The 57,671-nt window shown below is 70.4% G+C and carries 49 protein-coding genes, 2 pseudogenes and 1 riboswitch (1 of these 52 running past the window's edge); of the genes and pseudogenes, 30 read left to right on the top strand and 21 right to left on the bottom strand.

Annotated features, from left to right (window positions below; translation table 11 throughout):
* Both AB0L95_RS17485 and AB0L95_RS17480 read right to left on the bottom strand, forming a co-directional pair.
* Window positions 1-200, bottom strand: the 5' end (the start) of a protein-coding gene (locus tag AB0L95_RS17485; RefSeq protein ID WP_365162551.1) for a LysR family transcriptional regulator. The gene continues 673 nt to the left of window position 1, outside the view; 200 of the gene's 873 nt are visible here — the first part of the coding sequence; the start codon lies at window positions 198-200; the stop codon falls past the left edge of the window.
* A gap of 118 nt (window positions 201-318) precedes the next feature.
* Window positions 319-894 (bottom strand): DNA starvation/stationary phase protection protein, encoded by a 576-nt coding sequence (locus AB0L95_RS17480; protein WP_365162550.1) that lies wholly within the window; start codon window positions 892-894, stop codon window positions 319-321.
* Between the two features lie 265 nt (window positions 895-1,159).
* Here AB0L95_RS17480 and AB0L95_RS17475 point away from each other — a divergent pair, with 265 nt between their 5' ends.
* Complete coding sequence (locus tag AB0L95_RS17475; RefSeq protein ID WP_365162549.1) at window positions 1,160-2,521, top strand: NAD(P)/FAD-dependent oxidoreductase; 1,362 nt, start codon at window positions 1,160-1,162, stop codon at window positions 2,519-2,521.
* A gap of 11 nt (window positions 2,522-2,532) precedes the next feature.
* Here the strand turns inward: AB0L95_RS17475 and AB0L95_RS17470 are convergent, their stop codons facing one another.
* From AB0L95_RS17470 to AB0L95_RS17460, 3 genes are all read right to left on the bottom strand, one after another.
* Window positions 2,533-2,976 carry an SsgA family sporulation/cell division regulator gene (locus AB0L95_RS17470; RefSeq protein WP_365162548.1) on the bottom strand — a complete coding sequence of 148 codons (444 nt, stop codon included), beginning with the start codon at window positions 2,974-2,976 and terminating at the stop codon, window positions 2,533-2,535.
* A 31-nt stretch (window positions 2,977-3,007) separates the two neighbouring features.
* Window positions 3,008-4,078, bottom strand: coding sequence for an MFS transporter (locus AB0L95_RS17465; RefSeq protein ID WP_365162547.1), 1,071 nt, complete (start codon window positions 4,076-4,078; stop codon window positions 3,008-3,010).
* 145 nt (window positions 4,079-4,223) lie between these two features.
* A complete protein-coding gene (locus AB0L95_RS17460; protein WP_365162546.1) occupies window positions 4,224-4,742 on the bottom strand; it encodes a carboxymuconolactone decarboxylase family protein in 519 nt (172 codons plus the stop codon).
* Between the two features lie 128 nt (window positions 4,743-4,870).
* On the opposite strand from AB0L95_RS17460, the gene AB0L95_RS17455 reads away from it, so the two are divergent.
* From AB0L95_RS17455 to AB0L95_RS17430, 6 genes are all read left to right on the top strand, one after another.
* A complete protein-coding gene (locus AB0L95_RS17455; protein ID WP_365162545.1) occupies window positions 4,871-5,860 on the top strand; it encodes a pirin family protein in 990 nt (329 codons plus the stop codon).
* An 82-nt stretch (window positions 5,861-5,942) separates the two neighbouring features.
* A complete protein-coding gene (locus AB0L95_RS17450) occupies window positions 5,943-6,281 on the top strand; it encodes a GNAT family N-acetyltransferase (RefSeq protein WP_365162544.1) in 339 nt (112 codons plus the stop codon).
* 380 nt (window positions 6,282-6,661) lie between these two features.
* Window positions 6,662-8,839 (top strand): xanthine dehydrogenase family protein molybdopterin-binding subunit, encoded by a 2,178-nt coding sequence (locus tag AB0L95_RS17445; protein WP_365162543.1) that lies wholly within the window; start codon window positions 6,662-6,664, stop codon window positions 8,837-8,839.
* Entirely contained in the window at window positions 8,836-9,768 is a 933-nt protein-coding gene (locus AB0L95_RS17440) for an FAD binding domain-containing protein (protein WP_365162542.1), read from the top strand. The genes AB0L95_RS17445 and AB0L95_RS17440 overlap by 4 nt, the downstream gene beginning before the upstream one ends.
* Window positions 9,765-10,247, top strand: coding sequence for a (2Fe-2S)-binding protein (locus AB0L95_RS17435; RefSeq protein ID WP_365162541.1), 483 nt, complete (start codon window positions 9,765-9,767; stop codon window positions 10,245-10,247). Before AB0L95_RS17440 ends, AB0L95_RS17435 begins: the two co-directional genes overlap by 4 nt.
* A 54-nt stretch (window positions 10,248-10,301) precedes the next feature.
* Window positions 10,302-11,327 (top strand): amidohydrolase family protein, encoded by a 1,026-nt coding sequence (locus tag AB0L95_RS17430; RefSeq protein ID WP_365162540.1) that lies wholly within the window; start codon window positions 10,302-10,304, stop codon window positions 11,325-11,327.
* Window positions 11,328-11,406: 79 nt separating this feature from the next.
* Here AB0L95_RS17430 and AB0L95_RS17425 read toward each other — a convergent pair whose 3' ends face one another.
* The 4 genes from AB0L95_RS17425 to AB0L95_RS17410 form a co-directional block, all read right to left on the bottom strand.
* Window positions 11,407-12,144 (bottom strand): YoaK family protein, encoded by a 738-nt coding sequence (locus AB0L95_RS17425; protein WP_365162539.1) that lies wholly within the window; start codon window positions 12,142-12,144, stop codon window positions 11,407-11,409.
* On the bottom strand, window positions 12,125-12,649 hold the full coding sequence (locus AB0L95_RS17420; RefSeq protein WP_365162538.1) for a DoxX family protein: 525 nt from the start codon (window positions 12,647-12,649) through the stop codon (window positions 12,125-12,127). The genes AB0L95_RS17425 and AB0L95_RS17420 overlap by 20 nt, the downstream gene beginning before the upstream one ends.
* Before the next feature lie 47 nt (window positions 12,650-12,696).
* A complete protein-coding gene (locus AB0L95_RS17415) occupies window positions 12,697-13,359 on the bottom strand; it encodes a hydrolase (protein WP_365162537.1) in 663 nt (220 codons plus the stop codon).
* A 128-nt stretch (window positions 13,360-13,487) separates the two neighbouring features.
* Window positions 13,488-15,371, bottom strand: a complete 1,884-nt coding sequence (locus AB0L95_RS17410) for an amidohydrolase (RefSeq protein WP_365162536.1) — start codon at window positions 15,369-15,371, stop codon at window positions 13,488-13,490.
* Window positions 15,372-15,658: 287 nt separating this feature from the next.
* Between AB0L95_RS17410 and AB0L95_RS17405 the strand changes: the two genes are divergently transcribed.
* Both AB0L95_RS17405 and AB0L95_RS17400 read left to right on the top strand, forming a co-directional pair.
* Window positions 15,659-16,639, top strand: a complete 981-nt coding sequence (locus AB0L95_RS17405) for an alpha/beta hydrolase (RefSeq protein ID WP_365162535.1) — start codon at window positions 15,659-15,661, stop codon at window positions 16,637-16,639.
* A gap of 20 nt (window positions 16,640-16,659) precedes the next feature.
* Window positions 16,660-17,379, top strand: coding sequence for an alpha/beta hydrolase (locus tag AB0L95_RS17400; RefSeq protein ID WP_365162534.1), 720 nt, complete (start codon window positions 16,660-16,662; stop codon window positions 17,377-17,379).
* Between the two features lie 115 nt (window positions 17,380-17,494).
* On the opposite strand, the gene AB0L95_RS17395 is transcribed toward AB0L95_RS17400, so the two are convergent.
* The 3 genes from AB0L95_RS17395 to AB0L95_RS17385 all read right to left on the bottom strand — a co-directional run bounded on the left by AB0L95_RS17395 (window position 17,495) and on the right by AB0L95_RS17385 (window position 19,587).
* Complete coding sequence (locus tag AB0L95_RS17395; RefSeq protein WP_365162533.1) at window positions 17,495-18,283, bottom strand: hypothetical protein; 789 nt, start codon at window positions 18,281-18,283, stop codon at window positions 17,495-17,497.
* 183 nt (window positions 18,284-18,466) lie between these two features.
* Window positions 18,467-19,033, bottom strand: a complete 567-nt coding sequence (locus tag AB0L95_RS17390) for a TetR/AcrR family transcriptional regulator (RefSeq protein WP_365162532.1) — start codon at window positions 19,031-19,033, stop codon at window positions 18,467-18,469.
* Between the two features lie 59 nt (window positions 19,034-19,092).
* On the bottom strand, window positions 19,093-19,587 hold the full coding sequence (locus AB0L95_RS17385) for a MarR family transcriptional regulator (RefSeq protein WP_365162531.1): 495 nt from the start codon (window positions 19,585-19,587) through the stop codon (window positions 19,093-19,095).
* Window positions 19,588-19,761: 174 nt separating this feature from the next.
* Here AB0L95_RS17385 and AB0L95_RS17380 point away from each other — a divergent pair, with 174 nt between their 5' ends.
* From AB0L95_RS17380 to AB0L95_RS17350, 7 genes are all read left to right on the top strand, one after another.
* Complete coding sequence (locus tag AB0L95_RS17380; RefSeq protein ID WP_365162530.1) at window positions 19,762-19,884, top strand: hypothetical protein; 123 nt, start codon at window positions 19,762-19,764, stop codon at window positions 19,882-19,884.
* A 116-nt stretch (window positions 19,885-20,000) separates the two neighbouring features.
* Complete coding sequence (locus AB0L95_RS17375) at window positions 20,001-20,885, top strand: glutathione S-transferase C-terminal domain-containing protein (RefSeq protein ID WP_365162529.1); 885 nt, start codon at window positions 20,001-20,003, stop codon at window positions 20,883-20,885.
* 86 nt (window positions 20,886-20,971) lie between these two features.
* Window positions 20,972-21,081, top strand: a riboswitch (SAM riboswitch).
* A 333-nt stretch (window positions 21,082-21,414) separates the two neighbouring features.
* Complete coding sequence (locus AB0L95_RS17370; protein ID WP_365162528.1) at window positions 21,415-22,395, top strand: amino acid ABC transporter permease; 981 nt, start codon at window positions 21,415-21,417, stop codon at window positions 22,393-22,395.
* Window positions 22,392-23,177, top strand: coding sequence for an amino acid ABC transporter ATP-binding protein (locus AB0L95_RS17365; protein ID WP_365162527.1), 786 nt, complete (start codon window positions 22,392-22,394; stop codon window positions 23,175-23,177). Before AB0L95_RS17370 ends, AB0L95_RS17365 begins: the two co-directional genes overlap by 4 nt.
* Window positions 23,178-23,224: 47 nt before the next feature.
* Window positions 23,225-24,250, top strand: a complete 1,026-nt coding sequence (locus tag AB0L95_RS17360) for an ABC transporter substrate-binding protein (RefSeq protein WP_365162526.1) — start codon at window positions 23,225-23,227, stop codon at window positions 24,248-24,250.
* A gap of 92 nt (window positions 24,251-24,342) precedes the next feature.
* On the top strand, window positions 24,343-25,551 hold the full coding sequence (locus AB0L95_RS17355) for an LLM class flavin-dependent oxidoreductase (RefSeq protein WP_365162525.1): 1,209 nt from the start codon (window positions 24,343-24,345) through the stop codon (window positions 25,549-25,551).
* Window positions 25,552-25,573: 22 nt separating this feature from the next.
* Window positions 25,574-26,950, top strand: a complete 1,377-nt coding sequence (locus AB0L95_RS17350) for an NtaA/DmoA family FMN-dependent monooxygenase (RefSeq protein ID WP_365162524.1) — start codon at window positions 25,574-25,576, stop codon at window positions 26,948-26,950.
* Window positions 26,951-27,050: 100 nt separating this feature from the next.
* Here AB0L95_RS17350 and AB0L95_RS17345 read toward each other — a convergent pair whose 3' ends face one another.
* The 5 genes from AB0L95_RS17345 to AB0L95_RS17325 all read right to left on the bottom strand — a co-directional run bounded on the left by AB0L95_RS17345 (window position 27,051) and on the right by AB0L95_RS17325 (window position 33,120).
* Window positions 27,051-29,270: an NADP-dependent isocitrate dehydrogenase gene (locus AB0L95_RS17345; protein ID WP_365162523.1), complete on the bottom strand. Its 2,220-nt coding sequence runs from the start codon at window positions 29,268-29,270 to the stop codon at window positions 27,051-27,053.
* A gap of 159 nt (window positions 29,271-29,429) precedes the next feature.
* Window positions 29,430-29,894: a DUF4186 domain-containing protein gene (locus AB0L95_RS17340; RefSeq protein WP_365162522.1), complete on the bottom strand. Its 465-nt coding sequence runs from the start codon at window positions 29,892-29,894 to the stop codon at window positions 29,430-29,432.
* Window positions 29,895-29,966: 72 nt separating this feature from the next.
* Complete coding sequence (locus AB0L95_RS17335; RefSeq protein WP_365162521.1) at window positions 29,967-31,064, bottom strand: mechanosensitive ion channel family protein; 1,098 nt, start codon at window positions 31,062-31,064, stop codon at window positions 29,967-29,969.
* A 217-nt stretch (window positions 31,065-31,281) separates the two neighbouring features.
* On the bottom strand, window positions 31,282-32,046 hold the full coding sequence (locus AB0L95_RS17330) for a crotonase/enoyl-CoA hydratase family protein (RefSeq protein WP_365162520.1): 765 nt from the start codon (window positions 32,044-32,046) through the stop codon (window positions 31,282-31,284).
* A 111-nt stretch (window positions 32,047-32,157) separates the two neighbouring features.
* Complete coding sequence (locus AB0L95_RS17325; protein ID WP_365162519.1) at window positions 32,158-33,120, bottom strand: lysylphosphatidylglycerol synthase domain-containing protein; 963 nt, start codon at window positions 33,118-33,120, stop codon at window positions 32,158-32,160.
* A 147-nt stretch (window positions 33,121-33,267) separates the two neighbouring features.
* Between AB0L95_RS17325 and AB0L95_RS17320 the strand changes: the two genes are divergently transcribed.
* Window positions 33,268-35,190 (top strand): ABC transporter ATP-binding protein, encoded by a 1,923-nt coding sequence (locus AB0L95_RS17320; RefSeq protein ID WP_365162704.1) that lies wholly within the window; start codon window positions 33,268-33,270, stop codon window positions 35,188-35,190.
* Between the two features lie 17 nt (window positions 35,191-35,207).
* Here AB0L95_RS17320 and AB0L95_RS17315 read toward each other — a convergent pair whose 3' ends face one another.
* Entirely contained in the window at window positions 35,208-36,791 is a 1,584-nt protein-coding gene (locus tag AB0L95_RS17315; RefSeq protein ID WP_365162518.1) for a TIR domain-containing protein, read from the bottom strand.
* Window positions 36,792-37,135: 344 nt separating this feature from the next.
* Between AB0L95_RS17315 and AB0L95_RS17310 the strand changes: the two genes are divergently transcribed.
* The 5 genes from AB0L95_RS17310 (at window position 37,136) to AB0L95_RS17290 (ending at window position 43,677) form a co-directional block, all read left to right on the top strand.
* A complete protein-coding gene (locus AB0L95_RS17310; RefSeq protein ID WP_365162517.1) occupies window positions 37,136-37,678 on the top strand; it encodes an NUDIX hydrolase in 543 nt (180 codons plus the stop codon).
* 313 nt (window positions 37,679-37,991) lie between these two features.
* The gene (locus tag AB0L95_RS17305) at window positions 37,992-38,687 is read left to right on the top strand and encodes a hypothetical protein (protein WP_365162516.1); all 696 of its coding nucleotides are present in this window, start codon (window positions 37,992-37,994) and stop codon (window positions 38,685-38,687) included.
* 101 nt (window positions 38,688-38,788) lie between these two features.
* Window positions 38,789-40,033, top strand: coding sequence for a SpoIIE family protein phosphatase (locus tag AB0L95_RS17300; RefSeq protein ID WP_365162515.1), 1,245 nt, complete (start codon window positions 38,789-38,791; stop codon window positions 40,031-40,033).
* 276 nt (window positions 40,034-40,309) lie between these two features.
* Window positions 40,310-41,284: a phosphotransferase gene (locus tag AB0L95_RS17295; protein WP_365162703.1), complete on the top strand. Its 975-nt coding sequence runs from the start codon at window positions 40,310-40,312 to the stop codon at window positions 41,282-41,284.
* A gap of 308 nt (window positions 41,285-41,592) precedes the next feature.
* The gene (locus AB0L95_RS17290; RefSeq protein ID WP_365162514.1) at window positions 41,593-43,677 is read left to right on the top strand and encodes an FUSC family protein; all 2,085 of its coding nucleotides are present in this window, start codon (window positions 41,593-41,595) and stop codon (window positions 43,675-43,677) included.
* A gap of 170 nt (window positions 43,678-43,847) precedes the next feature.
* Here AB0L95_RS17290 and AB0L95_RS17285 read toward each other — a convergent pair whose 3' ends face one another.
* On the bottom strand, window positions 43,848-45,593 hold the full coding sequence (locus AB0L95_RS17285; RefSeq protein WP_365162513.1) for an MDR family MFS transporter: 1,746 nt from the start codon (window positions 45,591-45,593) through the stop codon (window positions 43,848-43,850).
* 237 nt (window positions 45,594-45,830) lie between these two features.
* On the opposite strand from AB0L95_RS17285, the gene AB0L95_RS17280 reads away from it, so the two are divergent.
* Window positions 45,831-46,151: a helix-turn-helix domain-containing protein gene (locus AB0L95_RS17280; RefSeq protein WP_365162512.1), complete on the top strand. Its 321-nt coding sequence runs from the start codon at window positions 45,831-45,833 to the stop codon at window positions 46,149-46,151.
* 797 nt (window positions 46,152-46,948) lie between these two features.
* Here AB0L95_RS17280 and AB0L95_RS17275 read toward each other — a convergent pair.
* Window positions 46,949-48,850, bottom strand: a complete 1,902-nt coding sequence (locus AB0L95_RS17275; RefSeq protein WP_365162511.1) for a hypothetical protein — start codon at window positions 48,848-48,850, stop codon at window positions 46,949-46,951.
* Window positions 48,851-49,440: 590 nt separating this feature from the next.
* Between AB0L95_RS17275 and AB0L95_RS17270 the strand changes: the two are divergent.
* From AB0L95_RS17270 to AB0L95_RS17240, 7 genes and pseudogenes are all read left to right on the top strand, one after another.
* Window positions 49,441-50,087 (top strand): annotated as a pseudogene (locus AB0L95_RS17270) (response regulator transcription factor).
* Between the two features lie 1,715 nt (window positions 50,088-51,802).
* Window positions 51,803-51,946 carry a lasso RiPP family leader peptide-containing protein gene (locus AB0L95_RS17265; RefSeq protein ID WP_365162510.1) on the top strand — a complete coding sequence of 48 codons (144 nt, stop codon included), beginning with the start codon at window positions 51,803-51,805 and terminating at the stop codon, window positions 51,944-51,946.
* A 27-nt stretch (window positions 51,947-51,973) separates the two neighbouring features.
* A complete protein-coding gene (locus AB0L95_RS17260; RefSeq protein WP_365162509.1) occupies window positions 51,974-53,806 on the top strand; it encodes an asparagine synthase-related protein in 1,833 nt (610 codons plus the stop codon).
* The gene (locus AB0L95_RS17255; protein WP_365162508.1) at window positions 53,784-54,053 is read left to right on the top strand and encodes a lasso peptide biosynthesis PqqD family chaperone; all 270 of its coding nucleotides are present in this window, start codon (window positions 53,784-53,786) and stop codon (window positions 54,051-54,053) included. The genes AB0L95_RS17260 and AB0L95_RS17255 overlap by 23 nt, the downstream gene beginning before the upstream one ends.
* Window positions 54,050-54,514, top strand: coding sequence for a lasso peptide biosynthesis B2 protein (locus AB0L95_RS17250; protein ID WP_365162507.1), 465 nt, complete (start codon window positions 54,050-54,052; stop codon window positions 54,512-54,514). Before AB0L95_RS17255 ends, AB0L95_RS17250 begins: the two co-directional genes overlap by 4 nt.
* Window positions 54,515-54,711: 197 nt before the next feature.
* Window positions 54,712-55,017, top strand: coding sequence for a hypothetical protein (locus tag AB0L95_RS17245; RefSeq protein ID WP_365162506.1), 306 nt, complete (start codon window positions 54,712-54,714; stop codon window positions 55,015-55,017).
* A 142-nt stretch (window positions 55,018-55,159) separates the two neighbouring features.
* Window positions 55,160-55,270, top strand: a pseudogene (locus tag AB0L95_RS17240) (IS5/IS1182 family transposase); the annotation flags it as partial.
* Window positions 55,271-55,304: 34 nt separating this feature from the next.
* Here AB0L95_RS17240 and AB0L95_RS17235 read toward each other — a convergent pair.
* Window positions 55,305-57,671 (bottom strand): condensation domain-containing protein (locus AB0L95_RS17235; RefSeq protein ID WP_365162505.1); only part of this gene is annotated, 2,367 nt, incomplete at its 5' end.

Genomic DNA, 57,671 nt, shown 5'->3' with positions numbered 1-57,671 from the left:
GGCACGAAGGCCTCCCCGGCGGGGGTGAGGGCCACCCGGTGCGTGGTGCGGGTGAACAGGAGGGTGCCCAGCTCGCGTTCGAGCGCCCGCACCGTGCCGGAGACGGCGGACTGGACGACATGCAGTTGCCTCGCCGCGGCCGTGAACCCGCCCGTGTCCGCCACCGCGACGACGACTTCCATCTGCCGCAGGTCCATCATGCGCTCCCGGTGGTGCCCCGCCCGTCCGATCCGGCGACGATCTTCGTCGCATGGTACGCGGACGGGCGGCGGTCCCATGTCCCCGCCGGGCGGGGACACCGGACCATGCCCGCTCCGTTCAGGAGCGGACCAGGGGAGTGTCGACCAGGTGCTCGGCCAGGAACCAGGCCTGCAGTTCGCCGGTGCGGATCACCTGGGAGACCAGCAGGTCGTTGGTGCCGTCGTCGCCCAGCTCGGCGGTCCGGGCGGCGCCGTCATGGGCGTCCACCAGGATCGTCTCGTGCGCCTCCAGCAGCCGCGAGAGCATCGCCGGGACCTCCTCCACGCCGTCCGGCGGACGCGGGATCGAGGTGATCTCGGCGACGTGCCGCGGGTCGCCGACCGCTACGCCGCCCAGGGTCTGCACCCGTTCGGCGAGGGTGTCGACGAGTTCCAGCTGTTCCCCGGCGTGCTTGTCCAGGAGCAGATGCAGCTGGTAGAAGGTCGCGCCGCGCAGCAGCCAGTGGTGCTTCTTGTAGAGGCTGTAGAGGATCTGCGTGTCGGCCAGGACCTGGTTCAGGCGCTGGCAGGCGTACATCCGGGCGTCGTAGGAGAGGCCGAGGGGGAACTGCTTGACGGTGCCGAACTCCTGGATGATCTCGCCCTTCTGATGCAGCCAGGGCTGGCTGCTCGTGGGCTTGGAGCTGGTGGTCATGAAGCGCCTCCTGCGGTGCCGTGCTGTGGGTATGCAGGCGACGTTAGGTGCCCCAGCGGGCCGTCCCTTGCCCGGCAGCGCATGTGATGCTGCCCGTGAGCGCACCGAACCCGCCGTCCGCGCACGGGCGTTCGCTCTCGGGCTCACAGTGGTGCGCTCAGGGACACCGGACCCGTCCCCCGCAGCCCTAGCCTCGGTGGCCGCCGGATCGTACAGACAACCGTCCGGATCGCACCACCAACCGTAGGGACAGGAAGGCATCTGTATGAACGAGCAGGCGGACGTGGTCGTCGTCGGGCTGGGACCGGGCGGCGAGTACCTCGCGGGCACGCTCGCCGAGGCGGGGCTGGACGTGGTGGGGATCGAGGCCGAACTCGTCGGCGGGGAGTGCCCCTACTGGGGATGTGTGCCCAGCAAGATGATGATCCGGGCCGGGAACACGCTCGCCGAGGCGCGGCGCGTCGCCGCTCTCGCCGGGGACGCGAAGGTGGTCCCGGACTTCACCCGGGTCGCCGGACGCATCCGGGACGAAGCCACCGACGACTGGAACGACCAGGTCGCGGCCGACCGCCTCGTGGCCAAGGGCGGACGGCTGGTGCGCGGAAGAGGGCGCCTGACGGGCCCGCGGCAGGTGACGGTCGGCGACCGCACGTTCGACGCCCGGCGCGGTGTCGTCCTCGCCACGGGCAGCCGGCCCCGGATCCCACCGGTGCCCGGCCTCGGCTCCACGCCGTACTGGACCAACCGCGACGCCATGGCCGCGCGGGAGCTGCCGACGTCGATGATCGTCCTCGGCGGGGGCGCCATCGGGGTCGAGGTGGCTCAGGTCTTCGCTCGCTTCACCTGCCGGGTCACCATCGTCGAGGGCCAGGACCGGCTGCTGTCGCAGGAGGAACCGGAGGCCGGGGAGCTGGCCGCGAGGGCCCTGCGGGCCGACGGCGTGGCCGTGCTCACCGGTGCCCGGGCGCGTCAGGTGAGCCATGACGGCACCGCGTTCACCGTGCTTCTCGACGACGAGCGGGAGCCCCTGCGTGCCGAGCGGCTCCTCGTCGCCACCGGGCGTCATGCCGACCTTGCCGCGCTGGGCGTCGAGGCGGCGGGACTGGACCCGGCCGCGCACGCCGTGCCCACGGACGGCCAGATGCGGGCGGCCGAGGGGCTGTGGGCGGTCGGCGACATCACCGGACACGGTGCCTTCACCCATGTGTCGATGTACGAGGCCCAGATCGCGACCCGGGACATTCTCGGCACGCCGGGTCCCGACGCGGACTACCGGGCCCTGCCCCGTGTGACGTTCACCGATCCCGAGATCGCCGCCGTGGGACTCACCGAGCGCCAGGCCCGCGAGCGGGGCCTGCGGGTGCGGACCGCGGTCCTGCCGAACGCCTCCTCGACCCGTGGGTGGATCCACGGACCGGGCGGCGACGGGTTCATCAAGCTGGTCGAGGACGCCGACCGGGCGGTCCTGGTCGGTGCGACCTCGGCGGGGCCCGCCGGGGGCGAGCTGCTGTACGGGCTCAATGTCGCCGTCCACGCGGAAGTCCCGGTCGAGCGGCTGCGGCACATGATCTACACCTATCCGACGTTCCACCGGGCCATGGAGCCGGCCCTCGCGGCGCTCCGCTGACCGCACGGCGCTCAGTCGCCGCCCGCCGTCAGCCGCGCGACGACGTCGTCCAGGTCGATGTGGTGGTGCTCGCAGCCCTGCGGCACCACCGCCTCGGTTTGCCGCAGAAAGGCGGTCACCGCGGACTCCGCGATCTCCAGGACCGCCGACCCGGTCCGCGATCTGAGGACGATGCGGATCGCCTCCGGACGGCAGCGGTGCCGCGGAACGACCAGGACGTCCCCGATCCCCGCGGGCACCCGAAGGCCGTCGGCGAGGAGCGAGCGGGCGAACACCCAGTCGACGGTGAGGGGGGAGTGGGTGCCCAGGGACAGGCGCACCGCATACGGGTCGCTCCGGTCGTACCGCAGCTCGGCCGGCAGTGGTACCGGCCGAGCTGCGGCGACGGTGACATCGACCTCCAGCGGGAAGGTGATCGAGCGCTCGTGCGCGGCACCGGAGGGAATCTGTCGCATGGCGCCCCCTGTCAGCGACCGTTCGTGTGGTTCATGACGACCCTAGGGGGCTGGGTGCGGGCGGGTTGTCCAGCTGGTAGACGGTGTGCTGGCCGAGGATCAGCGTGGTCTGTACGGCCATGTCGATGGCGATGGCGGCCAGGGCGAGCAGGACGATGCTGTGTCCTCCGAAGCCCGCGACGGCGAAGGCCAGGGCGGCGACGGCGAACGCGACGCCCGTGAGGGGCCGGGTCAGCCCGCGGTCGGCCCAGTGTCCGGCGAGCGGGGCGATGGCGGCTCCGGCGGCTCCGACGAGGGCGAAGATGCCGACGCCGATGGGGGAGTAGTGGAAGCGGGGACCGGTAAGGACGTAGGAGACGGTGGTCCAGAAGGCGCTGAAGGAACCGAACAGGGCGGCCTGGTACAGGCCTCGGCGCAGCAGTGCGGGGTGGGTGCGCACCAGGCGCACGGTGGAGCGCAGCACATGGTGGTAGGGCACGGAGGTGGTGGGTGCGTGCTGGGGCAGTGCGGCACGCAGGGCCACGGCCAGGAGGGCCATCAGAACCGCCGAGCCGAGGTAGACGACGCGCCAGCCGGCGAGGTCGGAGACCAGGCTGCTCAGCGTCCGGGAGAGCAGGATGCCGGTGAGCAGTCCGCTCATCACCCGGCCGACGATCCGGCCGCGGGCGTGGTCGGGGGCGAGGCTCGCAGCGAAGGGGACCAGGATCTGGGCGACGACGGAGGTGGCCCCGCTGATCAGGGAGGCGGCCAGCAGCATGGGGAAGCTGGTCGCGAGGCCGGCCGCCACCAGGGCCAGGGTGGTCACCGTCAGCAGCACGGTGATCAGTCCGCGCTTCTCCAGCCGGTCGCCGAGCGGGACCAGGAAGAGCATGCCGATGACGTAGCCGACCTGGGTGAGCGTGATCAGTACGCCCGCGGTGGCCGTGCTGATGTGGAAGACGTCGCGCAGCGACGACAGCAGCGGCTGGGCGTAGTAGAGATTGGCGACCGTCATTCCGGAGGCGACGGCGAGCAGTGCGACCAGCCAGCCCGGGACGCCATGGGCGGCCTGGCCGGTGGTCTCGGTGCTACGGGACGTGCGCAGAGCGGACGACTGGGACACGGGACCTTCTTCGGGAACGGAGTCGGCCGGGGCCGGCTCGGGGAGACGCCTTGCGGTGGTTCGAGCAGCTTCCTCGGTGCTCTCACGGGGACCAAGCGCTCGGCGGCTCCCGTTGCTTCCTCGTTCCGGGAGATGGTTTTGGATGTCAGTCATCTCGCCCGGAGATGATCGTGCGGTTTTGGCCGTCGAGCCGGCGCACGGGGTGCTTGCTCATGATCGAGAGCCGGTTGAACGCGTTGATGGTGATCGCCACCCAGATCACCGCGGAGATCTGGTCGTCCGTGAGCACCTGCCGGGCCTCTTCGTACGAGGTTTCCTGGGCGGCGGCGTCCCTCGGCTCGGTGGTGGCCTCGGCCAGCGCGAGTGCCGCGCGCTCCTCGCGCGTGAAGAGTTCGGTGTCGCGCCAGGCCGCCAGCACCCCGAGCCGCTGCGGGGTATCGCCGGCGTGCTGGGCGGCCCGGGTGTGTACGTTGAGGCAGTACGCGCACCCGTTGATCTGGGACACACGGAGGTTGATCAGCTCGACGAGGGTTCGTTCGAGTCCCGCCTCGGCGGCGGCGGCGTGCACTGCCTCCGAGGTCCCGACCAGCGCCCGGTAGGCCGAAGGGCTCTGCTTGTCGAGGAAGATGCGCTGGTGGGCGGGGTGCGTTGTGGGGGTGGTCAACTCGGGACTCCTTCGGCGGCCGCTTCCGGCCCGTCGTTCCGTCGTGTACGTGACACCGTCATCGTCCTATGATCAGGACGATAGTTGTTTAATGTAAAACCATTATGGAAGAGCGGGAGGCGGTCACGGTGAGCAACGTCGAAACAGAACCGGTCGAGGTTCGCTGCCGGGCGGCAGCGGACCGCGGGCAGCCGGCACAGGGGCCGCGGGTCGATGTGATCACCGCGCGCGACGTACCGCTCGGCGGCCCCCGGGCGATGACCGTGCGGCGCACCCTGCCCCAGCGGGCCCGGACCCTGATCGGGGCCTGGTGCTTCGCCGATCACTACGGACCCGACGATGTCGCAGCGACCGGCGGCATGGATGTCGCCCCCCATCCGCACACCGGGCTGCAGACGGTGAGCTGGCTGTTCAGCGGGGAGATCGAGCATCGCGACAGCCTGGGCAGCCACGCCCTCGTCAAGCCCGGCGAGCTGAACCTCATGACGGGCGGGCACGGCATCTGCCACTCGGAGGTCTCCACCCCGCGCACCACGGTCCTGCACGGCGTCCAGCTGTGGGTGGCGCTGCCCGAGGAACACCGGCACACCGAGCGGGACTTCCAGCACCATGTGCCCGAGCCTCTGCGGGTCGACGGGGCCGAGATCAGGGTCTTCCTCGGCAGCCTGGCCGGAGTGTCGTCCCCGGTGCGGACCTTCACACCGCTGCTCGGCGCCGAGATCGTCCTCCAGCCCCACGCGACGGTCACCCTCGCCGTCGACCCCGGCTTCGAGCACGGTCTTCTCGTCGACCAGGGGGATGTGCGGGTGGCCGATGTGCGCCTGCGTCCCGCGGAGTTGGCCTATGTCCACCCCGGAACCGACACGCTGACCCTGACGAACGAGTCGGGGGAGCCCGCGCGTACGGTGCTGCTCGGCGGAACTCCCTTCGAGGAGGAGATCGTCATGTGGTGGAATTTCATCGGCCGCAGTCACGGCGATATCGTCGAGGCACGTGCGGACTGGGAGAACGAATCCGACCGCTTCGGCGCCGTCGAGGGATATCCGGGGAACCGGCTTCCCGCGCCCGCCCTGCCGAATTCCATCATCACGCCGCGCAAGAATCCGCCGCGCGACTGACGTACCGTCGAAGGCACGGACACGCGGTCAAAAGCGCGGACGCACAGCCGAAAGAGCCGACAAACAGTCGAAAGGCACCCCCATGAGCCAGCCCTCCACCGCTCCGGTCGTCGAGCGGGCAGACGCCAGGCACCGCTACGAGATCCTGGTCGACGGCAAGCGCGCCGGTCTGACCGCGTACCGCGACCGGGGCGCACAGCGCGTCTTCTACCACACCGAGGTCGACGAGGCCTTCGCCGGCCAGGGCCTGGCCGGCCGGCTGGTCCAGGAGGCGCTGACCGATGTGCGCGCCCAGGGGATGCGGATCGTGCCGGTCTGCCCCTACGTGGCGAAGTTCCTGAAGAAGCACGAGGAGTTCGCCGACATCACCGACCCGGTGACGCCCGAGGTCCTCGCCTGGCTGGACACGGAACTCGGCTGACCCCTGTGCCGCCCGGCTCCCCCGGCCGGGCGGCCTGTCCGCCCAGCGCACGCCTTCGTCCCCACAGTGCACAGTCTCCCCTCACAACTCGTCCCGCGCGTCGACCATGATTACCGTGGAAGCAGGCTGAGCGGCCTCGGTCGCCATTCCTGGAAACGGTCGCACAGCGATGGCAATGGCGATGGCAATGGTGAGCGTGACGAGTGAGAATTCCGTACCCCGTTCGGTGCGGATCGACTTCTGTTCACCTGTTCCCGCAAAGACACGATCGAGGTGTTGTTGTGGAGAAATGGACCAGACGTGAGGACGAACGACTTCTTACCGGAAAAGGCCGGTACGTCGCTGATATCAGAGTGCCGGGTTGTCTGGACGCCGCGTTCGTGAGAAGCGAAGTCGCGCACGGCGTGCTGCGCGAGGTCGACTGCACGGCGGCCCGTGCCGTGTCCGGAGTGGTCGGCGCCTGGTCCGCGGCGGATCTGCCGGAGCTGCCCGCGGTGCCGTACACCCTGCTGGCGCGACTCTCCACGGAGGAGGCCGTGGCCGGCCGGGAGTGGCCCGCACTCGTGAAGGACCGGGTGCGCTATCCGGGCGAGGCCCTGGCCGTCGTTCTCGGAGAGGACCGGTACCGGGCCGAGGACGGCGTCGCCGAGGTCACCGTCACGATCGATCCCCTGCCCGCCGTGGTGACACCGTCCGCGGCGCTGGCAGACTCCGTCCAATTGTTCGACGGGAAGACCAACGTCGTTCTGCGGGGCGAGGCGGGAGCGCCCATCGACCCCTCCGTCTGGGAAGACGCCGCGGCCGTCGTCGAGGCCACGTACCGGCAGCAGCTGCTGATGCCCAGCCCCATGGAATGCCGCACGATCCTCGCCGTACCGGAGGGGGACCGGCTGACGGTGTGGTCGGGGCACCAGATGCCGCACCGGCTGCGCCGTGAACTCGCCGCGCTGCTCGGCCGGCCCGCCGACCGGATCCGGGTCGTCGTGCCGGACACGGGAGGCGCCTTCGGGTCGAAGAGCGCCGCGTTCCCCGAGTTCGTGACCGTCGCCTACCTGGCCCTGCGGCTCGGGCGACCGGTCCGCTGGATCGAGGACCGCCGGGAGTCCATGCTCGTCGCCACCCGGGGCCGGGGGCAGGACCAGACCGTCCGGCTCGCCGCCGACGCCGACGGACGGCTTCTCGCCTATGCGTTGTCGATCGACGCCGATGTCGGCGCCTATCCGCACCTCGGCGCCGGACTGCCCATGCAGACGGCGTGGATGGCGGCCGGCGCCTACACCACCCCGCACGTCCACGCGACCCTGCGCTCGGTGCTCACCAACACCATGGTGACCTATCCGTACCGGGGCGCCGGACGCCCCGAGGCGGCGATCGCGATCGAGCGGAGCATGGACCTGCTCGCCCGGCGGCTCGGGATGGACCCGATCGAGCTGCGGCGGCGCAACTTCATCCCGCCGGACGCCTTCCCGTACGAGACACCGGTCGGACGCGTCTACGACAGCGGGAACTACGCCGCCGCCCTGGATCTGGCCCTTCAGACGCTCAACCATGAGAAGTGGCGTGCGGAGCAGGCCCGCCGCCGCACGGACCCGGACGCCTTTCCGCTGGGTATCGGAGTCTCCTGCTATGTGGAGCGCTCCGGCGGCGAGACCGGCGGTCTGCACGAGTTCGGCAGTCTTCAGGTCGACGAGGACGGCCAGGTCGTCGCGCGGTGCGGTGCGGCGCCCAGCGGCCAGGGACACGAGACGGTCTTCCCCGCACTGATCGCCAAGTTCCTCGGAGTCCCGGAGACCCAGGTGCGCCTCATCGAGGGCGACACCGACGAACAGCCCGAAGGACTGGGCTCGTTCGCCAGCCGCTCGGCGCAGATCGACGGCGCTCTGTTCCAGCACCTGGCGAACCTCCTGATCGACCAGGCCCGCAACCGGGCGGCGGGGCTGTGGGATCTGCCGGTCGACCGGATCGAGTGGACGGACGGCTGCGTGCACACCGCCCACAACGGCACACCCCTGATGGGCCTCGGCGAACTGGTGAAGCACACCGGGCCGTTGCGCGTCGAGGGCCGGTTCGAGACCGGCCAGGCGTTTCCCTTCGGAGCGCACGCGGCAGTGACCGAGGTGGATCCGGACCTGGGCACCGTGAACATCCTGCAACTCGTGGCCGTCGACGACTGCGGCGTGATTCTCAACCCCGCGGTGGTGCACGGCCAGGCGTACGGATCGGCCCTGCAGGGCATCGGCCAAGCCCTCTACGAAGGCATGCAGTTCAACGACGACGGCGTACCGCACCTGGCCGGCGGGTTCCTGGACTATCTGCTCCCGACGTTCACGGAAGTCCCGCCCATCGAGGTCAAGGACACCCACACCCCGAGCCCCAACTCCCCCCTGGGTGCCAAAGGAGCGGGGGAGTCGGGCTGCATCGGCACCCCGGCCGCCATCGCCAACGCCGTGGCCGACGCCCTGCCGCACGTCGATCCCCGTCTGCTGCAGATGCCGCTCACCCCCGACAGCATCCTGCGCGCGCTGCGCGTCTCGACGAACGAGGAAGGCGACCGGTGAAGCCCGCAACCTTCGACTACGTGGTGCCCCGCACGGTCGCCGAGGCCGTCGGGGCACTCGGCGACACCGAGCGCACGGCCCAGGTCATCGCCGGCGGACAGAGCCTGATCCTGGAGATGCATCTGGAACGCGTCCAGCCGGAACTCGTCGTCGACATCAATCGGATCCCGGAGCTCGACGGTATGAGCGTCGAGGGCGACGAACTGCGCGTCGGTGCCCTGGTCCGGCACGCGGCCTTCGAATCGCCCGATGCCGTGCCCGGCCCGCTGGGCACACTGCTGGCCCAGGCCGTGGTCAACATCGCCCATCCGCCCATCCGTTCCCGCGGGACCATGGTCGGCAGCTACGGCTGGGCCCATCCCGCCTCGGAGTGGTGCGCCGTCGGCACCGCCCTGGACGCCACCGTGGAGCTGGCCGGACCCGAGGGGGTCCGGTCCGTCGCCGCCGGCGACTACTTCCTCGGGCCGTTCCTGACCGCCCGCCGGCCGCAGGAACTCATCACCGCCGTACGCCTGCCGCTGCTCGGCGAGAACACCGGCGCGAGCTTCATCGAGCACCGCCGGACACACTTCTGCTTCGCCCAGGCCGCCGTCGGGACGACCCTCACGGTCGACGACGGCGTGATCAGCGACGTACGGATCGGACTGGTCAACTCGGCCGACCGTCCGGTGCGGGCCCGGGCCGCGGAACACGCCCTGCGCGGCGCCGAACTCGGCTCGCTCCCGTCGGGGCCCCGGGTACCCGACGACCATCCGTTCGCCCGGGCCGGCCGTATCGCCGCCGAGCAGGACGCGGCGCCGTTGCCCGAACCGTTCGCCGACGTCGACTACAAGCGGCGCATCATCGCCGTCCTGGTCGCACGAACGCTCCGCGAAGCAGCGAAGGACCAGCGTGCCCGCCGCGCCGCACGAGAGGGAGACCAGCGATGAAGATCACGCTCAAGGTGAACGGCACCGACCACTCCCTCGACGTCGAGCCCCGCCGACTGCTCGCCGACGTCCTGCGCGACGACCTCGGACTCACGGGCACGCACCTGGGGTGCGAACACGGCATCTGCGGAGCCTGCTCGATCCTCATGGACGGCGAGCCGATCCGCTCGTGCCTGGTGCTGGCCGCGCAGGCCGACGGCCGCTCCCTCCGCACGGTGGAGGGCCTCGCCGGCCTTGACGGCGAACCCCACCCGCTGCAGCGGGCGTTCTCGGCCGAACACGCCCTCCAGTGCGGCTTCTGCACCCCCGGGTTCCTCATGGTGGCCGCCGGAGCGCTCGACGCCGATCCCGACCTCGCCGACCACCCGGAGGCCATGGACCACGTGGTCGGGTCCAACATCTGCCGCTGCACCGGCTACGGGCCCATCCGGCGTGCCGTCGAGCGCGCGGCCCGGGAACAGCGCCGGGCCACGGCCTGACACACACGAGCCCCGGATGAGCGCCGCTCCCCGGGGCCGATCGAGGAGAACACCATGAACGGTGCCCTGCGCGCCGGAGTCATCGACGTCCACGCCCATTGGCTGCCACGCGACCTGCTCGCCCTCCCGCCCGGAAACCCGCTCGGCGGGATGCACGACCGCGACGGCGAACTCTTCCTGGGCGACAGCCGGTTGACGTTCCCGACCGCGGCCATGACCGACATCGACGTCATCGTGACCGACACCCTGAAGGCCGGGCTCGGAGCACGCGTCATCTCCGCACCGCCCTTCGCCTTCCCCATGCACGCCCCCGCCGAGGCGGACGAGTACGTCGCCTCCTACAACGAACAGCTCGCGGGCGCCGTGTCCGGCACGGACGGAACACTTGTCGGGCTCGGACTGGTCCGGCTGGACGACGTGGACGCAGCCCGACGGGAGCTGACCCGGCTGTCAGCCGCGGAGGGCGTCGCGGGCGTCGCCGTACCTCCGGTGGTCGACGGCCGGTCCTTCGACCGAGACGCCCCACGGGAGATCCTCGGCATCGCCGCCGGACTGGGCCTGTCCGTCCTCGTCCACCCCATGCAGCTGCCGCGCCCCGAATGGGGCCACCACTACCTGGTCAACCTGATCGGCAATCCCGTGGAGACGACGACCGCCGTGGCCGCGACCCTCCTGGGCGGGGTCCTGGAGGAACTCCCCGACCTGCGCATCTGCTTCGTCCACGGCGGGGGCTGCGCACCCTTGTTGCTGGGGCGGTGGGGGCACGGTTGGCGCTCTCGCGCCGATGTGCACCGGGGCAGCACCCGTCCGCCCGCGGAGTCCTTCGGCCTCCTCTATTTCGACACGATCACCCACGATCCGGAGGTCCTGCGGTTGCTGCGGTCCCATGCCTCGCTCGAGCGGATCGTCTGCGGCAGCGACTATCCCTTCGAGATGGCGCAGCCCGACCCGGTCGGATTCCCGGTGGAGCACGGCATCGACGCCGCCGTACTCGAAGCGAACGGCCGAAGGTTCCTCGGGATGTCCCCCCGTCCCTGGCGGGAATCCGTGGGCGAGGGCGAGCGGGCCGTCGGGACCTGATGCGGATGTGCCGAAGTCCCCCTCGGCGAGGGGGACTTCGGTGTTCCACGAGAGGTGCCCCGGCCGTGACGGCCCGGCCTCAGGACTGCGCCCGGACCCAGTCGGCGTCGTCGGACGACAGGCGGTGCGTGGCCACGGAGGTGACCGCGAGCAGCGCCAGGGCGAGCCCCAGGGCCAGGACGAGATGGACGTGCAGCAGGAGCTGGGCCCCGATGAAGGCGCCGAGGAACATGGCCAGCACCGACAGGATCCGGCGGCCCGGCCGGGGCGCCGCACCACCTGCGGGGGCCGAGTCCGCGGCCAGCCCGGTCAGGGTCAGCGTGAGCACGGTCGTGGTGAGGTCCGGAACGCCGAGACGCCGGGCCACCGCGTTCTGCAGGCCCATGGCGAGCCCGAGGAAGACCACCAACGTGTACTCGACGCCGGTGGTGACCTTGCCGTCGCCGATCGCGGTGACGGCCACGGTGACGGCGACGAGGACCGTCTGCACGGCCGTGGCCGTCTTCAGCAGATTGCCCCGGTGATTCGCGAACCGCGTGCCGAGCCGGCCGCCGGTCAGCGCGCCCACGAGGAACGACGCCAGCGAGACGACGGAGGCCGCCGCGGACAGGTTCGGGGCGCCCGCCAGCGCGAACCCCAGGAAGACCACGTTGCCCGTCATGTTGGCGACGAAGACATGGCCGAGACCGAGGTAGCTCACGGCGTCGACCAGCCCGGTCACCACCGTCAGGGTGAGCATCAGCGGAGGCAGGGGGCCATGGCGCTCGCCCCGCGGCGGGACGAGCGTATGGTAGGCGTCAGTCAGCAGCCCGCGCATGCGGTGCCCCTTCCACGGTGGGGGACGGCTGGTGCAGCACCACCCGGGTGAGCAGTCCGCTCAGCGGACCGATCACGATCACGGCGATGGCGATCCACACCGGCCAGGACGTGATGCCCAGGGCGTGGTCGAGGGACCACTGGCCCGGGCCGGTCAGGGCGAGCGCCGCGGAGACGACGACGAGGACGAGCGGGTACTCGTAGCCGTCGTTCTGCACCCACAGCCCCTTGGACCATTTGACGGTGGCTGCCACGGTCATCACGCCCATCGCGCCCATGGCGGCCAGCGGGGTGAGCAGACCGGCGGTCAGGAACAGGCCGGCACCGATCTGGCTGCCTCCCGCGACGAGCGCGGTCAGCCGGCCGCCACGGAACCCGTCGTGACGGAACTCCTCCGTACCGCCTGCCAAGCCGTGGCCTCCGAGGTGGTAACTCACCTTCTGCACCCCGTGACCGGCGATGAGAAGGCCCACCGCCAGCCGGAGAAGCAGCAGTCCAGTGTTCATCGTGCTCCTGCCTGTTCCTGACTCGTCCTTACTGTGTCGGAGGGGGGTCAGCCCGCGGCGTGCGCGCCGATGACGGCCTGCGCGTACACGATGCCGAGGCCGTAGGCGCCGCCGTTCTCCTTGACCACGTCCGTGACGGGGCCGTACGTCTCCGTCCGCGCCCAGTCGCGCTGGAGCTCCAGCAGCACCTGCACCCAGGTGACCGGAACCGCGCCGGCCTGGATCATGCGCTGGACGGCGTGCTCGTGCGCCTGCGGGGTGACACCGCCGGACGCGTCCGTGACGACGTACACCTCGTAGCCCTGGGCGAGAGCGGAGAGCGTGGGCAGCACGACACAGACCTCGGTCCACAGGCCCGCGATCACGAGCTTCTTGCGACCGGTCGCCTTGACGGCCTCGACGAAGACGACGTCCTCCCAGGCGTTCATCGAGGTGCGGTCGATGATCTTGTGGTCGGGGAAGACGGCCGGCAGCTGCGGCATGATCGGGCCCGAGAATGACTCGGCGGCCACGGTGCTCAGGACCACCGGGACATCGAACACCTTGGCGGCCTTGGCCAGGCCTACGGTGGCGTTGATGATCGCGGTGCGGTCGCCGCTGCCGGTCCCGAAGAACATCTGTGGCTGGTGGTCCACGAAGAGCACCGCGCAGTTGTCGGGGGTCAGCAGGTCCGGGCTGGGAGCCGCGGTGACCTCGGAGGTGTCGACCATGGGAGGACCTTTCCATGAGGAGTGGTGCGGACGGTCGTCCGCGCCGCGAAGCACCGTCCGTACGGCGGACGGAAGCGGGGGTGGTGTCCCGGGAGGGGCGGCTCGGGGCCCAGCCCCGCCCGGGAGTTCTAGAGGTCGAAGCAGGGGTCGAAGGGGGCGCTCGCGGTGTCGGCCGTGAGGCCGCGCCGTACGCGCCACTGCCGGTGCTGCTCCGACTCGACGGCGGCCTGTCCGAGCAACTCGGCCTGGCGGGCGCCCGAGAGACCGGCCCGGGGCGCCGCCTGGTAGCCGCCGAAGTGCGCCACCGGGCTCCATGCGGGGCTGACCGGGGGCAGTTCCTCGTCCAGGCCCTCGTACTCGGCGGCGGCGTAGACGATCCGGCCGCCGGTGACGGTCAGCAGCGACTCGATGTGCGGGATCTCCGCCTCCGGCACGGTGAAGTAGTCGTCGGACAGCACCGCGAGGTCCCCGTAACAGCCGGGTCGCAGCACTCCCTTGACCTCCTCCTCGCCGGTCAGCGCGGCACCCGCGCGGGTGAACATCGCGAGGGCGGTGTGCCGGTCGATGCGGCTCGACGCCGGGTGCAGCACCAGATCACCGACGGTACGGCCGCTGACCAGCCAGTGCAGGGCGACCCAGGGGTTGTACGTGGAGACCCGGGTGGCGTCCGTGCCGGCGGCCACCGTCAGTCCGCGTTCCAGCATGGACCGGATCGGCGGGGCGACCGCGGCGGCGCCGGGACCGTAGCGGCGCAGGAACGCCTCGCCCTGGAAGGAGAGACGATTCTGCACGGACATCGCGCCACCGAGGGCCACGACCCTGTCCAGGCTGTCCGCGGACACCGTCTCCGCGTGGTCGAACAGCCAGCGGTTGCCGGCCGGGAAGAGCCCTTCTGCGGCGAGCTTCTCGAACACCGCGAGGTCACGGCGGATGGTCTCGTCATAGGTCGCGTGAAGCCGGAAGCCCCAGCCGTTCTCCATGAGCAGCCGGACGGCCTTCTCGAACTCCGCCTCGTAGTCGGGGGCGAGTTCCGGGCGGGGCTGGTTGAAGTTCTCGAAATCGGCGGCCGCCCAGGTGAGGTTCTCACCGGCGCCGTTGAGCCGTAGCCATTCGTCACCGTCCGCCGGGTCGGCCATTTCTATCCAGCGGGTGAGATCGTCGATCTCCTGCCCCGCCGTCTGCGGGAAGAGGTGATAGGCGATACGCAGGGAAAGGCGGCCTTCCGCGGCCAGTTCCACAACGGTGCTGTAATTCTCGGGGAAGTTCTGGAAACCGCCGGCGGCGTCGATCGCCGACGTCAGTCCGAACCTGTTCAGCTCCCGCAGGAAATGACGGGTCGAGGTCTTCTTGTCCTCGCCCTCCAGCACCGGCGCCTTGGCCAGGGTCGAGTACAGAATGAGCGCGCTCGGCGCGGCCAGCAGCATGCCCGTCGGCTCCCCGCCCCGGCCGCGGACGATCTGCCCGCCCTTGGGGCCGGGGGTGTCCTTGGTGTAGCCGACGGCCTTGAGCGCCGCCCGGTTGAGCACCGCCGACTGGTAGAGGTGCAGCACGAACACCGGGGTATCGGGGGCGGCGGCGTTCAGCTCCGCGACGGTCGGCAGCCGCCGTTCGGCGAACTGCTCGGCCGACCAGCCGCCCACCACCCGCACCCACTGGCCCTTGGGCGTGCGCGCGGCCTGCTCACGCAGCATCGCCAGACCCTGCCGCAGGGTGGGCACACCGTCCCAGCGCAGCTCCAGTACGTAGTTGAGCCCCCCGCGGATCACATGGAGATGGGCATCGTTGAGGCCGGGGACCGCCCGGCGGCCGAGCGCGTCCACCACCTTCGTGTGCGCGCCGATGTGAGGAGCCATGTCCTCGTCGTCCCCGACCACGGTGATGACACCGTCGCGGATGGCCAGCGCCTCCACCTGGGGGCGGCGCGGATCTCCGGTGTGAATCTTGGCGTTGCGGACGACCAGCTCCGCGGCATCGTCATCGGTGGCGCGGGGAACCAGCCCCCCGACCGGCATGGGTGACACCTTGTGACCCTCCTGGAATCGAACCGAGTGAATGAACCGCGGTTGCTTCGAGCGCCACGCTAGAACCGGTCCCCGCGATGCGGTGGCCTTCGAGTGCACTGAATGCGTACCGACAGTGCACAGGAATTCCCCGACCCTTTCCCGCAGGGGCCGTGTGCGGCACCATTCCGTGCGCTGTGGGCACACCGGCCGTGCGCTCGGGGTCAAATACCGGCCACCAGCCGGTTATAGCGTGCTGAACGACAAGCAACACCCTTCTCGGTACGCAGGAGATAGTCATGTCCGATGGCGTCGAACTGATCAAGCCCGTCACGCCGGTGCTGGAGCCGGCGGCGGCCGCCTTCGCGGAAGCCACCGCCAATCCGCCCTATCTGTTCGACCTGGCCCCGGCGGAGGGGCGCAAGGCGGTCGACGAGGTGCAGTCCGGTGAGATCGAGAAGCCGGCCGTGGACGAGGAGTGGATCACCGTCTCCGGCGGTCCGACGGGCAGTGTCCGGGCGCGGATCGTCAAGCCGGCCGGTATCGAGGGCACGCTGCCGGTGATCATCTACATTCACGGCGCGGGCTGGGTGTTCGGCAACGCCCACACCCACGACCGCCTGGTGCGCGAACTGGCCGTCGGGGCGAACGCCGCGGTGGTCTTCCCCGAGTACGACCTCTCCCCGGAGGTGCGCTACCCGGTCGCCATCGAGCAGAACTACACCGTGGCGCGGTGGGTCGTGGAGGAGGGCGCGTCCTTGGGCCTGGACGCCACCCGGATCGCGGTGGCCGGTGACTCCGTCGGCGGCAACATGAGCGCGGCGCTGACGCTGATGGCCAAGGAGCGGGGCGATGTGCCGCTGGTGCAGCAGGTGCTGTTCTACCCGGTCACCGACGCGAGCTTCGACACCGGCTCCTACCACCAGTTCGCCACCGGCTACTTCCTGCGCCGGGACGGCATGCAGTGGTTCTGGGACCAGTACACGACCGACGAGGCCGAGCGCGCCCAGATCACCGCCTCGCCGCTGCGCGCCACCACCGAGCAGCTCGCCGGTCTGCCCCCGGCGCTGGTCATCACCGCCGAGGCCGATGTGCTGCGTGACGAGGGCGAGGCGTACGCGAGCAAGCTGCGCCAGGCCGGAGTCGCCGTCACCGCCGTACGGATCGAGGGTGTCATCCACGACTTCGTGATGCTCAACGCGCTGCGGGAGACGCACGGCGCCGAGGCCGCCATCACCATGGCGGTCCGCACCCTGCACACCGCTCTGCACACCGCCTGAACCAGAGAAAGACAGCACACATGACCACCTCCACTCCCACCGTCGTCCTGGTCCACGGCGCGTTCGCCGACGCGGCCAGCTGGTCCGGGGTCATCGCCGAACTGCAGAGCGAGGGCATCGCGGTCGTCGCGCCCCCGAACCCGCTGCGCGGTCTCGCCTCCGACGCCGCCTACATCGCCTCCGTGGCCTCCCAGATCGACGGCCCCGTCGTGCTGGTCGGCCACTCCTACGGCGGTGCGCTCATCACCGTGGCCGGCACCACGGAGAACGTCGTGGGCCTCGTCTACGTCGCCGCCTATGTCCTGCAGGAGGGCGAGAGCCTCGGCGAGCTGCAGGGCCGCTTCCCCGACTCCCCGCTGGTGAGCAACCTGAAGGAATGGACCTACCCCGTCGGGGAGGGCGACACGGCGGTCGAGGTCACCATCGCCGAGGACGCCTTCCCCTCGGTCTTCGCCGCGGACGTGCCCGCGGACGTCACGAAGGTCCTCGCGGTCGCGCAGCGTCCGCTGGCAGCCGGTGCGTTCACGGAGACCGCCTCGGCGGCCGCGTGGAAGACCAAGCCGTCCTGGGCCCTGGTGGCCGGTGCGGACCAGGCGATCAACCCGGAGGTGGAGCGCTTCGGTGCGCAGCGGGCCGGGGCGACCGTCGTCGAACTCCCGGGCGCCTCGCACGCCGTCGCCGTCTCGGAGCCGAAGGAGGTCGCGGCCCTGATCCGCGACGCCGTGCGCGCGACGAGCTGACGCATGATCAGTAAGGGCCGCGCGGAGGGGGTTTCGTAACCCGTCCGCGCGGCCCGTCGGTGTCGGCACGGTTCGTCTGCGGTCCGCGCCGACGAGGTGACCCGGTGGTGCCGCCTCAGACGGCGGCGGTGTCGCGGCGCGACACCGCCAGATAGGTCACGAAGCCGAGGATGGCCACCGTCCAGGACAGAGTGACCGGGCCCAGGCCCCAGCCCAGACCGCCACGGCCCGGACCGACGGCCATCCAGTCGGCGATGGAGGCGCCGAGCGGGCGGGTGATGACGTACGCGGACCAGAACGCGGGCACCGCGGCCAGCAGACCCCCGCGGTGGGCGACGGCCGGGACGCAGATCGCGACGGCGTACAGGACGGCGGAACCCAGGTAGCCGAGGCCGATGGTCGCGGTCAGGTCGCCGGCCGCCGTGCCGAGGGCGAACGTGGCCAGCACCGTTGCCCAGTAGAACGCCTCGCGGCGGCGGGAGTCGATGCTGTGGATGGACAGGGTCCGCTCACTCGCGTACCAGAGGGCGAATATGGCCGCCAGCGCCACCATGAAGAGAGGCGTCGAGAGCGTGTAGGGGACGCCGAGGCCCACATGCAGGACGTCCGCGGCCATCGTGCCGAACACGCTCACCATGACGATGGCGGTCCAGTAGACCCAGGCCACATACCGTCGCACGGCGAACTGCGCGACCAGCGACACCAGCAGGGCCAGGCCGCCCAGACCGACGGCCGGGATCGGGCCGAGCAGATGCGCGAGAAAGTCGGACGCGGTCTCGCCCATGCCCGTAGTGAGAACCTTGATGATCCAGAAGTACACGGTAACTTCCGGCACCTTGTTCGCCATGCGGCGTAGCGCGGTGCGGGAGGGTGGCCGGTCATCAAGGACGTGCTCAGTGCTCATGGCCCGCACGATGACATGCCCAACCGCTGCTCTCCCAGAGCCCTTTGCCATTGTTTTGGGGCTTCTGGTGCATGAGTTGCCACAGTGGCGCTCCAGCCTGAAAGCAACCTGAACACATCAGGGAAATGGCTGGTCAGCGGCGCGTGCGGGCGGTAGGAAGGGGGATTGGCCACTGCCTCGGCCTCAGTAGTGGGTGATCCCCGCCGCCAGCGTCCGCGTCCAAGGGGCTTCCACCTCGTCGGCTCCCATCGACACGATCAGATGGCACAGCATCCCCATGGCGAAGAAGTCCTGGACCTGCTGTTCGCTGCCGCCGGACGCGCCGCGGACGTACTCCACCATCCGGGCGTACCCCTGCCGGACGGCCTCACGCACCGCGGGCTCCGAGACGGCCGCCGCCTGCGCGTGCAGCTGGATCAGCATCAGGTCGTTGTTGCTGATGAGCCTGGCGTAGGAGTCCCCCATGGCCGAGAGCACCACCTCGGGGGAGCTTCCCCCGGCCTCGGCCGCCGCCCGTTCCAGACTCGCCCGCACCTGGACGAAGCACTGCTCGACCACGGCGACGAACAGCAGCTCCTTGTTGGGGAACAGCCGGTAGACGTACGCCTGGGAGATGCCGGCCGCCTTGGCGACCTCGGCCGTGGTGGTGCCGAAGTAGCCACGCGCGGCGAACGCCCCGATCGCGGTGCGCAGCACGGTCTCGCGGCGCTCCTCGGCGGTGGACAACTGGCGGGGCCGGTCTCTCTGCATGTGAGTAGTCAATCAGTCACACTTTTGCCTGTCAAGGGCGCCCTGGTCCGGGCCTGCCGTCACCCGGCGGTCTCCGGCGCCTCGGGCAGCAGTCCGCGCAGTGTGTCGCACTCCCGATGGTCGACCATCTCCAGGATGGCCTGCGTGACGGTCTCGGCCAGCGCCGGGGAGACCTCGCGCAGCAGTCTCCGTCCCTTGTCGGTGAGGGCGACCTCGATACCGCGCTTGTCGCCGCACACCGAGCGGCGGGCCACCAGGTCCGCATGGTTCAGGCAGGCGATCTGGTAGGTCAGCCGGGTCTTGGGGCGGCCCAGCAACTCGGCGATCCGGGTCATCCGCAGGGCCGCGCCCGGCTGGTCGGCCAGCAGGCACAGCACCAGGAACTCGTCGTGGGAGACCCCGAGGGCGTCCTTCACCTGGGAGTGCAGTCGCTGCTCGATGGTTCCGGCCGCGGCCAGCAGCCGCATCCAGGCGCGCAGTTCGGCCGGCAGCAGCCCGTCCTTGTCCGTCCCGTCGGGTCCGGGCTGGTCATCGGGGGCGGGGGAGGCGGCCATGGTTCCCCAGTCTACTGGCCGTCCATCGACGGCTCCGAGAACAGAGCCAACCACCCCAATCCACCCCAATTGCGCATCTGCACGTCGCTCTCGCTCCGTGGACCGCCCTCTTGACGCCGGCGGGAGCCCGATCGACACTCCAGTAGGGATTTCCTAGTGAACAGGTAGGGAAGTATGGGACGCCTGGAGCCGGCCCTCGGCCGTGTGCACCGCACCCGTCGGCAGTCCCTCCTTCTGACCTCCCGCCGTCACATCGACCTGCTGCGTGTCTGCAGCGCGTCCGCTCCCCTGCGCTGAACCGGCGGCGCCCGGTCCGCAAGCCCGTCCCGTCCCGCCCCGCATGCGGGGAGCGCCGCCCGCCCGTGGGCCGCCACCCACCACACCCTCGCGCGACCGAACCCCCTGGGAGAGACATGTCCGCCCCTGCCCCGACCGCACTCCCGCTCGCCCGTCCCGCCCCCGCCTTCCGGGGCAGGATCGGCCGCGACGCCCGCAGCGGCCACTACGCCGTACCGCGCCGCTACCGCCTCCACCTGTCGCCGTCCTGTCCGGACTGTCTGCGGATCGCCATCACCCACAGCCTGCTCGGCCTCGACGAGGTCCTGCCCGTCACCCTGCTGCCCACAGTGCCCGACGGACCCGGCGGCGAACACTCCGCGCTGCGCCCGCTGTACGAGGCGAGCGCCCATCGCTACTCCGGAGCGGCCGTGGCGCCGGTGCTGAGCGACGACTGGTCGGGCCGTATCGTCAGCACACACGCCCCGGACATCATGCGCGACCTGGCACGCCGCTTCGGCGGAGGGCGCCCCGGGCTCTGGCCGAAGGGCGCCGGCAGGGAGATCGAGGGCGTCCGGCGTCTGTGCGCCCAGGGCATCGACGCGACCGCCCAGCGCGCCGGACGCGCCGACGCCGACGACGAGGAGCGGGGCGCCGCACTCACCTCGCTGCTGCGCACCCTGCGGTCGCTGGACGGCCGACTGGCCTACCAGGAATACCTTCTGGGCGACCAACTCACGGCCGCCGACGTGGAGTTGTGGGTCAGTCTGGTGCAGCTCGACACCGTGCACCGCTGGCATCTGGACGCCGCCGCGGTGCACCGTGTGGCCGGGTATCCGCAGCTGTGGGCCTACGCCCGTCGACTGGTCGCCCACCCCGCCTTCGGCCCGCACCTCGACCTCGACGGAATCGCCCGCCGGCATCACATGCACTGCCGCGGGCTCGAGGCCGCGGGCGCGGCCGTGCAGATCCTCGACTGGGCGGCACATGTCCCCAACCGCACGGCAGCCGCCTCCTGTTGATGCGGAGCCGGCGCTCCCGCACACGTATCACCTGACGGACGCACATTGACAGCGCTTCAGGCGCCTGTCTTAACTAGCGCCCAGAAGGTCATGAGCGTCAGCGACAAGCCCTGGCTTGCTGACCGGCAACCCTCGCTCCGCGGTGGGGTGCCCCAGGTGACGACCCGACCGGATGACGTTTCGGTAAGCGCGTGGCCCCACGGGCCGGAAGAGTGACGGTGGCAGTGATGTACGCAGCTTCGAGGACAGCCGCTTCGCGGCCCCGGGGCTGCGTCCTGCTGTGCACGAACCGCTCCGTCGACCTCCTCCGCGTCAACAGCGCACTGTGTACCACCCCGGGCTCTGCCCGCTGTCACGGCTGACGGCGTTTCCCCTCCCTGACGCGCACCGCTGCCGCGGTGCGCCCACGTTTCCGTCCCGCACCCGGTCCCGTGCGCCTCCCACGCCCCCTCACTCGGCCGCCGCCCTTGCCGCCGGGCCGTGCGGTCGCGCGCGCCGCCCGGGGTGTCCGACTCCGCTGGAGCCTGTCATGAGTGAACCCCTCGGCGCCGCCGTGTCCCTCGCCCCGCCACCGCCCGATGCCACCAGCGCGGGGCCCCCGACGGCCCAGCGGGTGCTGCCCCTGCGCCGGCCGGGCCGCCTGCTCGCCACCGCCGTCGTGCTCGTGCTGGTGGCCCAGTTCGTCCATGGACTGGTGTCCAACCCCTTCTACCAGTGGGACCGCTTCGCCTACTGGTTCCTCCGCCCCACCCTTCTCGACGGACTGCTCATCACCCTCGAAGTGACCGCGCTCAGCGCGGTACTGGGCCTGCTCGGCGGAGTCCTCCTCGCCCTGGCCCGGCTCTCCCGGAGCCCCGTACTGCGCGCGGTGAGCTGGACCTATGTGTGGGCGCTGCGTTCCGTACCCCTGATCGTGGTGCTGATCTTCCTGTACAACTTCAGCGCGCTGTACAAGACCTTGAGCATCGGCGTGCCCTTCGGCCCGGCCTTCCTCACCTTCGACGAGTCGCGGCTCGCCACCGACATGACCGTCGCCGTCGTCGGCCTGAGCCTGAACGAGGCCGCCTACGCCGCGGAGGTCGTCCGCGGCGGCATCCTCTCCGTCGACCAGGGCCAGCACGAGGCGGCCGCGGCCCTCGGGCTGCCCAGGGGCTACCAGTTCCGCAGGATCGTCCTTCCCCAGGCCCTCAGGTCCATCGTCCCCGCCTACGTCAACCAGTTGATCGGCCTGATCAAGGGCACCTCGCTGGTGTTCTACGTCTCGCTGCTGGATCTGTTCGGCGCCGCGCAGACCATGGGCAGCACCTACCCCGGCGACATCGTCCCGCTGCTGCTGGTCGTCACCGTCTGGTACCTGATCCTCACGAGCCTCGTGTCGGTCGTCCAGTTCTACGTCGAGCGGCACTACGCCCGGGGCGCCACCCGGTCCCTGCCGCCGACCCCGTTCCACCGACTCCGCGACGGTCTTCGCGACCTGCGGGAACGCGCGCGCAAGGAGGCCGCCGTATGACCACCGAGACTCCTTCGACCCGTCCCGCCGCCGTCGAGGTCCACGACGTGCACAAGTCCTTCGGCGCCCACCGGGTGCTGAACGGCATCGAGTTGACCGTACGCCCGGGCGAGGTGACCGTGATCCTCGGCCCGTCCGGCTCCGGCAAGTCGACGCTGCTGCGGGTGATCAACCACCTGGAGAAGCCCGAACGCGGCCATGTCAGCGTGAACGGCGAACCCATCGGTGTGCGTCGGCACGGCCACCACCTGAAGGAGCTGAGCGAGCGGACGATCCTGGCCCAGCGCAGCCGTATCGGGTTCGTCTTCCAGAACTTCAACCTCTTCCCGCATCTGACCGTGCTGGACAACGTGACCGCCGCCCCCGTCGCGACCGGCGCGCTGAGCCGGCCCGAGGCCGAGGAACTGGCCCGTGGCCTGCTGGGGAGGGTCGGGCTCGCGGACCGGGCGCGGGCGTATCCCCGGCAGTTGTCGGGCGGTCAGCAGCAGCGTGTGGCCATCGCCCGCGCGCTCGCGCTGCGTCCCGGAGTCATCCTCTTCGACGAACCCACCTCCGCCCTCGACCCGGAACTCGTCGGCGAGGTGCTCGCTGTCATCAAGGACCTGGCCCGCGGCGGCACCACCCTCGTCATCGTCACCCACGAGATCGGCTTCGCCCGCGAGGTCGCCGACCGGGTGGTCTTCATGGACGGCGGCCGGATCGTCGAACAGGGGCCGCCCGCCCAGGTTCTCGACCACCCGCGGCACGAGCGCACCCGGGACTTCCTGAGCAAGGTGCTCTGACCTCGCCTCCGCTCCTCCCCATCACCCTTCACCGAACAAGGACACTCATGCGTACCCTCAGTCTCCGTATCCGTCTGCGCCGCGGCCTCACCGCGGGCACCGCCGTCGTCACCCTCGCCGCCGGGCTCGCCGCCTGCGGGGGCGACAGCGACGCCGCCACCACCACGGGCGGCGCGCCCCCCGGCACGGTCACCGTGGGGCGGCTCTCCAACGGCGCGGCCCGGCAGACCACGTTGAAGGTGTCCGAGGTGAAGTCGATCAGTGCCGAGCTGCCCGCGGCCCTGCGCAAGAGAGGCACCCTGGAGATCGGCGTCGGGGCGCTGCCCTCCGGCTTCCCGCCCCTGGCGTACGTGGGCAGCGACCAGAAGTCGCTCACCGGCGCCGAACCCGACCTCGGACGTCTGGTGGCCGCTGTTCTCGGGCTCAAGCCCGAGGTGAAGAACTCGACGTGGGAGAACCTCTTCGTCGGCATCGACAGCGGCAAGGTGGACATCGCCTTCTCCAACGTCACCGACACCGAAGAGCGCAAGAAGAAGTACGAGTTCGCCTCCTACCGCCAGGACAACCTCGCCTTCGAGGTGCCGGAGAAGAGCACCTGGAACTTCGACGGCGACTACGAGGACCTCGCCGGCAAGACCGTCTCCGTCGGCTCCGGCACCAACCAGGAACGCATCCTCCTGACCTGGAAGGCGAAGCTGGCCAAGGAGGGCAAGAAGCTCACCGTCAAGTACTTCCAGGACAACAACAGCATCTATCTGGCGCTGGCCGCCGGCCGGATCGACGCGTACTTCGGCCCCAACCCCGCCGTCGCCTACCACATCACCCGGACCGCGCACACGCCCAGAGCCACCCGTAACGCGGGCACGTTCTCCGGAGCCGGCGAGACCCTTCAGGGTCTGATCGCGGCGACGGCGAAGAAGGACAGCGGTCTGGCCAAGCCGGTCACCGACGCCATCAACCACCTGATCCAGAACGGCCAGTACGCCCGGTGGCTGGCCGCCTGGAACCTGTCGAACGAGGCCGTCACCAAGGCGGAGACCAACCCGCCGGGCCTGCCGCTCGACAACTCCTGACCGCCCGCCAGGCCGTTCCCGCCCCCGTCGCCGTGCTCGCACGCGCGGGGGCCCGGCACTCTCGTCACGGACATCCAGGAAGGCACCCACTCGTGTCCTCAACCTCTCCTTCCCCCCTGCATCTGGCCGTCGCGCTCGACGGCACCGGCTGGCACCCCGCCTCCTGGCGCGAGCCGGAGGCCCGGCCCAGGGACCTGTTCACCGCCGGCCACTGGGCCGACCTGGTCCGGGAGGCCGAGCGCGGTCTGATCGACTTCGTGACCTTCGAGGACGGGCTCGGCCCCCAGTCCTCGCACCTCCTCGACCCGGACGAACGCACCGACCAGGTCCGCGGCCGCCTCGACGCCGTCCTCGTCGCCGCCCGGGTCGCCCCACTGACGCGGCACATAGGGCTGGTGCCGACCGTGGTCGTCACCCACACCGAGCCGTTCCATGTCTCCAAGGCCATCGCCACCCTCGACTACGTCAGCACCGGCCGTGCGGGCCTCCGGGTCCGGATCAGCGCGCGCCCGGACGAGGCAGCGCACTTCGGCCGCCGCACCCTGCCCCGTATCGACGCCTACGACAGCCCCGGCGCGCGGGAGCTGGTGCGCGACCTCTTCGACGAGGCCGCCGACCATGTCGAGGTCGTACGCCGGCTCTGGGACAGCTGGGAGGACGACGCGGAGATCCGCGACGTGACCACCGGCCGGTTCGTCGACCGCGACAAGCTCCACTACATCGACTTCGAGGGCCGGCACTTCAGCGTCAAGGGCCCCTCCATCACCCCCCGCCCGCCCCAGGGCCAGCCCCCGGTGACCGCGCTCGCCCACCAGACCGTGCCGTTCCGGCTCGTCGCCCGCTCCACCGACCTCGGCTATGTCACCCCGCACGACGCCGCACAGGCCCGCGCGATCGTCACCGAGGTCCGGACCGAGCAGGCCGCCGCCGGACGCGCGGAGGAGCCGCTGCACCTCTTCGGCGACCTGGTGGTCTTCCTCGACCACACCGCTGCCGAGGCCGCCGCCCGCCGCGAGCGCCTCGAGGCCGCCGCCGGAGAGCCGTACACCAGCGACGCCCGGATCTTCACCGGCACCCCCGCCCAACTCGCCGACCTGCTCCTGGAGTTGCAGTCGGCCGGGCTCTCCGGCTTCCGGCTGCGCCCCGCCGTCGCCGGGCACGACCTGCCGCTCATCACCCGGGGCCTCGTCCCCGAGCTCCAGCGCCGCGGCGCGTTCCGCACCGCGTACGAGGCCGACACCCTGCGCGGGCTGCTGGGACTCGCCCGCCCCGCCAACCGCTACGCCGCGCCCGCCGCCTGAGCCGGAAGGAACCCGACGGACCATGAGCAAGCCGCTCAAGCAGATCCATCTCGCGGCCCACTTCCCCGGGGTCAACAACACCACCGTGTGGAGCGCCCCGAAGGCCGGCAGCCACATCGAGTTCAGTTCGTTCGCACACTTCGCACGGACCGCCGAGCGAGCCAGGTTCGACTTCCTGTTCCTCGCCGAGGGGCTGCGCCTGCGCGAACAGGACGGGAAGATCTACGACCTGGACGTCGTCGGCCGCCCCGACACCTTCACCGTGCTCGCCGCGCTGGCCGCCGTCACCGAACACCTCGGCCTCACCGGCACCATCAACTCCACCTTCAACGAGCCCTATGAGGTGGCCCGCCAGTTCGCGAGCCTCGACCACCTCTCCGGGGGACGCGCCGCCTGGAACGTCGTCACCTCCTGGGACGCCTTCACCGGGGAGAACTTCCGCCGCGGCGGCTTCCTGCCGCAGGAGGAGCGCTACTCCCGCGCCGAGGAGTTCCTCGCCACGGCGAACGAACTCTTCGACTCCTGGCACGGCGACGAGATCGTCGCCGACCCGGCGACCGGCACCTTCCTGCGCGACGCCAAGGCCGGAGCCTTCGTCCACCACGGCCGGCACTTCGACATCCACGGCCGGTTCAACGTCCCCCGCAGCCCCCAGGGCCGCCCGGTGATCTTCCAGGCCGGGGACTCCGACGAGGGCCGCGAGTTCGCCGCGTCGAGCGCGGACGCCATCTTCAGCCGCTACAGCGCCCTGGAGTCCGGCCGCACCTTCTACGCGGACGTCAAGCGCCGCCTGGCCGCCTACGGCCGCCGGCCCGACCAGCTGCTCATCCTGCCCGCCGCGACGTTCGTCCTCGGTGACACCGACGAGGAGGCCGAGGAACTGGCCCGCGAGGTGCGCAGGGCGCAGGTCAGCGGGGCCACCGCGATCAAGCACCTGGAGTTCGTCTGGAACCGCGACCTGTCCGCCTACGACCCGGACGGCCCGCTCCCGGACATCGACCCGCTGCCCGGCGAGAACACCATCGCACGCGGCCGTGCCCAGGTGCGGATGTACCGCGATCCGCAGGCCACCGCGCGGGAGTGGCGGGAGCTGGCCGCCGCGCACCACTGGTCGATCCGGGACCTGGTCATCAACACCGGCAATCGCCAGAGCTTCGTGGGCTCCCCGGCCACCGTGGCGCGGGAGATCGACGCCTTCGTCCAGGCCGACGCGTCCGACGGTTTCATCCTCGTCCCGCACCTCACCCCCGGCGGACTCGACGCCTTCGCGGACACCGTGGTGCCGCTGCTGCAGGAGCGCGGCGTGTACCGCACGGAGTACGAGGGCACGACCCTGCGCGACCACCTGGGCCTGGCCCACCCCGACGCGGGGACGCCGGCCGAGCGGGCGGCGTCGTAGCGCCCACATCGCACCAAGACCCGCAGACACCACCGCCCCGGCCGGATCGAATCCGGCCGGGGCGGTGGTCACACCGGTGCGGGTGCCGCGCGGACGCTGCTTACGCGAGCGTGGTCAGCAGCTGGTTCCAGGTGGCCGAGGGGCGCATGACCGCGGCGGCCTTCGCCGGGTCGGGCTGGTAGTAGCCGCCGATGTCGACCGGCTTGCCCTGGACGGCGACCAGCTCGTCGACGATCTTCTGCTCGTTCTCGGCGAGCGACTCGGCGAGCGGGGCGAACGCCTTCGCCAGCTCCGCGTCGTCGGTCTGCCGCGCCAGCTCCTGCGCCCAGTACAGGGACAGGTAGAAGTGGCTGCCGCGGTTGTCGATGCCGCCGACGCGACGGGTCGGGGACTTGTCCTCGTTGAGGAAGGTCGCCGTGGCGCGGTCGAGGGTGTCGGCGAGGACCTGGGCACGCTGGTTGCCGACGGCCTTCGCGTACTGCTCGAAGGACGGCACCAGCGCGAAGAACTCGCCGAGCGAGTCCCAGCGCAGGTAGTCCTCCTTGACCAGCTGCTGGACGTGCTTCGGGGCGGAGCCGCCGGCGCCCGTCTCGAACAGGCCGCCGCCCGCCATCAGCGGGACGACCGACAGCATCTTGGCGCTGGTGCCCAGCTCCAGGATCGGGAACAGGTCCGTGAGGTAGTCACGCAGCACGTTGCCGGTGACGGAGATGGTGTTCTCGCCGCGGCGGATGCGCTCCACGGAGACCTTGGTGGCCTCGACCGGGGCCAGGATGCGGATGTCCAGGCCCTCGGTGTCGTGCTCCCGCAGGTACTCCTCGACCTTGGCGATCAGGTTGGCGTCGTGGGCGCGGGTCTCGTCCAGCCAGAACACGGCCGGGTCGCCGGTGGCGCGGGCGCGGGTGACGGCGAGCTTCACCCAGTCCTTGATCGGGGCGTCCTTGGTCTGGCAGGCGCGGAAGATGTCACCGGCGGAGACGGTCTGCTCCAGGACGACGTTGCCGGCCTGGTCGACGAGACGGACGGTACCCGTGGTGGGGATCTCGAAGGTCTTGTCGTGGCTGCCGTACTCCTCGGCCTTCTGCGCCATGAGGCCCACGTTCGGTACCGAACCCATGGTGGCGGGGTCGTAGGCGCCGTTCGCGCGGCAGTCGTCGATCACGGCCTGGTACACGCCGGAGTAGCTGGAGTCCGGCAGCACCGCGAGGGTGTCGTGCTCCTGGCCGTCCGGGCCCCACATGTGGCCGGAGGTGCGGATCATGGCGGGCATCGAGGCGTCGACGATGACGTCGGACGGCACGTGCAGGTTGGTGATGCCCTTGTCGGAGTCGACCATCGCGAGGGCCGGACCCTCGGCCAGCTCCGCGTCGAAGGAGGCCTTGATCTCCTCGCCGTTCGGCAGGCCCTCGAGGCCCTTGAAGATGCCGCCCAGGCCGTCGTTCGGGGTCAGGCCGGCCGCGGCGAACGTCTCGCCGTACTTCGCGAACGTCTTCGGGAAGAAGGCGCGCACCACGTGGCCGAAGACGATCGGGTCGGAGACCTTCATCATCGTGGCCTTCAGGTGCACCGAGAACAGCACACCCTCCTCCTTGGCGCGGGCGACCTGCGCGGTCAGGAACTCGCGCAGCGCGGCGACCCGCATCACGGAGGCGTCCACGACCTCGCCCGCGAGGACCGGGACGGACTCGCGCAGCACGGTGGTGGAGCCGTCGTCGCCCTTCAGCTCGATGCGCAGCGAACCGGCCTGCGAGATCACCGCGGACTTCTCGGTGGAGCGGAAGTCGTCCACGCCCATGGTCGCGACGTCCGTCTTCGACTCGGAGGTCCAGGCGCCCATGCGGTGCGGGTGGGTCTTGGCGTAGTTCTTCACCGAGGCGGGGGCGCGGCGGTCGGAGTTGCCCTCGCGCAGCACCGGGTTCACGGCGGAGCCCTTGACCTTGTCGTAACGGGCGCGGATCTCCCGCTCCTCGTCGGTCTTCGGCTCGTCCGGGTAGTCCGGCAGCGCGTAGCCCTTGGCCTGCAGTTCGGCCACGGCCGCCTTCAGCTGCGGGACGGACGCCGAGACGTTCGGCAGCTTGATGATGTTGGCCTCGGGGGTCTTGGCCAGCTCACCCAGCTCAGCGAGGTCGTCGTTGATCCGCTGGTCCTCGTTCAGGTACTCGGGGAAGACCGCGAGGATGCGCCCGGCCAGCGAGATGTCACGCGTCTCCACGGCGACACCCGCCTGCGAGGCGTACGCCCGGACCACCGGCAGGAAGGAATACGTCGCCAGGGCCGGGGCCTCGTCAGTGTGCGTGTAGATGATGGTCGAGTCAGTCACCGGGTGCTCCGCTCCACGTCTGCAACATTGCTCGACATCAAGATATCTCGTGTGCGGACCCCACTCGACAGTGGCCCACGCCACGGACACGCCGGACGGCCGCCCGTACGCACGCCCTCGGGCACCGGCATGCCGCCAGGCCCGGTCAGCCGGGCCGGCTCAGGGCCGGTCCGTGCTCGGCGCGCCGGTTCCGGGCCCCGGCGCGCCCGCCACCTCGCGCTCGATCCAGCGGCAGATCACGTCCACCACGTAGGCGCGCTCGGGGCGGCTCAGTTCCCGCCCCTTCGGGATCCCGTGCCAGCGCTCCAGGCAGGTACGGCAGCAGGTGGCGGTCGCGTGCTGCGCGACGAAGACCGGGTGGCCCCGGTAGGGGGTCTGCTTGCCGTCCTTGTACGGCTCGGCCGGCGCCAGCCGCCTGGCGATGAGGTCGTAGGCGTGCCACCGGATCGTGGCGGGGCCCTTGAGCTCGGCGGTGGCCAGGTCGCGTCCGCGCAGATGGAACTTGGCGCGGAAAGGATGGCGCGCGATCCGGTCCAGCCGCCCGTCGAGCGGATGGGCCGTAGGGCCGGGCGTCCGGTCGGGCATCGGGGGTTCGGCGAAGAGGTGCATGCTCCTTTCGAGCATAGGACCGACCGTCTCCCGCGGGAGACCGCCGGTCCCGGCCCCTGCGGCGCGAGGCCGGCGGCGGGGCGCCGGTCAGAGGGCGTCCGGGCCGCCGTGCTCGATCACCAGGTCGGCGCCGCTGCGCGGCTGCGGTATGACCGTCGCACCCTGGTGCAGCGCCACCGTCCGGGCCGGCGCCGGGATCCGGATGCCCTCGGCCCGGTACCGCTTGTGCAGGCGCTTGATGAACTCATGCTTGATCCGGTACTGGTCGCTGAACTCGCCGACGCCCAGGATCACCGTGAAGCCGATCCGGGAGTCGCCGAAGGTGTGGAACCGGATGGCCGGTTCATGGTCCGGGACGGCGCCCGTGATCTCCGTCATCACCTCGGCGACGACCTCCATGGTGACCTTCTCGACATGCTCCAGGTCGCTGTCGTAGCCGACCCCCACCTGCACCAGTACGGTCAACTGCTGCTCGGGACGGGTGTAGTTGATCATGTTCGACTTGGCGAGCTGCCCGTTGGGGATGACGACCAGGTTGTTGGAGAGCTGGCGCACGGTGGTCTGCCGCCAGTTGATGTCGACGACATAGCCCTCCTCGCCGCTGCTCAGCCGGATGTAGTCACCGGGCTGAACGGTCTTGGAGGCGAGGATATGGATGCCCGCGAACAGGTTCGCCAAGGTGTCCTGAAGGGCCAGGGCGACGGCGAGACCGCCCACGCCCAGGGCGGTGAGCAGGGGCGCTATGGAGATGCCCAGCGTCTGGAGCATCACCAGGAAGCCCATGGCCAGCACCACGACCCGGGTGATGTTGACGAAGATCGTGGCCGATCCGGCGACCCCGGACCGGGACTGGGTGACCGCCCGCACCAGTCCCGCGATGACACGGGCGGCCGTCAGCGTCACCACGAAGATGAGCAGCACGCTCAGGGTCTGGTTGACATGATGCTGCACGGTCCGGGTGAGCGGCAGCACCGCCGCCGCCGAGGCCGCGCCGCCCGCGATGGCCGCCCAGGGCACCACGGTACGCAGCGTGTCCACGATGACGTCGTCACCGCTCCACTTGGTGCGGCTGGCGTGCCGGCCCAGCCAGCGCAGCAGCATGCGCAGCAGGAAGGCTGCCAACAGGCCCGCCGTCAGGGCGATTCCGGCGAGCATCAGATCGTCGAGGGTGACCCCGCGGTTCACCGGTCACCTCCCGCGCCGAAGAGAGGGCCCCGGGGCCGGAAATGAGGACTCGTCACTTGCCACCTGCTCGTTTCACGGGATGCACGATCGCCTCCGGGCGGACTGGTCGCGTCCGGAGCGAGGATTCATCCTGCCGTATGCCGGTCTCGGACCGTGAAACGGGCGACACCGACCGGCCGTTGGCACCGCGGTGTCATGGCGTCGGTCCGGCGCGCCGTCACAGGTCCGTGAACGACCCGTGCCGTCCGGCCCCGGCCGCGAAGCGGTCCGCGCCTTCCAGACCCTCCGCCAGCACACCCTTGCCGTGGCGGAGTTCGCTCAGCAGCGCCGCCTGCTCGTCCAGCCCCTCCTGGTCGAGGACCGAGGCGCGGTCGCCGCGCAGACACGCCTGCGGGAACCGGGCGATCTCGGCGGCCAGTTCCTCCGCCTCGGCGCGGGCACGGCCGGTCGGCACGACGCGGTTGGCGAGCCCCGTCGCGTACGCCTCCTGGGCCGGCACCGGACGGCCGGTGAGGATCATGTCCAGCGCACGGCTGGTGCCGATCAGCCGCGGCAGCCGTACCGTGCCGCCGTCGATGAGCGGTACGCCCCAGCGGCGGCAGAAGACCCCGAACACCGCGTCCTCCTCGGCGACCCGCAGATCGCACCAGAGTGCCAGTTCCAGACCGCCGGCCACCGCGTGCCCCGCGACCGCCGCGATCACCGGCTTGGACAGCCGCAGCCGGGTCGGCCCCATGGGGCCGTCGCCGTCCTCCGCCACCCGGTTGCCGCGCTCGGTCCCGACCGCCTTCAGATCGGCACCCGCGCAGAACGTCCCGCCCTCGCCCCACAGCACCGCCACCCGCGCCGACGCATCCGCCTCGAACGCCCGGAAGGCGTCGGCGAGCGCGGCGGCGGTCGGCCCGTCCACCGCGTTGCGGGCCTCGGGGCGGGAGAGGACGACGGTGGTGACGTACCCCAGACGTTCGATCCGGACCGACATCGGGCTGCCTCTTTCGCGGGCGGGAAGGGCTGGCCCCGCAGAGGTTACTCCCCGGTACGACAGTTGTCCGCAGTGCGGCGGAGGCCGACCCGCAGCGAGAGTCGCCCCCGGTCAGATCACCTTCAGCCGCACCAGCGCCCCCAGCGTCAGTGCACCCGGCACCAGGGGCAGCCACACCGTGATGATCCGGTACGCCAGAACCACCGCCGTCGCCACGGCCACCGGGCCGCCCGCCGCCACCAGGGCGAGGACCAGCGCCGCCTCCACCGAGCCGATCCCGCCCGGGGTGGGCACGGCGGCGACGGCGAGGGTCGCCGCCAGATACGCGACCGCCATGTGCACGGGCGGCACCGGAAGCGACAGAGCCTCGCCCACCGCGGCCAGACCGGCCGCCTGCAACGCGGGGAACGCCAGCGAGCCTCCCCACAGGGCGAGCGCACGGGCGGGACGGGTGTGCACCGAACGGGCCTCGCCGAGCGCCGTGCGCACGAACGAGAACACGGCCGTGCGCAGCCGCCGCACCAGCAGCAGGACCGCCACCGCAACGCACACCGCCCCGGCCGCGGCGAACAGCAGCGGGCCCGCCGCCCACGAGGGGATCAAGGAGCCGAGACGGAGCGCGTCCGGAAACGCGACCAGCAGGACCAGCAACAGCCCGACCCGGGTGATCGCCTCGGCGAGCATGTACAGCGCCAGCGCCGCCGACGAGCGGGCCAGCGGCACCCCGCACACCGTCATGAAGCGCAGATTGACCGCACTCGCACCGAACCCGGTGGGCAGCAGATGGTTGGCCGCGCCCGCGGCGAACTGCGTCGCCAGCAGGCGTCGCCGAGGCAGTCGCTGGACCACCGCGCCCTGCCGGGTGACGGCGGCCGCGATCCAGGTCAGACAGGTCGCACCGGCAGCGGCCACCAGCCACGGCCACTCGGCCGACCGTAGATGGCCGAAGCCCTCCGCGAGCACGGACCAGTGCTCTGCCGCGACCACCAGCACGAGGGCGAGCGGGAGCAGACACAGGACCTGGCGGACCGGAAGACGTCTGGGGAGTCCCTGAGGGAGACGCACGGCAGTCACATCGGCAGAGGCTTTCCACGCCGCACCAACGCCAGGTTGCGCCCGCGGAGACGGATGCTGACGAGCGGGGCAAGGCCCGGGAGCGGCTCCGGTTCCGGCTGCGTTGACCTCGACAGCGCTTGAGGTTCTACCGTCGATCTCATGAGCATGGAGACCACTGCCTGGCACCAGTTGCACAGCGTCATGACCGCACAGCGGGAGCGCCGGCCCCTGGCCCGCGCGACGCTGCGCCGCGTCGCGGCCTTCGCCCGCCCGCACCGCCGCCGGATCGCGTGGTTCGTCGTGCTCAGCGTGGTGACCGCCCTGCTCGCCGTCGCGACTCCCGTACTCGCCGGCCGCGTCGTCGACGCGATCGTGTCGCACGGGGACCAGGGCAGGGTCGTGGAGCTGTCCTCGCTGATCGCCCTCATCGCGCTCGCCGAGGCGGCACTCGGGCTGGTGGGCCGCCGGTTGTCGGCCACGCTCGGGGAGGGCCTCATCCTCGATCTGCGGACGGCTGTGTTCGATCATGTGCAGCGCATGCCGGTCGCGTTCTTCACACGTACTCGTACGGGTGCGCTCGTCAGCCGTCTCAACAACGACGTCATCGGCGCCCAGCGCGCCTTCAGCAACACCCTGTCGGGCGTCGTCGGCAACATCGTCACGCTGCTGCTCACCCTCGCCGTGATGCTGACCCTGTCCTGGCAGATCACCCTGATCGCGCTGGCGCTGCTGCCGGTCTTCGTGGTGCCCGCGCGCCGGATGGGCAGCCGTATGGCACGGATGCAGCGGGAGGCGGCCGACCTCAACGCCGCGATGGGCACCCGGATGACCGAGCGCTTCTCCGCGCCGGGTGCCACCCTCGTCAAACTTTTCGGGCGTCCGGAGGAGGAGTCGGCCGAGTTCGCGGCGCGAGCCCGTCGGGTGCGGGACATCGGGGTGCGGACGGCGATGGCACAGTCGGCGTTCCTCACCGCGCTGACCCTTGTCTCCGCCCTGGCCCTCGCCCTCGTCTACGGCCTCGGCGGCTGGTTCGCCCTGCGCGGCACGCTGGAGCCGGGCGCGGTGGTCTCACTGGCCCTGCTGCTCACCCGGCTCTACGCGCCGCTCACCTCCCTCGCGGGGGCCCGGGTGGAGGTGATGAGCGCCATGGTGAGCTTCGAGCGCGTCTTCGAGGTGCTCGACCTCAAGCCGATGATCGAGGAGAAGCCGGCGGCGCGCAGTGTCCCCGAGGGCCCGGTGTCGGTGGAGTTCGACGACGTCCGCTTCGGCTACCCGGCCGCCGACCGGTTCTCCCTCGCCTCGCTGGAGGAGGTGGCGAGCCTGGACACGCGCGGCGGGACCGAGATCCTGCACGGCGTCTCCTTCCGTGCCGAACCCGGCCGGACGGTCGCCCTCGTGGGCTCCTCGGGCGCAGGCAAGTCCACCGTCGCCGCCCTGCTCCCGCGGCTCTACGACGTCGACGCGGGCACCGTGCGCGTCGGCGGGATCGACGTCCGCGAGCTCAGCGCGGCGTCCCTGCGCGAGACGCTCGGCATGGTCACGCAGGACGGCCATCTGTTCCATGACACCGTACGGGCCAATCTGCTGCTGGCCCGGGCGGACGCGACCGACGACGATCTGTGGGAGGTCCTGCGCCGGGCCCGCCTCGACGACCTCGTACGGTCCCTGCCCGACGGCCTCGACACGGTCGTCGGTGAGCGCGGCTACCGCCTGTCCGGGGGCGAGCGCCAGCGGATGACCATCGCACGCCTGCTGCTGGCCCGGCAGCGCGTCGTCATCCTCGACGAGGCCACCGCCCATCTCGACAGCACCTCGGAGGCGGCCGTCCAGGAGGCCCTGACCGAAGCCCTCCAGGGCCGCACTGCCGTCGTGATCGCCCACCGTCTGTCCACCGTACGGGCCGCCGACGTCATCCTCGTCGTGGAGTCCGGCCGGATCGTGGAGCGGGGCACGCACGACGAACTGCTGGCCGTGGACGGACGGTACGCGGAGCTGTACCGGACGCAGTTCGATCAGGCGCGGGCGACTTCGCGGACGCAGGAGACGGGGGAGAGAGCGGAGCTCGGGGAGACGGAGGCCATCGCCTGAGGGGCGCGTGACGGCGGTCAGCGGCAGCGTGCCTCGTACGGTTCCGGCACACCGAACCGTTCCCACTCGCTCGGCGTGAGGGTGCGCCCCGCCAGGCCGCACGCCTGCCGGAGCAGCTCGACCGGGTCCAGGGCCAGCCGGCGGACCGTGCCGTCGTAGGAGACATGGACGAGGCCGCGCCCGCCGGCGGTGAAGAACAGATCGGCCGGCAGGGGCCCGGCGTCGTCGAACAGCGGTCCTCCGACGGTCTCCAGCGTCTCGGTGTCCCGCAGCCGCATGTCCCCCTCGGTGAGCAGCAGGGACCCGTCACGGCTGAAGGCCACGCCGTGTCCGCTGCCCGGCACGGCCGCCCGGACCCGGCAGCCGCCCCGGCCGTCGGGCGCGAGCAGCCGGGTCGTGCCGTCCTGGGAGGACACCGCCACGGTGTCGTCGCGGGGGCTGAAGGCCAGGCCCCGGCTGCCTCCCGAGGACGCTCCCATGAGTCCGGTGCACAGCATCAGCCGCCTGCCCGTGGCGACGTCGTGGACGACCGTGCGGCCCAGGGTGACGGTGGCGCCGAGCCGTCGGCCCGTCCCGTCGAGCGCGTAGGTGATCCCGAGCCGGCCGCCGACGTCGATCAGCGCCACCTGTCGGCCGTCCGGCTGCAGCGCCACCTGGGCCAGGGGCCGCCCGGAGGGGGACGGCACCGTGGCGATCACCGAGGCGTCCGCGCCGTCCAGGACCAGCGCCCGCTTCCGGTCCCGCCCCACGACGACCGCGAGCGTCCCGCCGCCGTCGCTGACGCTCGGCCGGGGGGCTCCGGCCGCCGACGCGCCGAGCGAGGGGCCGCGGCCCAGCACCCGGCCGGTGCGCACGTCCCAGACCACCACCCGCCCCTGGGCGTCCGTGCCCGCCGTCACCGGTCGCCGCGGGGCCCCGCCCTCCACACGCAGCAGGTCCCCGCGCACCTCGGCGGTGCGGCGTCCCGTGAGGGCGTCGACGAACACCGTTCTGCCGGGGGAGACGACGGCCGCGAAGTACCGGCCGTCGGCCACGGACGTCACCCAGGGATCCGCGGCCGCCGGGGCGAGGGCCCGCACCGCGCCGGTCCGGGTGTCCCACAGCCGGACCCGGTCCATGGTGTCCAGGGAGAGCACGAAACGGCCGTCGGAACCCTCGGCCCGGCGCAGATCGACGACGAGCGGCATATCGGAGAACACCCCGGACAGCGCCCGCGGCAGCGCGTCCGACCGCTCCCAGTCGAAGTCGGCGGCGGCGTCGTCCCACACGTAGTCGCCCCGCGTCACCACCAGGAGTACGTGCTCGGCAGGCTTGTTCGCCTTCCAGTACTCCACCTCGCGATCCACCCACACCGACGCCGCGGCCTCGGGCGAGGCGAGCAGCACCAGATAGCGTGAGCGGGACAGCGCGTCCTCGATCCCCGGCCACAGCCCGGGGTCCGCCGACAGGCTGGCCTCGTCCTGGAAGACCCGCAGGGCCCGCAGCCGGTACCAGGGCCGGGCGAAACGGTGCAGGGCGCCGCGCAGGGCGACCGCGAGGTCCCGGTCGGCCCGCTGGCTGTAGGAGACGAAGGCGTCGAACCCGGCCGCCGCGCCCGTCACTTCGGACGGGCGTCCTCGAACCCCCAAGCGTCGCGCCGGGCGACCCGGCAGCAGACGTAGGGCCACGGCGTCCCCCTCGCACGACGGCACCGCGCCGCCGGTCCCGGCTGCGCGGAAGAGCAGTATGCCGGGTGCTCCGGCACCTTCCTCCATACGCTCATGCGCGCATATTTCCGCCCGGGCATCAGCGCACGATGCGTACCCGGATTCCCCCCACGGGGAGGCGCGGCGGGCCGGGACACGGGGTCCGCATGGTGCGTACCCGATTCCCCGCATGCGGACGGTATGGCGGGCCGGGACAGGGGGCCCGCATGGTGCCGTGGTCCGTGGGCAGAACTCCCGGCATGGAGACCCGAGGACCCTGGCGGCGGCATCAGCGGGAGGCCCTGTGCACGACCGCGCGCCTCGTGGCGTACCAGGACCGGGTCACGCTGCCCGACGGACGCGCGGGCCACTACGACTGGGTGCACGTGCCGGACCAGGTCCGGGTCGCCGCGCTGGTCGAGGGAAGCCTGCTGATCGTCGAGCAGTACCACTACCTCACCGGCACGATGTGGCAGCTGCCGGGCGGCGACGTCGACCCGGAGGACCACGATCACGGCGCCGCCGCCCGTCGGGAACTCGCCGAGGAGACCGGCTACCGCGAGGGCCGCTGGACACCGCGAGGCGCCCTGCATCCGCTGCCCGGCCTCACCCCGGCCCGTGTCCATCTCTGGAGCGCCGACGGTCTTACGCCGGGCAAGCCCGCACCGGAGCCCGGCGAGGCGGACCTCGGGGTACGTCATGTGCCCCTGGCCGAGGCGGTGAGGGCCGCGTGCGAGGGCCGCATCGGCTGCGCCGCCAGCGCCGCCCTGGTCCTGGCGGTGGGGGCGACACACGTCGGCTGAGAGGCCGCGCGGCGGCGGAATGGTCGCAGGGCGGCCTTGGTTGTGCAGGGCGTGGCAGTGAAGGGGACAGTGTCCCCGGGCCTCACCTATTGCCCATGGGGACGATCGTTCGGCTGAAGCCTCATGGAGCCTTTCGCCGAGAGGCGACCGCCCTTCGCTGCCACAGCTTGCCGATCAGCCCCGGCCGGTGTCACCCCTCCGGCCGGGGCTGAGCCCATTTTCGGTGAAAGCCCCGGGCCGGCGGCCCCGCGCGACTATTCTGCGCGCAGACTCCGACGCTCAAGGTGGTCCGGTGCCAGGGGGACGCGACGGAATGACATGGTGGAACACGCTCCGGAACGGGGCGCGCCTGCACGGTCTCCGGCTGCTCGCCGCCGTGGTGGTCGGCGCGGCCACCGGGCTGGCCGTCTTCAGCGTCACCCGGGTCAGCGGCCGCAGCCTGTTCGTCATCACCGGCGGCCTGGCCGGCGTCCTCACCGTGGTGATCCTCCAGGTCTACGGCCGTGCCGCACGGCTCAGCGAGGTCACCGTCCGGGTGCCGCAGGTGAGCGAACTGACGTTCGTGGTGAACAACGACTCCCGGCAGATGGCCTGGCATCTGTTCGTCGAGACCTCGACCCGCGTCTCCACCCAGCCCCTGAGCCAGGACGAGGGCCTGCTGCGCGAGGCGCTCAGTTCCCTGTACGGGCTCTTCGCCACGACCCGCGAGACCCTCAAGGCCGGCCGCCCCTCCAGAGCCGCCGTCGGCGGACACACCGTCGAATACCTGGCCATCACCATGCTCAACCATGAGCTGCGCCCCTTCCTCTCGACCTGGCACCCCCGTCTGCGCGCCCACGAGCAGGCGCACCCGGCCGCCCCCGAAGCCTCCTGGACCGACAACGCGGCCTGCCGCGCCGCCCTCGTCGCGGTCCAGGCCAACCTGCACCAGTACGCGCTGGGTTTCGCCCGTCTCGCCGGGGTGCACGCCCCGGAGACGCTGGTGAACGGCCCCGGCCTACTGCCCTGAGCGTGCCGCCGTAGCGCTCGCGCGGGCGGCTGAGCTGCGCGGACCGTAGCGTGAAGAGACGGGCGGGCCGCGGGGGAGGGGCGGGAAGGGAGATGGTCACGATGCAGGGGACGGAGATGGACTACGCGGCGCTGTTCGCCGCCACACCGAGCCCCTATCTGGTGCTGGCCCCCGACCTGGTGATCGTGGAAGTCAACGAGGCGTATCTGAGCGCCACCGGCAGGACCCGGGAGACCCTGCTCGGGCGGCACGTCTTCGAGGCCCTCCCGGACAACCCCGCCGACCCCCACGCGGACGGTGTGCGCAATCTGAAGGCATCGCTGCACCGGGTCCTGGTGACCGGGGAGCCCGACACGATGGCGGTGCAGAGGTACGACATCCCCGTCGGGGACCGGCCAGGTGTGTTCGAGGAGCGCTGGTGGTCCCCCGTGAACACGCCGATCCCGGGCCCGGACGGGGGCGTGGCCTGGATCATCCACCGGGCGGAGGACGTCACCGAGTACGTCCGCACCCACCCGCTGAACCCCCACCCCGGGACCCGTCAGCTCACCGGGCGTGAGGCCCTGGAATCCGAGTTGTACGCGCGGGCGCGCGAGCTGCAGGTGCTGAACGAGGAGCTGAGGCAGGCCCACAACCGTGAGCGCCAGGTGGCGGTCACCCTCCAGGAAGCCATGCTCCAGTCACCCGACCTGGCCCGGCACGAGGACGTCGCCGTGCGCTATCTGCCCGCCACCGGCTCCCTGAATGTGTGCGGCGACTGGTACGACGTCGTGGATCTGACCGACGGCCGGTTCGCGGTGGCGGTCGGCGACGTCGTCGGTCACGGCCTGGAGGCCGCCGCCGTCATGGGGATGCTCCGCAGCGCGCTGAGCGCGGCCATCCGCGCAGTGGAGCGACCGGCCCAGGCCCTGGAGGTGGTGGGCCTGTATGCGCGGTCGGTCGAGGGGGCCCTGAACACGACGGCCGTCAAGGCCATGGTGGACACCCGCAGCCACCTGATCATCTACAGCAGCGCGGGGCATCCGCCCCCGGTGCTGGTCCACCGGGACGGCGTCTGCGACCTTCTGGACCAGGCGACCGACCCGCCGCTGGGGGCCCGGCCCCAGCACGTACCCCGTCCCCAGGCCGGACAGTCGTACACCCCCGGGGACCTGCTCGTGCTCTACACCGACGGGCTGATCGAGCGGCGCGACGAGCACATCGAGGAGGGACTGAGCCGGCTGACCGAGGCCCTCGGCCGCTTCTGCGCCCTCAGCCCCGAGCGTCTGGCGGACGCGCTGCTCGCCGAACTCGGGGTGGCCGGCGGGGCCCGCGACGACATCGCGCTGGTCCTCGTCCGGCTGTGACGGCGCCACGTGCAGGACGCCATACCCGTCGGCTCCGGCGACGCTGCCGCCTTCAGTTCAGGATGCCGCACAGTCGGAAGAGCGGCCGAGGACTTCCAGCAGGCCGGCCGCCACGCCCGGCAGAACGGCCATGGCACGGTGTCCTATCCCACCAGGAAGTGTTCAACGCCGCCCCTGTGCCCGGCGGAGACAACCGATCGCCTCGCTGTCGGTGCTCCCGTAAGGTGCGCTGGTTGCTGTGACGGAGAGGCGGTTCGGAACGTGGCACCCAGGGCAGTGACGCGGGAGCAGTTGGCGGGTGCGGCGTATGCCGCGCTCGGCGGCGGGCGACGGCCGGCGGCGATCGAGCGGGTCGCGGGCGGCAGTAAGAAGGGCGTCTACCGCCTGGTGATGGACGACGCGACGACAGCGATCGCCTATCTGTGGGACGACACCGAGAACTACTGGCCGGCGGCCGAGGGCGACGACGACCTCACCGACCCGTTCTCACCCGGCCTCGGGCTCGACCTGTTCGAGGCCGCGCATGCCCGGCTGGACGCGCTCGGCGTCCGTGTCCCGGCGATCCTCTTCGTCGACCGCGACGGCGCCCACTGCCCGGCCGACCTCGCGATCGTCGAGGACCTCCCGGGCGAGAACCTGGAGAAACTGCTCGCGCGCGACCCGCACGCGGCTGCCCCGGTCATGGCCCGACTCGGGGAAGCACTGGAGGCGATGCGGCGTCATCGGGCGCCCGCCTACGGCAAAGTGGCCGTCGTCGACGGCGGCGGCACGTCGCGCGGGACGTCGTGCGAGGGAGTCGTCCTCGACCGTGCGCTGCGGGACCTCGCCGAGGCGGCGGCGCGTGATCCGCGGATCGCGGAAGCCCGCGACCGGCTGGAGGACCGGCTGCTGGGACTGGCGGCGGCCGTGCGGCCACGTGCCGAGTACGCGGTCGTGCACGGCGAACTGGGGCCGGACCATGTGCTGGTGGACCCGGAAGGCAACCCCGTGGCCATCGACATCGAGGGCCTGATGTACTTCGACGTCGAGTGGGAGCACGTCTTTCTGCGGATCCGCCTGGGCGACGCCTACCGGCCGCTGGCGGTGGACGGACTCGACCAGGACCGGCTCGCGCTCTACACGCTGGCGCAGCGTCTCTCACTGACGGCCGGTCCGCTGCGGCTGCTCGACGGAGGCTTCCCCGACCGGGCGGCCATGGCGGGCATCGCGGAGTACAACCTCAAGAAGACGCTGGACCTGGTCCACGCTTGAACGGCCCCGACGGACCCCGCCGCCCCGGCCGCCCGGATCCGCCCCGACGGACCCCGCCGCCCCGGCCGCCCGGATCCGCCCCGACGGACCCCGCCGCCCCGGCCGCCCGGATCGGCACCCCGCGATCCCGCTCACGTCGCAGTGGCCGGTGGCATGCTCCACGCTGTGCCAGCGAGGAGCGTTTTGTCCAGGTAGGGACGGGTACCCCACGCCCTGAGTGACCGAACATGGTCGACATCCCGCGCCGCACGACGCAACCGGCTGCCCGCCTCCCCCGCGCCCGCCTGGGGAGGGAGCAGTTGCAGGGGATGCTGAGGCCCGGCCGCTTCGACTGGCACGAACTCGCCTACGGCGGGGCCCTCCGCGTCGCGGTGGGCGTGGCGGCTCCGCTCGCCGCGGGGACGGCGACCGGGCATCCGCAGTACGGGGCGTTCGCGTCGCTGGGTGCCCTGCCCGCGGGGTTCGCGTCGCTTCAAGGGGTGACCCGTACGCGCGCGGTCACTGTCGTGGCGGCCAGCGCGGGGGCGGCCATGTCCACCTTCGTGGGCGGCGTCCTCGCCGCATCCGCTCCCTGGCTGCTGGTGCCCGTGGTGGCCCTGTGGGGGTATGCGACGGGGCTGGCCGTCTGTCTGGGGCGGTGGATGAGCGTCGCGGTCCTCCAGTGGCCTGTGGCACTGCTGATCGCTTCCGGCATACCCCTGGGCCCCTCCGAGGCTGCGCTCCGAGCCGGCCTGGTGCTGGCCGGGGGACTGTTCCAGGGTGCGCTCGTCGCCGTCTCCTGGACGGTGCGCCCCGGCGCCGCCGAGCGGGCCGCGCTGGCCGATTCCTACCGCAGCCTGTCCGCGTACGCCCGCGGCCTCGCCGCCGGCCGGACCGGCCCCCCGCCACCGGCGGACTTCGTGGCCGGCGACGCCGTCGCGGACCCCAACCCGCTCCTCGCCGCGGCCGTACGCGCGGACCATCTCAATCTGCTGGAGCAGGCCGAGCGCATCCGCGCCTCACTCGCGGCCCTGGCCGCGCACACGGACGACGACCCCTCCGGGGCGGCGCGCCTCTTCGCCACCGACACCGCTCAAGCCCTGGACGGCATCGCCGACGCGCTGAACGCCGGGCCGGAGGACCGTGCCCCGCCGGTACGGAAGCCGAACTCAAGGTTCACCTGGCAGGAGGAGGCCGCGGACGACACCGGCTGGCAGTGGGTCGCCGAGGCGCTCCTTTGCCAGCTACGGGCCGTGGACCGCATTCTCGGTCACGCCCCTACGCCGAACCGGCCCGCACCGTGCGATGGACCTGGGACACCGGACCGGCCCGTTCCCCGGGACACGGTGCAATGGACCGCCCTGACCCTGCGGGCCAACCTCACGGCAGCCGGCGAGACAGGGCGCCACGCGCTCCGGCTGGCGGCGGTCACCGGACTGGTCGAGTTCATGGTCGAGGCCAGCGACCTCTACGAGGGCCGTTGGGCAGTGATGACGGCTTTCCTGGTACTCAGACCGGACTTCGCCACGACCCTGTCGCGCAGCGTGCACAGGGCGGTGGGTACGGCCGTAGGAGCCGGTCTCGGCGCGACTGCGGCCATTGCGGCCCACCCCGGCGGTGCAGGGCTCATCGTCGGGGCCACGATCGCCGTTGCGGCAGCGTTCGCGTTGTTCGCCGTGAACTACCTGCTCTTCAGCGTCTTCCTCACCGCTTTCCTCGTGATCCTGCTGGAGATCTTCGGGCTGTCGGCGGGCTCCACCGCCACCACACGTCTGGCCCAGACCGCTCTCGGAGCGGCATGCGCGATCATCGCCTACTGGGTGTGGCCCACCTGGGAGGGCCTCTCGGCGCAGCAGAAGTTCGCCCGGCTGCTGACCTCCCACAGCAGCTACACCGCCTCCCTGCTCCAGCAGCTCTCCCACCCCGAGGAGCTCGATCCGTCCCGGCTCCGCGCCCTGCAGACCACGGCTCGCCGTGACCGCACCGATGCCGAGGCGTCCACGGCACGCCTGGCAGCCGAGCCTCCGCAACCACCGATGACCCCGGCCGTGGCCCGGACCCTGGTCGCCGTGGTCATGCGGCTGGCGCAGGCGGAACTCGCCCTGCACGCCCTGGTCCTTCAGCGGCCCGCGGCCGTTCAGGAGAAGCAGCCTCAGGATCATGACAGCCGCACCTCACTGGATGCCCTGGCCGTCGCCCTGCGTACGACGCTGGAGAAGCTGGCGGAGTCGCTGCTCACCCTCGAAGCCCCCGGCGACCTTCCTCCCCTGCACCGGATCCAGGCGTCTTCGCGCAACCAGCCCGTGCCGGGCGGTCGGCGCACTGCCCTTCTCGTGGACGGTCTGGTCGACGCCACGGACGCGCTGACGGATGTGGTGCGCCGCCTGGCCGATGATCGAGGGGCCCGGCGCTGAAGCACCACTGCGGCTGCCCCTGCCACCGCCGAGACCCGAGGCCTTGGGTCACGGCAGCGGCGAGGTGTGCGAGGTGCGTCGGCAGCCCGAGTGGTCATGACGCGGTTCGCCACCGGCGCGCCGCGTCCCTCGGGACCCGGCGGCGCACACGCTGGTGTCGCGGCGTTGCCTCAGCCCCGCGGGAGCCGGGCATCGGACGCGGTGCCAGATGCCGGACCCTTACGCTCCTCGGCGGCCCGTGCCTCCAGACCGGAGACCCTGCGCAACGGCACCTCCTTCGTCCACGCCGCCACCAGGAAGGCGAGGACCATCACGCCGGCCACGAGCAGGAAGACGACATGGAGCGAGTCCGTGAAGCCTACTTTGAACGGCTCGGCCAGCCGGGGGTCGAGGTGCTGGATGAACGAGGAGTCGTCCAACGCTCCCGAGCCGTTCCCGCCGGCGGCCTGGGGGTGCTTGAGCATGTCCAGCACCGGCTTGTTCGCCGGGTCGGAGAGCACGGCGGGGTCGTGCAGCGCTTCCTGGATCCCGGCCGTGTGGTAGGCGGCCCGGAAGGCCGAGCCGATCTTGCCGCTGACGGTACTGAACAGCACGGAGAGGAAGATCGCCGCACCGGCGGTGCCGCCCATCTGCCGGAAGAAGGTGGCCGCGGCGGTCGCGACACCCATGTCCTTGGGCTCGACAGCGTTTTGCAGGGCCAGCATGAGGACCTGGAAACAGCCGCCCAGCCCGGCGCCGAAGAGGACCAGACACCCCAGGGTCTCCGGCAGCGGACTGTCCCACTGCACCCGGAAGTGCAGGAGCACCATCGCCGCCGTCATCAGCGCGGAGCCGATGACCGGGAAGATCTTGTACGTGCCGGTCTTGCGGATGATGCGGCCCACCACCAGGGTCGAGACGAGCATGCCGACCGACAGCGGCAGCATCAGCAGGCCCGACCTGGTGGGCGTCACACCCTTCACGATCTGCAGATACAGCGGGATCATGATCATGCCGCCGAACATGCCCATGCCTACGAACACGGAGAGCAGGCTCATCTTGCTGAACATGGCGCTGCGGAACAGTCTCATCGGCAGGAGCGCCTCGTCGCCCATCGCCCGCTCGACGAAGACCCACACGGTCAGCCCGACCGCCCCGGTCGCGTAGCAGACGATCGATCGGGTCGCGGTCCAGCCCCAGCTCTGGCCCTGCTCGGCGACGAGCAGCAGCGGCACCACGCCGATGGCGATGGTGACGGCGCCCCACCAGTCGATACGGTGCTCGCGCCGGGTGTGCGGAAGATTCAGCACCTTGGCGACGACGAAGAGGGCGACGAGACCGATCGGGACGTTGACCAGGAAGACCCACCGCCAGCCGGTGATGCCGAGAATGCTGCCCTGGCCCGCCAGGAAGCCCCCGATCAGCGGACCGAGCACGCTGGAGGAGCCGAACGTCGCGAGTATGTAGCCCTGGTACCGGGCGCGCTCACGCGGCGGGACCATGTCGCCGATGATCGCCATGGCCAGTGACATGAGACCGCCCGCGCCGATGCCCTGGAAGGCGCGGAACCCTGCCAGTTCGGTCATCGAGGTGGCGAGAGTGCAGGCGGCGGAGCCGAGAATGAAGAGACTGATGGCGGTCAGGAAGAACGGCTTGCGCCCGTAGATGTCGGACAGCTTCCCGTACAGCGGCGTGCTGATCGTCGAGGTGATCAGGTAGGCCGTGGTGACCCACGCTTGATGGCTCAGTCCATGCAGGTCGTCGGCGATCGTCCGGATCGAGGTACTGACGATGGTCTGGTCCAGCGCCGCAAGGAACATCCCCAGCACCAGGCCGCTGAGAATGGTCAGGATCTGTCGGTGCGTCAGTTTCACGGACGGCGCCGGGCCGGCCATGCCTGCGGCTCCCCCGGGAGCCGTGGATGTGGAGGGGGTCATGGGTGGTGTTCTCCTGGCTGGTGCCTGTGCGTCACAGACGTCGAGGTGCTGCAACAGTCGGACGAGGTGGTCAGCGCCCCGGCGTTCCCCGCGACGAGCGGCAAGCCCTCGATGCTCGCGGCCTCCGTGTCGCCGTAGGAAGACGGCATCAAGGCATGCCCCACCCCCAAGATCAATTCGACTTTCTCGAAACGTCGAATCGATGCCTATAGTAGGGCCGGAACCGGAGGAGAAGGCATGCGCACCCTGAATCAGCCCAAGCCCGAGGACTTCGACCTGGCGGCCGTGCTGCATGCCTTCGGTGACCCTGTGCGTCTGGAGCTGCTACGGCGCCTGGCGGCAGCCGGCGAGGTGACGTGCAGCCCCACCGGCCTCGACGTTCCGCGCTCCACGATGACGAACCACTGGCGGATCCTGCGCGAGGCGGGCATCACGTCCACGCGCATCAGCGGCAAGGCCCGGCTGATGTCCTTGCGCCGGGCGGAACTCGAGATCCGCTTCCCGGGCCTCCTCGACGCCGTCATGGCGGAGGTCGACCCATCCCCCGACCCCTCCTGATCACATCAGGAGGGGTCGCCTGCCGGGCGGTGCGCCGCACCCTGTGACAGCGGGCCAGGAGCCGCTCCTACAGCGCGACGGGCCCGTGACCGCTATCGGCCACGGGCCCGATCTCCACCCGAGGAGGTGAGGTAATGCTGAACGCTCTGCACGACGTGAGCCCAGGTGCGCCGGTGGACGACGTCCCGGATCGCTTGCGGCTTCACCCCGAGCCGCGCCGCAAGCTCACCGACGTTGCTCTCCCACTGGTTGTTCCTCAGCTCGCATGCCTCGCGGATGAAGCGCTCTTTGTCCGGGTCGAGCCGGAGCGCCCCGGCTGCGGGAACGCACCAGCCGGGTCGCGGACATGGCCCGCACTCTGGCGCCCGGCTCGATGCCCGCCTACATCGGGTGGCGCATCGAGGAGGGGCCGCGCAGCCTCCAAGGGGTCGTCACCTGCAACCACCCGGCGACGCTATACGTACTCGAGGGCACCCGCCCGCACATCATCCGGCCACGCCGGGCGAGTGCGCTTCCGTTTCGAGGTCGATGGTCGTGTGGTCGTCGCGACCTACGTGAGGCACCCCGGGACGAGGGCGAACAACTTCCTGGCCCGCGCTTTGCGACTGGGTCGGTAGGCCCACGGATGTGACCGCACGCGTGCGGGGCTGGGCCGCGAGGATTCAGCCCCCGCACACACTTCTCAGTCCGCACGCCGGAACTATCGGTGCCCCCGGCCACGGGACCCTGGTTCCACCGCGCTCTCAGAACCTTGCCGCGGAACGCGCAGGCTCTGTGACGGGGGACTCAGTTGAGGGTTACGCGTACAGGACGAAGAGTTGACCGTCATGGGGAGCGAGGGAGGGGGCGCCGTATCCGCCGGTCTGGAGCTGGGTGGCTGACCAGGTGGCCCCGTTCTGTGCGGCCACGTGCAGGGTGCCGCTGCGGTCGCGGTGGGCAAGGTGCAGCTTGTTGGTGAAGGAGGCCAGAGCGGGGGCGTCGTAGGTGAGCCATCCGCTGTTGACGACGGTGGCCGTCCCCCAGGAGGTGCCGTTGGCGGAGGAGGCCAGGTAGATCTTGTCGTCGAGGCCGCGAAGAGCGCAGTACAACTGGCCTGCGTGGGAGGTCAGTGCCGGGGCGCTCGTTGTCTTCCAGCCCCCGAGCTTGACGGCGTTGCCCCAGTTGCTGCCGTTGAAGGCGGAGAGGTAGACGCTCCCGTCGTTGCCGGTGTGGGCGCAGTACAGCGTGTTGTTGTGCACGGCCAGCGCCGGGCTGTGCCGGGTGCCCCAGCCGTAGAACTCGGTGGGGCCGCTCCACGTGGTGTTGGTGAGAGTGTTCCACCACAGGCGGTTGTCGAGGCCCAGGTGGGCGCAGTACAGCTTGCCGTCGTGCACGGCCGCGCCAGGCGGGACGGCAGTGCGTACGCCGTGGAAGCCGCTGCCGGCATTATTTCCGTGACCGGCCCAGAACAGCGCGTTCGTGGCTGCGTCGGCGTAGAGGATGCCAAGGGTGGCGTTGTAGGAGACGCCGACGGGCGGAGCGGCGATGTTGCGCTGGTCTCCGATGGGGGCCTCCCCGTGCCAGCTCCCTGTCTGGCCCACGAACCGGTAGCGCACCTTTACCGTGACCGGGGTGACCTTGCCATGTAGGTAGAGCCTGTGACTACCCCCCCGGCCGCCGTCGAAGAGCCACTGCTCATCGCGTCCCGCGGCGGTGAAGTAGCGGTCCAATGCGGCCCGGCTGAGGCCGATGGAGCGCTCGCACACCAGGTCGTCGTCGTTGGTCAGCCAGCCCAGCAGCAGGTTGACGAGCCCGAGGACGATGGCCAGCAGCGCGGCCCATCCCTCCCCGTTGTCTCCCCCGTGTTCCGGCGGGGAGTACGTCTGCGACTGCGAGCCCTCCGCGAGCCGCTCGGCCATGGTGGCCAGGACCTCGCGCATCTTGTTGTAGAAGCCGCCCGAACTGTTGTCGGCCTCCCAGCACTCGATGTTCAGCGACAGGTGACCGCGCACCGTCGTGTCGGCCAGGGTGAAGGCGTGCGAGCCGGTGAACTGGCGTTCGCTACCTGTCTGTACCGACCCGAACTCCGGGGTCTTGCCGGACTTCTTGGCGTTGGAGTCCGCGCCCGCCGACAGTGCCCAGTAGATCTCGTCGTGGCCCAACTCGCCTGACCGGCGCTCACACCGGAACCAAGAAGGCTGCAGGACCACCTTCACCGGCAGGACGGGCACTGCTGCCCGCATCTGCCGTTCCTCAGGTGTGGTCAGCACCGTGACACCGCCGCCGTACTCGGCGAGCGCCTTGAGGAACTCCTCGCTGTCCGTCGACTCGCCGGGCGTGGTCTGGGTGACGTCGACGATCTCCACGTTCGGCTGGGCCACGATCTCGGCGGTGACCTCGGCCAGGTCCGTCCGCAGGTCCTCTGTGCTGTACCCGGTGTTCACATCCAGCTGATTGATCGCGGCGGGAAACACCTTCACTCCGCCGCGCGCCGAGCGCTGCTCAGCGAACAGGCGCCCCCAGGAGGCGACTTCCGCGTCGTCGTCCGCGCCGGCCCGCAGCATCCCCAGCAGCTGCGCTTCCAGCTCGGTGGGCTCCAGGCCCTTGTCCAGTCGGGCCGCAGCGTGCAGGGCAGCCCCGATCAGCAGATTCTGGCCCCGGCTCAGGCCCAGCCGCCGCGCGGCCCGGGAACCAGCCCGCGCTCCCTGGAAACCCTCCAACGTTTCACGTACTCGCTCCAGGCGTTCTGCGGCAGTCCGGATCTGTGGCATAGATGCACCCGCCTTCGCTCAGCGGCCCCGCCGACGGCACGGCCTCCGTGGGCCATCCAAGGGTCGGCGCCCGGCGCGTACAAGAAACCACGACCAGCCATATGGCTCGAATTGACCTTTAGTCCGGACGTGCTGTTTCTGTGTGTATATGTCAGGTTTAGGTGATGTCCCCTGGAGAAACTGCATTGTCATACGAAGGCTTCGGGTAACACAGCCCATCTCGCCAGGCCACCACCGGGCTACCCTGTCCGGCACGCCGCTGGTTCTGGGCCGGGCGACCGCACGGGAGACAAGGGCACGCCCGTGGCAACACGCGACTTCACAGTCCGCACAGAGAACCACGTCGCGAACCTCGGCGAGCTGGCAAGCTCGAATTCGTCCCGGAGGTCTTCGGGGACGAGTTCCCAAAACCCTGCGGCGGTGGGTCGACCACATCCCTCTCTTGACCACGGATGTCCGTGGCCCTGACGGTTCGCCGCTGTCTTTCGACCGCTCGCTGATCTACCCGTATGCCTTCCGGCGCTCTTACAGGACTGACCATGACCGACACCGCGTACGACCTCATCCGCGTGGTCGTGGTCGACGACCACGCCGTGATGCGCGCCGGAGTCATCGCCCTGCTGGCCAACGAGCCCACGATAGAGATTGTCGGCGAGGTGAGCGACGGCCGCGAGGGCGTCGACCTCGTCGAGCGGCTCGCCCCCGATGTGGCCCTCCTCGACCTGCGCACGCCGTGCTCGACGGCGTGGCCGCCAGCACCGAGATCGTCGCCCTGCCGCTGGCCACCCGGGTGCTGATCCTCGCCACGTACGACACGGACGTCGAGATCGAACGAGCCGTGGAGGCGGGCGCCGTCGGCTACCTCCTCAAGGACACCACCCGCGAGCAGCTCGCCGACGCCATCCGCTCGGCGGCGCGCGGTGAGACGGTCCTCGCGCCCAAGGTCGCGGAGCGCCTGGTGGCCCGGACGCGCCGCCCCGAGCCGGTCGTGCTCACCGCCCGCGAGCGGGACGTGCTGCACGCGGTCGCCGACGGTCTGTCCAACGCCGAGATCGGCCGTCGCCTGGTCATCGGCGAGGCCACGGTGAAGACGCATCTTCCGCGGGTCTTCGCGAAACTCGACGCCAGCGACCGCACTCGCGCCGTCGTCGTGGCCCTGGAACGCGGACTCCTTGCGCGCTCCTGAGGCCCGGGCGCACTGGAACGCACTGATCTCCTGGAATTGGCCGTCCCTGTGTTGGCGCTCCGCAGGTCAGGGCGATGGAAGGCCGAGTCCTCGTGGTCGTGCAGGGTGTCGGAATTCGGTGGGACGGGCAATGACGTGGCGAATGCCGTGACGTCATCGAGGTGAACTGCCGTGCAGAGCAAGGCAGTTATCAAAATGCCGCGTAGGCGTGGCGCGGGAGATGGCAATGAAACAAGTGAAACGATTATGCTCACCTGTTCGAGTGATGCGTCCGGAATCCGCTTGCTGGCGCACTGGCGCGAGAGCTTGGATGAGGATATCCAACCGGTGGGCCGCCCATCCTCTCCGGGGGAAGCGGCAGTCGGCCGGTATGCGGTGCCTCTCCGAGGTAAAGCATGGCGCCGGTTTGTCGCGATGGGCACCCCCGTAGAGGGAATTGGATCCGCTCAGCCGGTGTCGTCCAGGCACCGGCTGACGCGGCTTCCGTCTGCGGTGCCTGGGGCCACCTTGCAGCCGCCGGATCCGGGAGGCATGCAATTCCGCCTGAGAGTCGGGCAATTGAGCTCTGCTGCGGCGATCGTCACGAAGGCCTTCGAGGCCTGTCGCGTACGCCTGTCCCGCCCGCTCGTGACGGGCCGACTCGGGGGTGCGAGGCGTCGAGGACACGCACTCCCGGCCGGACAGTGGCGCCGGCCAACGCTGCCCTGCACGCTGAAGCCCGCACGTTGCTCCGGCAGGACGGTGACCAAGCGGTCTGACATGACGGCCGTACGGCGAGAGCGATCATTTCTGGCCTACCGCCCCCCGGTCCTGGCTGCCGCGGGCGGCGCTGCGAACCGGGGAGGCCACGTCAGGTGATCAGTCTGAGGGGCGTTAGTCAGGTGACACTACTTTGAGTAGCCGGATTCTTGCTTCTCTGAAGGTCTTCCGGCGGAATTCCGGGGAAGACCTTGGGGTGAGTATTCGGCCATCTACAGCTCGCACGGTTGTGCGAGAGTCTTTCGAGGTGCAACTCTCTTGATCGGAAGAGCGGCGGATGGTTGCGCCGCTGATTTCTATGCCGCGCTTTCCAGCGGGGACCGGGGGAAGAGCTTGTTGGGCGTTGTGCGATGCTTATCGTCGCTGAATGGCGGCGGGCCGGGTGCTGCCTTGGATCGCCGTGGCATTCCCGCTGGTAAGTCCGTATGCGATGCAGTCGACGCCTCCTTGCTCACGTCAGTGGCGCTCGACCGCTCAGTGGCATTTGGCCGACTTTGAGATCAGTCGGACGCGCCCTGCGACGGTGATGCGCATCGGTGAGCTCCCTGCAGGGTGCCGATAGATACCACTTCGGTTGCGAGTTTTACCCCGGGTCGAACAGCCGCGTTGTTCCCCGAGGCATACAAGTCGTTGAGGCGTTGTCCCTGTCGCCTGCGCGTTGGCTGTAGTACTCATTCGTCATCACCTGCTGGTACGGCGCGTCGAGAGCGCCGGTGAACTCGACGCGGCAGCGACGGAAACATGCGACCGCGGTGAATCGGTGACTTATTGAAAGAGTTCGGCATCGTCGTGATATCGATCCCGGCGCCTTGCACCCGGTGTTTCTTGAACCTGATACCAGTGCGCCGACTGGGGACTTGTCAGGACGCCGGGCACAGGCGTCGTGGAACCACCTCGGCTTCCGGGCGGTCCACGCCCGGTGGCCCCGCATGGGGCCCGTACGGAAGGAGAAAACCATGGAGAACCAGCAGTTGCGCGAGGAACCGACGACTCAGCAGGCCTACGAACCGCCCGCGTTGACCGCCGTCGGAGAGTTCTCGGAGGACACGCTCGGTTTCGGAAGCAACCACACCGACTTCCTGGCCCGCCAGGGCTGGTGACGAACCGGCTGACTCGGACGGAGTGACATGAGCACCGGGTTCGTCGTCCTGCCCGACGGTTGCCCCACAGACACCACGTGGCTCTATGAGTCACCGCAGGTCATCACCCACCCGTCGGGCAGACCCTGGCTGGTGGGCCGGTGGGGGGCAGACGAAATAGTTCAGGCCCAGGCGGGCTCGGTACGTGTGGTGGTGATCGGACACTGCCCGGTCACCACCACACAGCTCACCCGGCTGGCTGAACGGGTGTGTGAGCAGCGCGATGTCGGGCCGCTGGCCAGGCAACTTCCCGGGAGTCATCACCTTATCGTCACCTCCCCGGACGGAACGAGCGTCCGGGGCACCATCACCGGGTTACGCCAGGTGTTCCATACCCGGGTGGACGGTCACGCCGTAGCGTCCGACCGTCCCGATACCCTGGCACTGCTCACCGGCGCCGGGGTGGACGAAGGCGTCCTGGCGGCACGATTGGCTACCGGCGGCCGACTCCCGGCTCCGTTGGGAACCGCGAGCGTCTGGTCCGGGATCTCCGCAGTTCCCGACGACCACTGCCTGATCATGGAAGGGGAGCGCGCACGGGAGGTCCGTTGGTGGCAAGCCCCGGAACCCGAACTCCCTCTGGAGGAGGGGGCGCCGGCGGTGCACGCTGCACTGTCGTACGCCGTACGCAGCCGCACCTCCAGTCGGCACCCGGTGACCGCGGACTTGTCCGGTGGTATGGATTCGACCGCGCTGTGCTTCCTCGCCGCCCGGAGCGCCCACCAGCTGCTGACCTTCAGATGGGGCGAGGCAGACGCGGGCAACGACGACGCGATGTTCGCGGCACACTCGGCGGCCCTGCTCGTGCAGGCCTCGCACATGGTGGTGCCGCAGCACGAACTGCCCGCGCTGTTCGCGCATCCGGGAGACCTGGCAGACACCGAACAGCCATACCCTTTCACTCGGACGCTGGCACGCATGAAACACACAGTCGGCCTCCTTGCCGATCGCGGCTCGCGGACACACTTCGCAGGGCATGGGGCGGATGAGCTGTTCGGCAGGTTCCCTGGCTATCTGCACCGGCTGCTGCGTCGGCAGCCGCGGCTCGCGCTGCGTCATCTGCGTGGTTACCAGGCACTCAATCGCTGGCCCCTGCGCGACATGTTGGCGCAGCTGGCTCGCGCGGATTCGGTACAGGACTGGTGGCGCGCCGAGGCTGATTCCCTCACGAACCCAGCCCCGGCCCTCAGACAGCCCCCACTGGCCTGGGGCCTGATGCCTCTACGCGCCCCGGTCTGGGTCACGGAATCCGCAGTCGACGCGGCAAGATCTCAGCTGCGGACGGCAGCTGAGACCGCGAGTCCCTTCGCCGACGACCGTGGTCAGCACCAGTTCCTGGTGGCCCTGCGGGCTACGGCACCGGCATACCGACAGTTTGCCCGCCTTTTCGACACGGCGGGGATCCGGCTGCATCAGCCCTACCTCGACGACCGCGTTGTGGAGGCCGCTCTGGCCGTGCGCATGCACGAGCGTTGCACGCCGTGGGAGTACAAGCCCCTGCTGGCCGCGGCGATGCGGGACACCCTGCCCGAACGCGTCCGCACCCGAACCACCAAAGGTTCCTTCGATGAGGATCTACGGGCTGGGCTGCACCGCAGCCTTGACGAGCTCCTGGAGCTCTTCGCGGACTCCGAACTTGCCAGGGCGGGTCTGATCTCATCAGACGTGGTCCGCTCTCAACTCCTCACTCCACAAGCCAATCTGAGCGGGCACTTCGCCGTCGAGCAACTTCTCGGTTGCGAGACTTGGTTCCGTGCCGCGCGCCACCTCGGCCGAAGCGAAAGGCGACAGAAGGAACGTGAGCGTCACATTCTCCCTTAACCCGCAGGTCTCCCTCGCCGAGACGGACGACGGAGCCGTACTTCTCCATGAAGGCACCGGTCGCTATTGGCAATTGAACACCACGGGACTTTCGGTCCTCCGCAGCCTGACCAGCGGCCAGACGCCCGAGCGGGCGGCTCGGACCCTCACTTCCGAGCACGCTGTCGATACGACGCGCGCTCGCAACGACGTCGCGGCTCTCCTGGCCTCCCTACGCTCGGCCGACCTGCTGCGGGAGAACCCATGAGCATCCCAGTGGCGTTGTCCCGCCGTGATCGACTGCCACCGCACCGCCGATTGGTTCCTTTCCTGGCCGTGGCCGTTGCCAGGGTCCTCAGCAAGCTCTCTCCATCCAAGCTGCGCGCGGTACTGGAGTTCGCCCGCCGTCGTGCCGCACCCGCCACCGCGGACCAGGCCGCGGCAGCACGCGCAGCCGTGGTCGCGGTCAGCCTGCGATGCGCAGGGCAGGCATGCTTACAGCGCTCGGTGGCCACTGCCCTCCTGTGCCGAGCACGCGGCACCTGGCCCACCTGGTGCACAGGCGTCCGTACCAATCCGTTCTCGGCTCATGCCTGGGTTGAAGTCGAGGGAATCCCCGTCGGGGAGCCGTACCCGGCCGGCTACTTCCGGACCATCCTGACGGTCGGGCCTGCCGAAGGCTTGCTTCCGAAGCGGTCGCAAAAAGGGGAGGCAAGTCCGATGCTGTGATCGGCTGCGGATAGGCTTGTTGAATGAGGCAGTGTTTGCGGGGGAAATGGTCGAGCCTGCCACGGTGGGCACGAGCGGTTCTTGTGGTGTACCTGATTGGTTTCGCTGAAGGTACGTGTTCTCACATCAGCGATTTGGTACGTGGTGGAATCCATGCCTACGCAGCGTTTCCACACGCGTTCATTCGGGTGTTTTTCGTGAGCCTTGTCGTCCTCGATCCGCTGGTCGTGGCTCTCGTGGGCCTTGTGCAGCGAAGCGGTATCTGGTGGGGGAGCGGCGTGATGACACTGGATGTGGCCGCCAACTGGGTCAGCAACTGGCCGTCCGTGAAGGCCGACCCGGCGCAGCTGCTGCAACCGGTGGGGCTGACATCCATCACGCTCTTCGGCCTGTTCGTACTGGTGTCATGCTTGCCCTTGCTGCGCGCGATGAAGAATGCTGCCGAGTCGGCACCACACATGAAGGACCCGAGGGCAAGACTCGGCGCAACAAAAGCAGAATGATCTGATGCGTGCCGACAACGGACACCCAAGGGCGGGAAGTCGGTGACCGCACTGCGCCGCGCGGCCGCGAACGCGGCACGGGGGGTCGGCCGTGGACTCTGCCATGGGTGGATCGCGCACTGCTGGTCGCGGCGCCCTGGAGCCACTTCCGGGCGATCGCAACGACTGCAAGGCAGGGGAGGAATCCGGAGCCAAGGCTGCCGTCGGCAAGACCATGACGATCGCCGACGGCGGCTGCCCGGGCACCGGACTCGGCCGACTGCCCACCGGCCTTCCGTATCAGCCGTTCACCAAGTTCCCCACTCAGAGCCAATCTCGTCTTCGAAGTCATCGATTTCGCTCTGGCTCAGATCGACGAGGGAGAGGTCGGACGGCGTATGACCACCTGCGTCGGGGCCTTGTGCGTGTGTGGCGAGCGCGGCAAGCACTCGGAACCAAGTCTCAGCCAGGTCACGCACGGCTGCGTCTGAGAACAAGGCTTGCGGCCAGGTCCACTTGACCGTGAGGCGTGCACCGCCAACCCGGTTCTCGGTCACGGCGTTGATCTCGATCGCGTGAGCGACGCTCATCCCCGGGTCGCGGCCGCCGACAAGGCCGAACTCCGGTATCGCCATCCAGTCGTCGCCTGGGGTGGACGAGACGTCGAACCGGCCAAGATAGTTGAAAGCTATCTGGGGCTTCGGCAGGGCAGCCAGCTTTGTCTCGGTCTCCGGGTTGAGGTAGCGCAGGAGGCCGAAGCCGGAGCCCTTCTCCGAGAACTCGCGTACCTGTTCTTTGATCCACTTGAAAGCACGGCCAAGGTCGGCCCCGCTGGCCCAGATGTCCGGCCAGTCCACCTCGCCGGCATCCAGCAGCATGGGGTAAAGGCTGGTGAACCAGCCCACGGTGGAGGACAAGTCGGCCGGCACCCGCAAGCTGTCGCGGCCGTGTCCTTCCACATCCAGCAGGACGGCTGTGCTCTGGCCGAGGCCGTGGCGTCGTCGCCAGTCCGCCACCGCCAGAGTCAGTCCTGCCAAGAGCGCGTCCTGAACGGTGGCGTGGAAGGCTGCCGGCACGGTGGTCAAGAGATCCGCAGTCGGTGCTTCGGGCAGGGAGAGCGTGATACTCCGAAGCGTCGAGAACGCATCCCGGGCGGGGTCGAGCACGACCGGCCCCAGGCTCTGCTCATCGCTGCCGAGGGCAGTCATCCACAGCGGAAGCTCTGCCACGCAATCCGGCTCCATGGCAAGCTGCTGCAACTGCGTGGCCCAGGTCCGGAAGGACATACCCGTGCGACTCAGCGACGGCATCACATCGCTTGCGGACGCGGCACACGCGGCCGCAAGGTCCGACATCAGAATCCGCCAGGACACCCCGTCCACGACCAAGTGGTGAATGACCCACAAAAGTCGGCCACGCTCGCCTGGCCCGGCATCGCACCAGGTGACCGAGAATGCAATGCCGGCTTCCAGATCCAGCCGCTGGGCAGCGGAGTCGAGTTCGGCACGCGTCAGCGTGTCAATCTCCTCGTCTGACAACCCCCGCACATCGATCCGATCAACCCGCTCGCAGATATCGACCTCGTCGCGCTGTTGAACCTCAAGTGTCGGCGTGGTACCGGCAGCGCTGCGTGTGGCACGCAGCCGGAGCATGTCATGGTGTTCCACGACACCCCGCAACGCCGCTCGCAGAGCGTCGAAGGTGAGACCGGCCGGGGTATGTACAGCCATCGCCTGATGGAAGTGGGCGGTCGGCCCACTGTGCTCAAAGAGCCAACGCATCATCGGAGTGGGCGGCAACTCGCCGATTCCTGCGTTCGCGTCCTCCGAGACGTCGTCGGTGAAGACAGTCGCCACCGACGCCAGACCACGGACGTTCTTCATCTGGAACAGGTCTTTGGGCGTGATGCTCAGTCCAGCCTGCTGCGCCCGGCGCACCACCTGGATCGCCAGGATGCTGTCGCCGCCCAGCTCGAAGAAGTTGTCATCAATGGACACCCGCTCGACACCGAGCACTTCCGCGAACACCCCGCACAGAACCTCCTCCTGCGGAGTACGCGGAGCACGGCCCATGCCGTCCGCAGCGAATTCGGGTGCCGGCAGGGCCCGACGGTCCAACTTCCCGTTCGGCGTCAACGGCAACGTATCCAGGACCATCACCGCGGAGGGCACCATATAGTCCGGCAGCACACCGGCCACATGCGCACGCAAAACCTGCGGATCGAGCACCGCACCGGCAGCCGGAACGACATAGCCCACCAGCCGTTTGTCGCCGGGGCGGTCCTCCCGCACAACCACCGCGGCCTGCGCGACATCCGGATGCCCGGCCAGGACCGACTCGATCTCACCCAGCTCGATCCGGAAACCCCGCACCTTCACCTGATCATCAACACGGCCGAGGTACTCGATCTCGCCGGCCGTGTTCCACCGCACCAGGTCCCCGGTGCGGTACATGCGTGAGCCGGGGGTGCCGAAGGGGTCGGCGACGAAGCGTTCCGCTGTCAGGCCGGGGCGGTCGTGGTAGCCGCGGGCCAGCTGCACACCGGAGATGTACAACTCGCCCGGCACACCGACCGGCACGGGAGACAGGCCCGCGTCCAGGACGTACAGCCGGGTGTTCCACACCGGCCGTCCGACCGGCACCGTGGTCCCGGCCGGAGTGCGGCACTCCCACCA

It is taken from the genome of Streptomyces sp. NPDC052036 (genome assembly GCF_040680495.1).
Taxonomy (GTDB): domain Bacteria; phylum Actinomycetota; class Actinomycetes; order Streptomycetales; family Streptomycetaceae; genus Streptomyces.
This window is presented reverse-complemented; position numbering and strand designations above follow the sequence as displayed.

Coding starts and splice junctions, on each gene's coding strand:
- AB0L95_RS17265 (WP_365162510.1), top strand. CDS start 51,803: ATGGAGAACCAGCAGTTGCGCGAGGAACCGACGACTCAGCAGGCCTAC.
- AB0L95_RS17470 (WP_365162548.1), bottom strand. CDS start 2,976: ATGCGACAGATTCCCTCCGGTGCCGCGCACGAGCGCTCGATCACCTTC.
- AB0L95_RS17450 (WP_365162544.1), top strand. CDS start 5,943: ATGAGCCAGCCCTCCACCGCTCCGGTCGTCGAGCGGGCAGACGCCAGG.
- AB0L95_RS17410 (WP_365162536.1), bottom strand. CDS start 15,371: ATGCCGGTCGGGGGGCTGGTTCCCCGCGCCACCGATGACGATGCCGCG.
- AB0L95_RS17475 (WP_365162549.1), top strand. CDS start 1,160: ATGAACGAGCAGGCGGACGTGGTCGTCGTCGGGCTGGGACCGGGCGGC.
- AB0L95_RS17310 (WP_365162517.1), top strand. CDS start 37,136: ATGGAGACCCGAGGACCCTGGCGGCGGCATCAGCGGGAGGCCCTGTGC.
- AB0L95_RS17330 (WP_365162520.1), bottom strand. CDS start 32,046: ATGTCGGTCCGGATCGAACGTCTGGGGTACGTCACCACCGTCGTCCTC.
- AB0L95_RS17435 (WP_365162541.1), top strand. CDS start 9,765: ATGAAGATCACGCTCAAGGTGAACGGCACCGACCACTCCCTCGACGTC.
- AB0L95_RS17280 (WP_365162512.1), top strand. CDS start 45,831: ATGCGCACCCTGAATCAGCCCAAGCCCGAGGACTTCGACCTGGCGGCC.
- AB0L95_RS17405 (WP_365162535.1), top strand. CDS start 15,659: ATGTCCGATGGCGTCGAACTGATCAAGCCCGTCACGCCGGTGCTGGAG.
- AB0L95_RS17390 (WP_365162532.1), bottom strand. CDS start 19,033: ATGCAGAGAGACCGGCCCCGCCAGTTGTCCACCGCCGAGGAGCGCCGC.
- AB0L95_RS17385 (WP_365162531.1), bottom strand. CDS start 19,587: ATGGCCGCCTCCCCCGCCCCCGATGACCAGCCCGGACCCGACGGGACG.
- AB0L95_RS17250 (WP_365162507.1), top strand. CDS start 54,050: ATGAGCATCCCAGTGGCGTTGTCCCGCCGTGATCGACTGCCACCGCAC.
- AB0L95_RS17320 (WP_365162704.1), top strand. CDS start 33,268: ATGGAGACCACTGCCTGGCACCAGTTGCACAGCGTCATGACCGCACAG.
- AB0L95_RS17360 (WP_365162526.1), top strand. CDS start 23,225: ATGCGTACCCTCAGTCTCCGTATCCGTCTGCGCCGCGGCCTCACCGCG.
- AB0L95_RS17300 (WP_365162515.1), top strand. CDS start 38,789: ATGCAGGGGACGGAGATGGACTACGCGGCGCTGTTCGCCGCCACACCG.
- AB0L95_RS17420 (WP_365162538.1), bottom strand. CDS start 12,649: ATGAACACTGGACTGCTGCTTCTCCGGCTGGCGGTGGGCCTTCTCATC.
- AB0L95_RS17400 (WP_365162534.1), top strand. CDS start 16,660: ATGACCACCTCCACTCCCACCGTCGTCCTGGTCCACGGCGCGTTCGCC.
- AB0L95_RS17480 (WP_365162550.1), bottom strand. CDS start 894: ATGACCACCAGCTCCAAGCCCACGAGCAGCCAGCCCTGGCTGCATCAG.
- AB0L95_RS17260 (WP_365162509.1), top strand. CDS start 51,974: ATGAGCACCGGGTTCGTCGTCCTGCCCGACGGTTGCCCCACAGACACC.
- AB0L95_RS17340 (WP_365162522.1), bottom strand. CDS start 29,894: ATGCTCGAAAGGAGCATGCACCTCTTCGCCGAACCCCCGATGCCCGAC.
- AB0L95_RS17430 (WP_365162540.1), top strand. CDS start 10,302: ATGAACGGTGCCCTGCGCGCCGGAGTCATCGACGTCCACGCCCATTGG.
- AB0L95_RS17395 (WP_365162533.1), bottom strand. CDS start 18,283: ATGAGCACTGAGCACGTCCTTGATGACCGGCCACCCTCCCGCACCGCG.
- AB0L95_RS17375 (WP_365162529.1), top strand. CDS start 20,001: ATGTCCGCCCCTGCCCCGACCGCACTCCCGCTCGCCCGTCCCGCCCCC.
- AB0L95_RS17305 (WP_365162516.1), top strand. CDS start 37,992: ATGACATGGTGGAACACGCTCCGGAACGGGGCGCGCCTGCACGGTCTC.
- AB0L95_RS17415 (WP_365162537.1), bottom strand. CDS start 13,359: ATGGTCGACACCTCCGAGGTCACCGCGGCTCCCAGCCCGGACCTGCTG.
- AB0L95_RS17425 (WP_365162539.1), bottom strand. CDS start 12,144: ATGCGCGGGCTGCTGACTGACGCCTACCATACGCTCGTCCCGCCGCGG.
- AB0L95_RS17365 (WP_365162527.1), top strand. CDS start 22,392: ATGACCACCGAGACTCCTTCGACCCGTCCCGCCGCCGTCGAGGTCCAC.
- AB0L95_RS17370 (WP_365162528.1), top strand. CDS start 21,415: ATGAGTGAACCCCTCGGCGCCGCCGTGTCCCTCGCCCCGCCACCGCCC.
- AB0L95_RS17285 (WP_365162513.1), bottom strand. CDS start 45,593: ATGACCCCCTCCACATCCACGGCTCCCGGGGGAGCCGCAGGCATGGCC.
- AB0L95_RS17380 (WP_365162530.1), top strand. CDS start 19,762: ATGGGACGCCTGGAGCCGGCCCTCGGCCGTGTGCACCGCACCCGTCGG.
- AB0L95_RS17350 (WP_365162524.1), top strand. CDS start 25,574: ATGAGCAAGCCGCTCAAGCAGATCCATCTCGCGGCCCACTTCCCCGGG.
- AB0L95_RS17290 (WP_365162514.1), top strand. CDS start 41,593: ATGCTGAGGCCCGGCCGCTTCGACTGGCACGAACTCGCCTACGGCGGG.